Origin of the sequence: Sphingomonas hankookensis, assembly GCF_028551275.1 — a bacterium.
GTDB lineage: Bacteria > Pseudomonadota > Alphaproteobacteria > Sphingomonadales > Sphingomonadaceae > Sphingomonas > Sphingomonas hankookensis_A.
Map to the genome: position 1 here is coordinate 1924594 of NZ_CP117025.1, position 56222 is coordinate 1980815.

The following is a 56222-nucleotide window of genomic DNA, read 5'->3' on the forward strand; positions in this document are numbered from 1 at the left end:
TGCCGCTGCCCGCGCCATTTCCCCTTCCAAATCTTGCCGATCATGTCGTCGGGCAGGTCGTAGAACAGCTCTTCCGGCCCTTCCGCGATCAGCCGCACCTTGTCCGCCCCGATGCCGGTTTCCTCGCGCAGCTCGCGGATCGCGGCGTCAATCGGCGCCTCGCCATCGTCGATCCCGCCCTGCGGCATCTGCCACGCCTCCAGCGTCGAATCGAGCCGCTGGCCGACGAACACCTGTCCGTCGCGGTTCAACAGCATGACGCCGGCACAGGGGCGATAGGGGAGGGCGGTCTTGTCCATCGCCGCTTCCTATCGCGGGCCAATGGCTTTTGCGAGGCGCATCGGCATCTTATCTCCGCAAAGTGATCCCCGTCATCCACCATCCCGATTATGTCGCCGAAAGCCCGCCGGGCAGCCGCTATCGCTGGGGCAAGAACGGCCTCGTCCGCGACCTCCTGCTCGAAATGGGGTCGGCAATCGACTGGCACGGCTGCGATCCGATGCCCCGCGCGTGGATCGAAGCGGTCCATGACGACGTCTATGTCGCCGAAGTGATCGAGGCGCGCGTACCGCCGCACAAGGAACGCCGCATCGGCTTCGCCGTCACCCCGCCCATGGCATTGCGCGCGCAGGCGGTACCCGGCGGCACCTATGCCGCCGCCCGCGTCGCGATGGAACGGGGCTATGCCGCCAACACCGCCGGGGGCAGCCACCATGCGCTGGCCGATACCGGCGCCGGCTATTGCGTGTTCAACGACCTCGCCATCGCCGCACACCGGCTGGTCGAGGAAGGCACGTGCGAGCGGGTGCTGGTGGTCGATGTCGACGTTCACCAGGGCGACGGCACCGCCTCGCTGCTCGCCGGACGCCCGAACCTCGCCACCTATTCGATCCATGCCGACAAGAATTTTCCGGCACGAAAGGCGGTGTCGACGCTCGACGTGCCGTTGGCCGACGGAGTCGGTGACGACGAATATCTGACGACGCTGGAGGCGACGCTCGTGCCGCTGATCGACAGTTTTGCGCCGTCGCTGATCCTCTATCAGGCCGGGGTCGACCCCTTCGCCGACGACCGCCTCGGCCGTTTGTCCCTGACGCAGAATGGCCTCGACGAGCGCGACCGCTGGGTCGGCCAGCTGGCCCGTACCCGTGGCCTGCCGATCGCCAGTGCGCTGGGCGGCGGCTATGGCGACCTGCTGGAGGTATCGCGCCGCCATGTCGCGTCGATCGTCGCGCTGGCACAGGGAACCGGGATTGTCGCGTAGGCGTAACGTCACGCGATGAGCGATCCCGTCCTACTCTGGCTCCGCCAGGACCTCCGCCTGCGCGACCAGCCCGCGCTTCTCGCCGCGATCGACGATGGGGCGGTGATCCCGGTCTATATCCTCGACGACACCTCGCCTGGCGACTGGGCGATCGGCGGCGCGCAGCGCTGGTGGCTGCATCACAGCCTCGTCGCGTTCGACGACTCGCTGCGGGCAAAGGACTCGCGCCTGATCCTGCGCCGGGGCGAAGCGGTCGCCGAACTGCGCAAGCTGATGAAGGGAACCGGCGCGACCCGCATCCATGCCGTGCGCCATTACGAACCCTGGTGGGTAAAGGCGCAGGAGGCACTCGGCGATACGCTCTCCCTGCACGATGGCAATCACCTACGCCCGCCCGAAAGTGTCCGCACCGGATCGGGAGGGATGTTCAAAATCTATTCGTCCTTTTGGAAGGCGCTGAACCAGATGCTGCCGCCCGAGGACCCGGTGCCGATGCCGCGCACGATTCCGTCGCCGTCCCAATGGCCGAAATCCGACAAGCTCGCCGACTGGAAGCTGCTCCCGACCAAGCCCGACTGGGCGACCGCGTTCGGCACATCGTGGCAACCGGGCGAGGATGGCGCGCACAAGGCGCTGAAATCCTTCGCCGCCCGCCTCGACGATTACGACACCGCCCGCAACCTGCCCTCGGTCGACGGCAGTTCGAACCTGTCGCCGCATCTCCACCATGGCGAACTCTCCCCGCGGCAAATCTGGGCGGCGCTGGACGGGCAGGGCGACAGCCTGACGACCTATCGCAAGGAACTGGCATGGCGCGATTTCGCCAGCGGCGTCATCCTGTCGATGCCCGACTATGCCGACGCCAATGGCCGCCCGCGCTACGACAAATTGAAATGGCGGAGCGACGCGGCGGCGAAGCGCGATCTGAAGGCGTGGCAGCAGGGCCGCACCGGCTATCCGATCGTCGATGCCGGCATGCGCCAGCTGTGGCAGATCGGCTGGATGCACAATCGCGTGCGGATGATCGCCGCATCGTTCCTCATCAAGCATCTGCTGATCGACTGGCGCGAGGGCGAACGCTGGTATTGGGACTGCCTGGTCGACGCCGATCTCGGCAACAATGCGGTCAACTGGCAATGGGTCGCCGGCACCGGCGTCGATTCGAACATGTTCGGGCGGATCATGGCCCCACTCACCCAGTCGGAAAAATTCGACGCCGCCGACTATATCCGCCGCTGGGTGCCCGAACTGGCGAAACTGCCGGACGAGGCGATCCACGATCCCGATGCGGCGGGGTGTCGGCCGAAGGCGTATCCGGAAAAGATCATCGAGCACCGGGAGGCGCGCGAAAGGGCGCTGGCGGCGGCGCGGGGGATTTGACCGGCCACCACCGTATCCCCGCGCAGGCGGGGATCCAGAGCCAGCATCGCAACGGCAGCTCGGCTCGCCCTGGACCCCCGCCTGCGCGGGGGTGCGGCACGTCCGTGTAAGCTACCCGCACAACCCCCGCCCGGCCGGATCGCGCAGCGCCGCCGCTTCCGACCCGCTCTCGCTCAACCGGTCGAACTGCAACCCCGACAGCGACGCCCGCCCCCGGCACGCCGCCTCGCACCCCGCCGGCAGCGATCCGGGAAACCGCACGCCATCGCCATAAAACGCGGCATCGAACGCGCAGCCCTTGCCGAAATCGACCCGCATCCGCTCGCCGTCCCGCGAATAGGTCCCGTGCGCGCTGCATCCGATCCCTTCGCCATAATCGACGAACGTTCCGATCCGACCGGTCGTGATGCACAGCCGGTCGCCCTCGCGCGCATACAGCCCGACCGGCTGCGCGGTGGCCGGATCGCGCACCACACCCCGCGCGATCGCCGCCTGCTCCAGCGTCGCTCCTTCCGGCTCGGACGAAGGCGTCGCTTCCTGCGAACAGCCCGCCAGCACCAGCAGGGCCGCCGCCAGCAACCTCATGCCACCGGCACCAGCCGATCGCCCTCGATCCGGCGAAAGAAACAGCTGTCCGCGCCCGTATGACACGCCGGCCCGGTGGGGATGCAGCGAACCCACAAGGCGTCCTGATCGCAATCGATCCGCAGCTCGACGACGCGCAGCACGTTGCCCGACGTCTCGCCCTTCTTCCAGATCGCCTGCCGGCTCCGCGACCAGAAGGTCGCCTCGCCCGTTTCGATCGTCAGCCGCAACGCATCCGCGTTCATATGCGCCACCATTAACGGCGCGCCGCTATCGGCATCGACACACACCGCGGTCAGCAGCCCGTCGGCGTCGTATTTGGGGTTCAGGGTCAGGCCGGTATCGCGCGGAATCATCCGCAACCCCTATCGCCGATCATGGTTCCGCCGCAATCGACGATCAAAGGGCGACAAATCGATTCAGCCTACCTATATGGCGGCCGTGTGACACGCTTATCCCCGGAAGGGCCTATGTTCACCACCCAACCTTTCGACGACGACAAGCTGCGCGAAGAGTGCGGCATCTTCGGTGTATCCGGCGCGGACGGCGCTGCGGCGCTCGTGGCCCTCGGCCTCCACGCGCTCCAGCATCGCGGGCAGGAAGCGGCCGGCATCTGCAGCTGGGATGGGGCGATGTTCCATACCCAGCGGGCGCAGGGCCATGTCGCGGGCAATTTCGACCGGCCTGAGGTGATCGAATCGCTTCCCGGCGCCACCGCCTGCGGCCATGTCCGCTATTCGACCACCGGTGAGACGTCGAACCGCAACATCCAGCCGCTCTATGCCGAACTGGCGTCGGGCGGGTTCGCAGTGGCGCATAACGGCAATCTTTCCAACGCCATGCGGCTGCGCAAGGATCTGGTCCGCACCGGATCGATCTTTCAGTCGACCAGCGACACCGAAGTCATCATCCACCTCGTCGCGACGTCCAACTACCGGACGCTGCTCGACCGGTTCATCGATGCATTGAAGCAGGTCGAAGGCGCCTATTCGCTGATCTGCATGACGCCAGAGGGCATGATCGCCTGCCGCGATCCGCTGGGCATCCGTCCGCTGGTGATGGGCAAGCTGGGCGACGCGTATATCTTCGCCTCCGAAACCGTCGCGCTCGACGTCGTCGGTGCCGAGTTCGTCCGCGAAGTCGAACCGGGCGAACTGGTCATCGTGTCGAACGGCGAGCTCCGCTCGATCCGCCCGTTCGCGCCGCTGTCCCCGCGTCCCTGCATCTTCGAATGGGTTTATTTCTCACGCCCCGATTCGATCAGCGAAGACCGCTCGGTCTATTCGGTGCGCAAGGCGATCGGTGCCGAACTGGCGCAGGAAAACCCGGTCGAAGCCGATCTGGTCATCCCGGTGCCCGATTCGGGCGTGCCCGCAGCGATCGGCTATGCGCAGGCGTCGGGCATTCCGTTCGAACTGGGCATCATCCGCTCGCACTATGTCGGCCGCACCTTCATCCAGCCCGGCGACAAGGTCCGTCATCTGGGCGTCAAGCTGAAGCACAATGCCAACCGCAAGCTGATCGAGGGCAAGCGCATCGTGCTGGTCGACGATTCGATCGTGCGCGGCACCACCAGCCTTAAGATCGTGCAGATGATGCGCGATGCCGGTGCGGCGGAGGTCCATATGCGCATCGCTTCGCCGCCGACGCGTCATTCGTGCTTCTACGGCGTCGACACCCCCGAACGGGCGAAGCTGCTCGCGGCCAAGCTCGATCTGGGCGGCATGACCGACTATATCCAGGCCGACAGCCTCGCCTTCATCTCGATCGACGGTCTCTATCGTGCGCTCGGCGAAGCCAACCGCACCTCGGTCCGTCCGAAATATTGCGATGCCTGCTTTACCGGCGATTATCCGACGCCGCTGACCGATCAGGACGAAACCAGCTCGGTCGATCAGCTGGCGGTGCTGGCCGAACGCGTCGGATGAGCGACCGGTTGAAGGGGCAGCTGGCGCTCGTCACCGGCGCCAGCCGCGGGATCGGTGCCGCCACCGCCATCGCGCTCGCGGCGCAGGGTGCGCACATCATCCTCACCGCGCGCACGACCGGCGGGCTGGAGGAGGTCGAGGACGCGATCTATGCCGCGGGTGGCTCGGCCACCATCGCGCCGATCGACCTCTACGACCTGACCGCCATCCCGCAGCTGGTGTCGGCGATCGCCGACCGCTGGCGCGCGCTCGACATGCTGGTGCTCAACGCCGGCGCGCTCGGTACGCTGGGGCCGGTGCCGTCGTTCGACCCGAAGGAATTCGAAAAGGTGATGGCGCTGAACGTCACCGCCAACGCCGCACTGATCGCCGCCTTCTCGCCGATGCTGCGTCTGGCACGGGCAGGGCGGGTGGTCGGCGTCACCTCCTCGGTCGGTGCCGCCCCGCGCGCCTATTGGGGCATGTACGGCGCGTCGAAGGCCGCGTTCGACAACATCATCGCCAGCTATGGGCTGGAGATGGCGAACATCTCGCCGGTCCGCACCGCCATCGTCGATCCCGGCGCCACCCGGACGAAGATGCGCGAGCGGGCCTATCCCGGTGAAGACCCGCAATCGGTCAAGCCGCCCGAACGGGTTGCCGACGCGATCGTGCGGCTGATGACGGAAGGCTTCGACAGCGGCACCCGCATCCGCGTCGATTGACCGCGGTTCGCCGTCGCTGAAATCATACGTCACCCCAGCGCAGGCTGGGGTCTTCCGGTAACAGCACACAGCAGGAGCCGCAGGAGACCCCAGCCTGCGCTGGGGTGACGTCGTGGTGCACCGCCCACTACGGCACCGTTCGACCAAGGTTCCGAACCCCAGCAAAAACAAATAGTTGGATTCCGTCGGGCCCCGATCCGCGCTCGCTCGTTGTCCGGCGGCTGCGCGTGCAGCTGCCGTTCGAGGAGCCTTCACATGGCCGTAAAATTCGCCGGAACGATGAACGCGATCAATCGCGGACTGGACGAGACCAAGCCCGCCAAGGGCGCGACGATGATCGAGGATTGGGAAGCCGCGCTGGCCGACACCGACGTGCCGGGCGCCAAGGGCATCCTGCGCGACCTCGCATCGCTGCGCAAACAGCTGGAAAAGGATAACCCCGACAGCGACCGCATCCACGACCTGCTCCACCGCCTTGGCGCCGCCACCACGAAGATCGCCGAGAAATCGGACAAGCAGCAGGACAAGCTGCGCGCGCTGGGCGAAGCCTTGAGCGAAGCGGGCGAGGAAACGCCGGACGAGGAAGAAGACACCGAAGCCGCCGCCGCTCCCAAGCGCGCGCGGAAGAAGGGGTAAGGGGCAAGGCGGTGGGCTGTCCGCCGCCTGCTTTCGGCTTTCCTACAGCCACCCGATCCGCCAAAATCGTCACCCCAGGCTCGACCCGGGGTCCCGCTTCTCCTCCACCGATCGTGAGAAAGCGGGACCCCGGATCAAGTCCGGGGTGACGTCATGCGCGGGGAGATAATGGAGCGCCACAAAACCGTGGCGAGTGTGAACTTAGTGAACTTTGGCCGCCCTCAAGGCTCGATCGTCGGGGTCCAGGGCCCCTCGCGAAACCATTTCGTGATGATGTACTTGGTGCCCTCGACCACCGCCATGCCCTCATGCAGCGTGGCGAGGTTCGGGCTTCCATCGGCGTTCATGTTGTTCCACGCGACCAGCATCCCCGGCCGCGGATTGAACCGGACGCCGGCCTGCGGGAACCATGTCGCGCCGCCCTGTTCGACCTCGTTCAGATAGACCATCGCCGTCCAGGTCCGCTGCCCGCCCTGTACCGCCATCGAAGCCCAGTACGGCTCATTCTCGTTGAAATAGTCGTTATGCGCCCGGAACTGCTGGCCCGGCGCGTATCGCTGGCCCTGCATCGTCTCGCCATGCTCCGGCGGGATGCCGAGCAGGTGCGCGATCTTCTCGTCGATCGGCTGAAGCAGCGGGTGCCACCGGTCGAGGTCGCAGCTGTCGCTGGTGCGGAAATTGGGATCGTTGGTCGCGGTCAGCAGCGTCGATTTGCGACGACCCGCATCGATCGTCGCCATCAGCATGTCGCACTCGTCCTCCGACAGGAAGTCGGTGAGCGCGAAGACGACCGCCGCATCGGTCTTGGCCCGGCGGATACCTGGCACGGCCGAAAGCGTCGCCTCGACCGAGCGGCCCCATTCCGCCCGGACAGGGGAGGGGCCACCGGGCGCTTTACGGACAGGCGTATTCATGGCCGGCGTTCAACCAGATAGCGGCGCTAGTGTCGAGGGGGCGGGCGCCGCTATCGTCACGCCGGCGAAGGCCGGAATCCATTGTGTGGGGAGGCTTCGGCTCCATCGAACCGGTCCGCGACCCGCTCAATGCTTGTGCGTCTCCATCAACTCGATGAGCACCCCGCCCATGTCGCGCGGATGGACGAACACGATCGGCGTCCCATGCGCTCCGATCCGTGGCTTCCCCAAGACCCGCGCGCCCTTCGCGGTCAGCTCGGCGACGGCGGCATCGATATCCGCCACCTCGAAGCACAGATGATGCTGCCCCCCCGCCGGGTTCTTTGCCAAAAACCCGGCGATCGGAGAGGCATCGTCATACGGCTCGATCAGCTCGATCTGCATATTGGGCGCATCGATGAAGCACACCTTCACCCCCTGCGCGGGCAGGTCGAACGGCTCCCCGATCGCCTCGGCGCCCAGCAGGTCGCGATACATCGCAATCGACACGGCGATGGACGGCGTTGCGACACCGACATGGTTCAACCGACCGAGGGTCACAACCAATCCTCCCCTGCACGGGGAGGGGGACCATCCGCAGGATGGTGGAGGGGGGCGTCCTGCTCCACCACGGATGCATTGCGGGGCTCGCCCCCTCCACCAGCTTCGGTGGTCCCCCTCCCCGTGCCGGGGAGGAGCTCATAGCGGAATATTGTCATGCTTCTTCCACGGGTTCTCGAGCTTCTTGTTCCGCAGCTTGCGCAGCCCCAGCGCCACCCGGCGTCGGGTCGAATGCGGCAGGATCACCTCGTCGATGAACCCCTTGCTCGCCGCGACGAACGGGTTGGCGAAGCGCGCCTCATATTCGGCCGTCCGCGCCGCGACCTCGGCCGGGTCCTTCGACCGGAAGATGATCTCCACCGCGCCCTTCGCACCCATCACCGCGATCTCGGCGGTCGGCCACGCATAGTTCAGGTCACCACGCAGATGCTTCGACGCCATCACATCATAGGCCCCGCCATAGGCCTTGCGGGTGATCACCGTGATCTTGGGCACCGTCGCCTCGGCATAGGCGAACAGCAGCTTCGCGCCATGCTTGATGATCCCCGAATGCTCTTGGCCGACCCCGGGCAGGAACCCAGGCACGTCGACGAAGGTCACGATCGGGATCTCGAACGCGTCGCAGAAGCGCACGAACCGCGCCGCCTTCTTCGACGAATTGATGTCGAGGCACCCGGCCAGCACCATCGGCTGGTTGGCGACCACGCCGACCGTGCGCCCTTCGATCCGGCCGAAGCCGATGATGATGTTGCCGGCATGGGCGGGCTGCAGTTCGAAGAACTCGCCATCGTCCAGCGTCCGCACGATCAGCTCGTGCATGTCATAGGGCTGGTTGGCGCTCGGCGGGATCAGCGTGTCGAGGCTGGGTTCGATCCGGTCCCACGGATCGTCGCTCGGCCGTTCCGGTACGCCGCTGCGGTTGTTCACCGGCAGGAAATCGACGAAGTCGCGCGCCGCCAGCAACGCCTCGATATCATTCTCGAACGCGCAGTCGGCGACCGACGACTTGGTCGTGTGGGTGATCGCGCCGCCCAGCTCTTCCTGCGTCACCACCTCGTTCGTCACCGTCTTGACCACATCCGGCCCGGTCACGAACATGTAGCTCGAATCCTTCACCATGAAGATGAAGTCGGTCATGGCGGGCGAATAGACCGCGCCGCCCGCGCACGGCCCCATGATGAGCGACAGCTGCGGCACCACGCCCGACGCCAGCACGTTGCGCTGGAACACCTCGGCATAGCCGCCGAGCGACGCGACGCCCTCCTGAATCCGCGCGCCGCCCGAATCGTTCAGTCCGATGACCGGCGCGCCGACCTTCATCGCCATGTCCATGATCTTGCAGATCTTCTGCGCATGGCGCTCCGACAGCGACCCGCCGAACACGGTGAAGTCCTGGCTGAAGACATAGACCAGCCGGCCGTTGACCGTGCCCGATCCCGTCACCACGCCGTCGCCGGGAATGACCTGGTCCGGCATCCCGAAATCGACGCAGTTATGTTCGACATACATGTCGAGTTCCTCGAATGATCCTTCGTCGAGGAACACGTCCAGCCGTTCGCGCGCCGTCAGCTTGCCCTTGGCGTGCTGCGCCGCGACCCGCTTCTCGCCGCCACCGGCCCGGGCGGCCGCGCGGCGCTTCTCCAGCGCTTCGAGTGCTTCGAGCATCGTCTCTCCTTGGCCCGTTGGTCGGGCGTTTCCGCCCTTGTGCCAGCAGGAGGGGGAGAAGCGCAATATTCTTGCGTCACCCGAAGCGATAGCCGGACACGACCCAGCCCATCACCACATCGCGATAGTCGCGGACCGCCGGACCATCGCCACCCGCACCCAGCGCTACCATCAGCGGCAGCAGATGCTCGGCCTCTGGATGGGCAAAGCGGGCATGGGGGAGGTGCTCCCATGCCGCGACCCGCTCCGCCCGCATCGCCGGGTCGGGCTCAGTCACCGCGGCGGTCAGCGCGGCGTCCCATTCGTCGGCGATCGGCGTGACCGACGCCCCACGCGCGCGCAGGTTATGGAAGCTCATGCCCGACCCGATGATCAGCACGCCTTCATCCCTGAGCGGCGCCAGCGCCCGCCCCATCGCGATATGCGCGGCCGGGTCGAGCGAGCGGTCGAGCGATATCTGGACCAGCGGAATATCGGCCTCCGGCACCGCGACCATCATCGGAATGAACACGCCATGGTCCCAGCCGCGCGTCGCTTCCTCCGCCGTTGCAAAGCCGGCACCCTGCAATAGCGCCGCCGCCCGTCGCGCCACGTCCGGCGCACCCGCCGCGTCCCAGCGCAGGTGATAGGTGTGTTCGGGAAAGCCGTAATAATCATAGAGCAGCGACGGCGCCTCGCCGACATGCACGGTTGGCCGATGCGCCTCCCAATGCCCCGAAATCATCAGGATCGCACGCGGCCGTTCAGGCAGCGACGCGATCAGCCCGGCCAGATAGTCCTGCATCGGTCGCCACATCGGATCGGGTGCCTGACCCGGGTTCAGGAAGAAGCAGGGACCACCGCCATGCGGCACGAACAGGGTAGGGAGTGTCATACCCTCACAGGTCGCGCTGCGCCCGCCCGGACTCAAGGCCGCGCACGGAAACGACGCGTTTCGACTTGGCGTCGTGGCATGCAAGTCCCTACAAGGTCGCCCGCATGAGCCGCTTCACCGTCAACAACCTGCCGCAGGAATATCGGCTCGACCCCGAAACACCGCTGCTCTGGGCGCTGCGCGACGTATCGAACCTGACCGGCACCAAATATGGCTGCGGCACCGGCCATTGCGGCGCCTGCACGGTCGATGTCGACGGGCGCGCGGTAAAGTCGTGCCAGGTGACCATCGGCAGCCTGGAAGGGACGTTCGTCACCACGATCGAAGGGCTGGCGCGCGATCGCAGCCACCCGGTGCAGGCGGCGTTCCTCGCGGCGCAGGTCGTGCAATGCGGCTTCTGTATCCCGGGCTTCGTCATGGCGACCGTCGCATTGCTGCGCCAGAACCGCGACCCGAGCGAAGCGGAGATCGCCGCCGCGCTCAACCATCTGTGCCGCTGCGGCATCTATCCCCGCCTGATCGATGCGGTGCGACAGGCCGCGGCCGCGGCGCGTGGCGATGCGACGCTGGCCCCGCCGCCGCGCCCCGGCATCGACCGGGCAGAGGCCGCGCGCGAAACGCCCGCGCTGACCCCGCCAACCAAGTAGCGCCTATTCTTTCAATTGGCTGTCATCGCCATTCAGCAACAGTTGATCGCGCCCGTAATAAACCGCATCCATCGTAGCCGGCGACTTCCGGCGGTGGAGGCAGAGAATGAAGAGCCGTTTCCTGTTGGCCCTGTTGAGCGTGTCGGCGCTGGTCCCGACGGCGGCCATGGCCCAGGCCGATCCGGAGTTTCGCGGACCGCGCGGCGGACGGGAGCGGATCGAACGCTCGCCCGGTGGCGAATCGCCCGGCGCGCGTGCCGAATTCCGCAACGATATCCGCGTCGAAGCACCGCAGCCGCGCCCCGAACGCCCGCGCATCGACGAACAGCGCACCGAACCGCAGCGCGGCTGGCAGGATCGCGGCGACCGCAGCGGCTTCGACCGGCCGCGCCCACCGCGCGACGGCAACGGGCAGATCGACCGCGAGCGGCTGCGCGGCGACTGGCAGCAGGGTAATCGCGGTGACCGCGGCGGGTGGCAGGGGCGGCAGGATGCGCCGCGTCCCGACCGCGACTTCCGAACCCCGCCGCGCGACGCGCAGGGGCAGATCGATCGCGAGGCGCTGCGCCGCGACTGGCCGCGCGCGGATGGCCGTGGCCAGTTCGACCGCGATCGCCGCGAGCAATGGCGCCGGGAACAATGGCGTCGCGAACAGCAGAATGGCGGCTGGGACCGCGATAACCGCGATTGGGGCCGCGACGGTCGCGACTGGGGTCGCAACGACTGGAACCGCGGCGACCGGGACTGGGATCGTGGCAATCGCTGGGAACGCGGCGGCCAGTGGGATCGTGGCTGGCGGCGCGACGACCGCTATGACTGGAACCGCTATCGCCAGCAGAACCGTGGTTTGTACCGCCTGCCGCGTTATTACGCGCCGTCGGGCTGGAGCTATGGCTATCGCCGCTTCGGCGTCGGCGTCCGGCTGAACTCGTTCCTGTTCGGGTCGAACTACTGGATCAACGATCCGTTCTATTATCGCCTGCCGGAGGTGTGGGGGCCGTATCGCTGGGTGCGCTATTATAACGACGCGCTGCTGGTGGACGTCCGTTCGGGCCAGGTGGTCGACGTCGAGTACGACATTTTCTGGTAAGCCTGCCGTTACGGCACGGGCGCGACGCGGCGGGGGCAACCCCGCCGCGCTTGCGTTAGGGCTGGCATTCGCCGCGTCCTTTTCGCAAACCGTATCAAAAGATACGGGAGAGCGATTCGATGGCAGGCGATATTCGGGTGCAGCGGAACGGCGACGTGCTGGGCATCACGCTCGACCGGCCCGACCGGCTGAACGCCGCGCCACCGGCAATGTTCGATGCGATTCGCGATGCGCTGGCGAACCTCGACGGTGCGCGCGCGGTCCTGTTGAGCGGGGCAGGGCGTGCCTTCTGTTCCGGCGCGGATGTGATGGCGGCGCTGGGTGGCGACGATGCGCCTGCCATGACCCATGCCGCGCTCACCAACCATTATAACCCCACGCTGCAGGCGATCGCCGAGCTCCCCGTACCGGTGGTCAGCGCGGTCCGCGGCGCGGCGGCGGGGATCGGGTGCAGCCTCGCGCTCGCCTCCGATTTCTGCGTCGCCGCCGACGATGCCTATTTCCTGCAGGCGTTCGTCAATATCGGCCTCGTCCCCGATGGTGGGGCCAGCTGGATGCTGCCGCGCCTGATCGGGCGTGCGCGGGCCGCCCGCATGATGATGCTCGGCGAACGGGTGCCTGCCGCCACCGCGCTCGACTGGGGCATGATCCACGCCGTCGTCGATGGCGGGAGCCTCGAGGACGAGGCGCTGGCGCTTGCCCGTCGGCTGGCGGCCGGACCGACCGTCGCGCTCGGCCTGATGCGCGCCAATCTCGCCTATGCCCTCGACCATGACTATCCCGCCGCCATGGCGCGTGAGGCGGAAGCCCAGCGCACCGCCCGCGCGACCAGCGACGCGGTCGAAGGTGGCACCGCCTTCCTTACCAAGCGTACTCCCCGTTTTACCGGAGCCTGACATGACCTGCCTCGACTTGCGCCCCCGTCCGGCGGTAGGACCCATGCGATGACCGGCCCGACCCTCGAAGACTGGCAGAAGCTCGCCGCGCGTGAGGTGAAGGATGCCGACCTGAACTGGACCACGCCGGAGGGGATCGTGGTCAAGCCGCTCTACACCGCCGCCGATGCGCCCGATCCCGGTCTGCCCGGCTTCGCGCCGTTCACGCGCGGGGTGAAGGCGTCGATGTATGCCGGGCGTCCCTGGACCATCCGCCAATATGCCGGTTTCTCGACCGCCGAGGAATCGAACGCCTTCTACCGCCGCAACCTCGCCGCCGGGCAGAAGGGGCTGTCGGTCGCCTTCGACCTCGCCACCCATCGTGGCTATGACAGCGACCACCCGCGCGTGGCGGGCGATGTGGGGAAGGCCGGGGTCGCGATCGACACGATCGACGACATGAAGATCCTGTTCGACGGCATCCCATTGGACACCATGTCGGTCAGCATGACGATGAACGGCGCGGTGCTGCCCTGCCTCGCCTTTTACATCGTCGCGGCGGAGGAACAGGGCGTCGGCCCGGACAAGCTGTCGGGCACGATCCAGAACGACATCCTCAAGGAGTTCATGGTCCGCAATACCTACATCTATCCGCCCGAGCCATCGATGCGGATCGTGTCGGACATCATCGCCTATACCGCCGAGCACATGCCACGGTTCAACAGCATCTCGATCAGCGGCTATCACATGCACGAAGCCGGGGCGACGGCGGTGCAGGAACTGGCGTTCACGCTGGCCGACGGCATGGCCTATGTCCGCGCGGCGCTGGCACGCGGGCTGGATATCGACGCGTTCGCCGGGCGGCTGTCCTTCTTCTTCGGCATCGGCATGAACTTCTTCATGGAGATCGCCAAGCTGCGCGCCGCGCGTACGCTGTGGAGCCGGATCATCGCCGATTTCGGCGGCAACGCCCGCAGCCAGATGCTGCGCACCCACTGCCAGACCAGTGGCGTCTCGCTGACCGAGCAGGACCCGTACAACAACGTCATCCGCACCACCGTGGAGGCGATGGCAGCTACCTTCGGCGGCACCCAGTCGCTCCACACCAACTCGCTCGACGAAGCGGTAGCACTTCCGACCGACTTCTCTGCCCGGATCGCGCGCAATACGCAGCTGATCCTTCAGGAAGAGACCGGCATGACCCATGTCGTCGATCCCTTGGGCGGCAGCTATTATGTCGAGGCGCTGACGAAGGAACTGGCCGACAAGGCATGGGCGCTGATCGAGGAGGTCGAGGCAGCGGGCGGCATGATCGACGCCGTGAACTCCGGCCTGCCCAAGGAACATATCGAACGCGCCGCCGCCGCCCGGCAGGCGCGAGTCGACCGCGCCGAGGACGTCATCGTCGGCGTCAACAAATACCGGCTGGCCGAGGAAGACCCGATCGACATCCTCTCGATCGACAATGCCAAGGTCCGCGCCGACCAGATCCGCCGGATCGAACGGGTGAAGGCAACACGCGACGAAGCCAAGACCCAGGCCGCGCTAACCGCGCTACAGGACGGCGCACGCGGCGACGGCAATCTGCTGGCGCTGTGTGTCGCCGCCGCCCGCGCCCGCGCGACTTTGGGCGAGATGTCGGCGGCGATGGAGGTCGCATTTGGTCGTCACGCCGTATCGGTCACGCCGGTCAAGGGCATTTACGGCCCGGCCCATGCCGATGACAGCGGCTGGCTGCGCGCCGGCGAGGGCGTCGCGGCGGTCGAGCGCCGCCTGGGCCGCAAACCCCGCATGCTGGTCGCGAAGATGGGGCAGGACGGTCACGATCGCGGTGCGAACGTCGTCGCCAGCGCCTTTGCCGATCTCGGCTTCGACATCGTGTCCGGCCCACTGTTCCAGACCCCGGAGGAAACTGCGCAGCTGGCGATCGCCGAGGGGGTCGATGTCGTCGGCGCGTCCAGCCTCGCCGCCGGGCACAATACGCTGATCCCCGAACTCATCGGACGCCTTGCCGATGCCGGGCGCAGCGATATCCGTGTCATCGCGGGCGGGGTCATCCCGCCACAGGATTATGCGCTGCTCCGCGACGCCGGGGTGGCGGCGATCTTCGGACCGGGCACCAACCTGGTCCATGCCGCGGCGGAGGTGCTGAAACTGCTCGGCCACAACCTCCCGCCGGTTGGAGAGACTGTCGAATGAATGTGATTGTGTCTGTACCTGCAAACGCCACCCATACCCCCGCGCAGGCGAGGGGGCAAAGCGGCGAGCGCGACGCCCTTGGTTCTGGGCCCCCGCCTGCGCGGGGGTGCGCCGAACAAGTTCGGCACAACTGGACCCGCGCCGAAATCGCCGACCTGTTCGACCTCCCCTTCGACGAACTGATGTTCCGCGCCCAGACCGTCCACCGCGCGCACCATGCGGTCGGGCAGGTACAGCTCTGCACATTGTTGTCGATCAAGACCGGCGGCTGCCCCGAGGATTGCGGCTATTGCTCGCAATCGGCCAGCGCCGACACGCAGCTGAAGGCCGAAAAGCTGATGGACGTCGACGCCGTCCTAGCCATCGCCGCCGAGGCGAAGGCGGCAGGATCGCAGCGCTTCTGCATGGGTGCGGCATGGCGCAACCCCAAGGACCGCGACATGGACAAGATCGTCGCGATGGTCGAGGGCGTGGCGGCGATGGGCATGGAGACCTGCATGACGCTCGGCATGCTGACCCCGGATCAGGCGCAGCGGCTGGGGCAGGCGGGCCTCGACTATTACAACCACAATATCGACACCTCGCCCGAAAACTACGCCAACGTCATCACCACCCGGACGTTCGACGACCGGCTCGACACGTTGGCGCATGTGCGGGAGGCGGGGATCAACGTCTGCTGCGGCGGCATCGTCGGCATGGGCGAAACCCGCGCCGATCGCGTCGGCTTCGTCCACGCACTCGCCACGCTGCCCCGCCATCCCGATAGCGTGCCGGTCAATGCGCTGGTGCCCGTCAAGGGCACGGTGCTCGGCAACATGCTCGCCGACACGCCGCTCGCGAAGCTCGACGACATCGAATTCGTCCGCACCGTCGCCGTCGCGCGCATCACCATGCCGATGAGCATGGTGCGCCTGTCCGCCGGCCGCGAAAGCATGTCGGACGCGACGCAGGCGCTGTGCTTCATGGCCGGGGCGAACTCGATCTTCACCGGCGACCGGTTGCTGACCACCGGCAATGCCGGCGACGATGCCGATGCTGCGCTGCTGGCGAAACTGGGCATGACGCCGATGGTCGCCGACGAGCCGATGCGCAAGGGCGGGTGCTGCTGACGCCGCACCGCCGGAATGGATGCTGACCCTGCCACAGCAGGGCGGACGGGAGAGTGACGTGTTCAAGAAGATTCTGGTCGCCAATCGCGGCGAAATCGCGTGCCGGGTGATGCGGACCGCCAAGCGGATGGGGATCGCGACCGTCGCGGTCTATTCCGATGCCGACGCGCGCGCGCCGCACGTCATGATGGCGGACGAGAGCGTGCGGCTGGGTCCGGCACCTGCCGCACAGAGCTATCTGGTCCCCGAACTGATCCTCGCTGCCGCCAAGGCAACCGGCGCCGACTGTATCCATCCCGGCTATGGCTTCCTGTCGGAACGCGAAAGCTTCGCGCGCGCCTGTGCCGATGCCGGCATCGCCTTTGTCGGCCCGCCGCCGAACGCCATCGCCGCGATGGGCGACAAGATCGAATCGAAGAAACTGGCGCAGGCGGCCGGCGTCAACGTCGTCCCCGGCTTTCTGGGCGAGATCGCCGACACCGAGGAAGCGGTGCGGATCGCCACCGACATCGGCTATCCGGTGATGATGAAGGCCTCGGCCGGCGGCGGCGGCAAGGGTATGCGCCTGGCGTGGAGCGAACAGGACGTCCGCGAGGGCTTCGACGCGACCAAGCGCGAGGGGCTGGCCAGCTTCGGCGATGACCGCGTCTTCATCGAAAAGTTCATCGAAAGCCCGCGACACATCGAAATCCAGGTGCTGGGCGACCAGCATGGCAACATCGTCTATCTCGGTGAGCGCGAATGCTCGATCCAGCGCCGCCACCAGAAGGTCGTCGAGGAGGCACCGTCGCCCTTCGTGACCCCCGCGATGCGTAAGGCGATGGGCGAACAGGCGGTCGCGCTTGCGCGGGCGGTAGGCTATTATTCGGCCGGTACGGTCGAACTGATCGTGTCAGGCGCCGATACGACCGGCGAGAGCTTCTACTTCCTCGAAATGAACACTCGCCTGCAGGTCGAGCATCCGGTGACCGAGGAAATTACCGGCCTTGACCTCGTCGAACAGATGCTGCGCGTCGCGGCCGGCGAGAAGCTGGCCTTCACCCAGGACGAGGTAAAGCTGACCGGCTGGGCGATCGAAAACCGCGTCTACGCCGAAGACCCCTATCGCGGCTTCCTGCCCAGCACAGGGCGGCTGACGCGCTACGTGCCGCCTGCCACCCGCGATCCGTATCAAAGCGTTACAGAAACGTACCGTCCGAGTACGCCCCCCGTCGAGCACCAAGCGCCCCGCACCCGCGTCGACGACGGCGTCGTCGAAGGGGGCGAGGTCAGCATGTTCTACGACCCGATGATCGCCAAGCTCGTCACCTGGGCACCGACCCGCGAAGCCGCGATCGATGCGCAGGTCGCCGCGCTCGACCGCTTCGAACTGGCCGGCGTCGGCAACAATATCGATTTCCTCTCCGCCATCATGCAGCACCCTCGCTTCCGCGAAGGCGCGCTGACGACCGGCTTCATCGCGGAGGAATATCCCGAGGGCTTCCACGGCGCGCCGGCCGATCCCGCCCTGCTGCGGCAACTGGCGGCGGTCGCGGTGGTGATCGACCTCGAACAATCGCACCGCGTCCGTTCGATCGATGGCCAGCTCGGCACCCGTCCGGCCCCTTCGACCGAACGGATCGTCACCATCGGCGAGCATCGCTTCGACATTTGCGTCGACGGCTATGATGGCGGGCTGCTGGTCAATATCGATGGCGACGTGCCGCTCGACGTCGTGATGCACTGGCGTCCGTCGCAGCGCGTCGTGGTCGCGCGGATCGACGACGTCGAACTGGCCGTCCGCGTCGCCCGCACCATCGGCGGGTGGAAGCTGACCGCCCGCGGCGCCACCCACCTTGTCCGAGTCCTGCCGCCGCATGTCGCCGACCTCACCTGGCACATGATCGAAAAGGTCCCGCCCGACCTGTCGCGCTTCCTGCTCTGCCCGATGCCCGGCCTGCTGACGCGCGTCGAGGTGGCCGAGGGGCAGAAGGTCGAGGCCGGACAGCCGCTGGCGGTGGTCGAGGCAATGAAGATGGAGAACATCCTGCGCGCCGAGCGTCCGGGCACCGTCGCCCGCATCGTGCATGCCGCCGGCGACAGCCTGGCGGTCGATGCCGTCATCATGGAGTTCGAATAAGGGGGAACGTTTTCCCCGCTGGCGGCTTGTCGGTGCGTGATCGTTTCCCAAACGCAACCATGGTGGCAGGCCGCCACCATCTACCAAATCTACCCCCGCTCCTTCGCCGATAGCGACGGGGACGGGATCGGTGACCTGAACGGGATCGCCGACCGGCTCGACTATCTGGTCGATCTCGGCATCGATGCAATCTGGATTTCGCCGATCTACCCATCGCCCATGGCCGATTTCGGCTATGACGTGGCCGACTATACCGGCATCGACCCGCGCTTCGGCACGCTTGCCGATTTCGACGCGCTACTGGCAAAGGCGCATGCGGCGGGCATCCGCATATTGCTCGATTTCGTGCCCAACCACAGTTCGGACCGCCATCCCTGGTTCGTCGAAAGCCGGTCGTCGCGCGACAATCCGAAGCGCGACTGGTATATCTGGCGCGATCCGGCGCCGGATGGCGGCCCGCCCAACAACTGGATCAGCGATTTTGGCGGGCCGGCATGGACCTTCGATCCCGCGACCGGCCAATATTATTCGCGCGCGTTCCTGCCCGAACAGCCCGATCTGAACTGGCGCAATCCCGAGGTGCAGGCCGCGATGCTGGCGGCTATGCGCTTCTGGTTCGAACGCGGCGTCGACGGTTTCCGCATCGATGTGCAGTGGCACATGGTCAAGCATGCCGACTTCCCCGACAATCCGCCCAACCCGCATTTCCGCGAAGGCATGGGCGACATGCACCGCGTGCTCCAGCTCCATTCGACCGACCAGCCCGAGGTTCACGCCATCGGCACCGCCATGCGCGACCAGGCGGACGAATTCGGCGCGGTGCTGGTCGGCGAAATCTACCTGCCGATCCCGAAGCTGATGATCTATTACGGCACGACGGAGGCGCCCGGCGTCCACCTGCCGTTCAATTTTCAGCTGATCGAGGCGAAGTGGGACGCTGCCGAACTCGCCGCTCGCATCATCGAGTATGAAGCGGCGCTGCCAGAGGGCGGCTGGCCCAACTGGGTGCTCGGCAACCACGACCGTCCCCGCATCGCCACCCGCGTCGGCAGGCGCCAAGCGCGGGTGGCGGCGATGCTGCTGCTGACGCTGCGTGGTACGCCGACGCTGTACCAGGGCGACGAACTGGGCCTGACCGATGCGCAGGTACCGCCCGACAAGGTACAGGACCCCCGCGAGCTGCGCGAACTCGGCCTTGGTCTCGGCCGCGATCCGGTGCGTACCCCGCTGCCATGGGATGCGAAGGGCGGCTTTACCACCGGCGATCCGTGGCTGCCCATCGACCCCGCGCACCTGCCGCTCAACGTCGCCGCACAGGCGGAGGACCCGGTGTCGATGCTGACCTTCTACCGCCGCCTGCTCGCACTACGGCGCGCGACACCCGAACTGGCGACCGGACCGATCGACGATGTCCGCGCCGAAGGGGATGTGCTGACCTACCGCCGGGGCCCGTATCGCATCGCCCTCAACCTGTCCGACGCCCCGGCCGTCATCGCGATCGAAGCCGGGCAGGTCATCCTGTCGACGCACCCCGCCGCCGATCCCACCCGCCTGCGCCCCGCCGAGGGGCTGATCCTGAAAGTCGACTGATGCGTATCGCGATGATCGCCCCGATCGCGTGGCGCACGCCGCCGCGCCACTATGGCCCGTGGGAGCTGGTCACCAGCCTGCTGACCGAAGCGCTGGTCGCGCGCGGGGTCGACGTGACGCTGTTCGCCACGCAGGACAGTATCACCGCCGCGACCCTCGCCGGGGTCGTGCCTGCACCCTATAGCGAAGACCCGTCGATCGACGCGAAGGTGTGGGAATTCGCGCACCTCGCCCATGTCTTCGAACGCGCCGGCGAATTCGACCTGATCCACAACCAAGCAGATTTTCCGGCCCATGCCTTTTCGGGGCTGGTCGACACCCCGATGGTGACGACGATCCACGGCTTTTCGTCCGACCGCATCCTGCCGATGTACGCCCCCTATCGGGACCGGGTGCACTATGTCGCGATCAGCGATGCCGACCGCCATCCCTCGCTCAACTATGCCGCGACGATCCATCACGGTATCCCGCTCGACGACTTTCCGTTCGATGCACAGGGCAGCGACGACCTGCTGTTCTTCGGCCGGATGCACCCGGACAAGGGTGCCGCCGAAGCCATTGCCGCCGCGCACGCCGGCGACCGCCGCCTGCACATGGCCGGGATCGTGCAGGACGACCGCTACTGGCGCGAGGAGGTCGAGCCGCACATCGACGGTGACCGCGTGATCTACCACGGCGCGGTCGGCGGCAAGGCGCGGACCGACCTGCTGGGCGGCGCCCGCGCGCTGCTCCATCTGATCGGCTTCGACGAACCCTTCGGCCTGTCGGTGGTGGAGGCGATGGCCTGCGGCACGCCGGTCATCGCCTATAACCGGGGATCGATGCCCGAACTGATCAAAGACGGCGTCAACGGCTTCTTGGTCGACACCCTCGACCAGGCCATCGCCGCGATCGACCGCGTCGCGGAGATCGACCGCGCAAATTGCCGCAAAATCGTCGCCGAACGCTTTTCGGTCGAGGCGATGGCCGAACGCTATCATGCGTTATACACTTCGATCCTGTCGGTATGAAACCGGCCTAAGTCGTTGATCGTTCGATCCTTCATCCGTTGTGATGGAGGGATCGCATGCCGCGGGGCGACAAGAGCAGCTATACCGACAAGCAGAAACGCAAGGCCGAGCATATCGAGCAGGGCTATGAAGCGCGCGGCGTGCCGGAAAAGGAAGCGGAGGCCCGCGCCTGGGCGACCGTCAACAAGGATTCGGGCGGCGGCAACAAATCCGGCTCGGGCCGCGGCAAGCCCGACAGCCATGGCTCGGCGCGTCGCGGTGGCAAGGCGGCGGCGAAGCGCCCCGCCGTCGATCGCTCTGCAGCGGCAAGGAAGGGCTGGGAGACCCGCCGCAAGAACGGCACCGCATGACCGAGACACTGGCCCCCGCCTTGCCCGACGCGGTCGAGCAGGCCGCTGCTGATCTGCTCGAATCCGCCTGCGCCGCCGACGTGACCCTCGCCACGGCCGAAAGCTGCACCGGGGGAATGCTTGCCGCGTTGCTGACCGATGTGGAGGGTTCCTCGCACGCCTTCGACCGGGGGTTCGTCGTCTATAGCGAGGCCGCCAAATGCGAGTTGCTCGGCGTCGACCGCGCGATGCTCGACGATTGCGGCGCGGTCAGTCGCGACGTGGCCGAAGCTATGGCGCGCGGCGCGCTGCGTGGGTCGGATGCCGATATCGCGCTGACGGTGACCGGCTTTGCGGGGGAGGGCGCACCGGGCGATGAAGCGGGGTTGGTCCATTTCGCGTGCGCGCGACGCGACGGACCGGTCGCGACCGCCGAATGCCATTACGGCAATATCGGTCGCGGCGCGGTCAGGATCGCGGCACTGGGCGAGGCGCTGAGGATGATGCGCACCGCGATCGACCAGTCCGCGTCGCCCGACGATATTTAGGGAAACAGAACGCATACCCCATATCGTCACCCCGGACTTGATCCGGGGTCCCGCTGCTTCTCGACACCAAAGTGAAAGCAGGACGCCGGGTCAAGCCCGGAATGACGAAACGGAAGGGGCATTGGTTCGCATCATGGCGCGAATCCCGCTTCCATGCGTTACGCCGTCATTGGCGGGTATCGCCAGGGGGGGCTAGACTGATTCCATGGCAGATTCCGCAACCGAATCCACTGCTTCGCCGCCGCCGGTCGAGCGCGCCGGCGCGACCGGGACCGCTGCCACGCCGCCGTCCGATCCGGTCGATGCGGTGGTCGATGCCCCGACCGAGGAACTGCGCCGCGACCGGCTGCTCGCCGCGCTGACGCTGATCGCCGGCGTCGGACTGGTGCTCGCGCTGCCCTTCGCGTTGCAGGCGGGCGCGCGCTTCTTCCTGCCGCTGACCGCCGCGATCGTCATCGCCATCGCGCTGGTCCCGCTGCTCGAATGGCAGGAACGTCACCGCGTACCCGCGCCGCTGGCCGCCTTCTTCTGCGTCATGCTGTTCCTGATCGTCGCCAATGGCGCGCTGGCGTCGATCGTCGTGCCGGCCTGGGGCTGGGCGCAGATATTGCCCGACCGCATCGACCGCGTGCAGCAGAATGTCGCGCCGCTGATCGACTTCTATGCCAGCCTCGAAAAATTCGTGAACGGCCTGATCGCGAACGTCGCGACCGCGCCGGCCAAGCAGACCGCGACCAGCGTCGCACCGCCGCAATCGTTGCTCGATCTGGTGACGACCTCCGCCCCGTCGGCGCTGTTGGAGATGTTCTTCGCGATCCTCGTGATCTATTTCTTCCTCGCCGGCTGGACCAATTTGCGTCGCGCGGCGATCACCGGGCGCAGCAGCTTTGGCGGGGCGATGGCGACCGCGCGCGTGATCCAGAATGTCGTCGACGACACCTCGGCCTATCTGGGAACGATCACCCTCATCAACCTGATGCTGGGCGTCATCGTCGCGCTGGCGCTCTGGTATATCGGCATGCCGACACCGCTGATGTGGGGCGGCATCGTCGCGTTGCTGAACTATGTGCCCTATCTCGGGCCGATCTTCGCCGCGCTGCTGCTGGCGCTGGGCGGATTGATGACCTTCACCGATATCTGGTGGGCGCTGCTGCCCGCCGCGATCATGGTCGGAGCGCATCTGGTCGAGGCGAACGTCATCACCCCACTGGTCGTCGGCCACCGCCTGACGATCAATCCGCTGATGATCCTGATTACCCTCAGCTTCTGGGGCTGGGTCTGGGGCACGCCCGGCGCGCTGCTGGCCGTTCCGCTGCTGATCATCATCCAAACGGTGCTGAAAGGCGCGGGCAAGCCCGACATTGCCGGCTTCCTGTTCGAACACGGCACGCTGGTGCAGGACGTGCCGCCGCCGCAACGAAATGCAGGAAATGCCAATAGCGGCGTTGACAGCCCCGGCGCGGCTCCGTAAAGGCCGCCTCCTCGCTAGAGAGCGGGTGTAGCTCAGTTGGTTAGAGCGCCGGCCTGTCACGCCGGAGGTCGCGGGTTCGAGCCCCGTCACTCGCGCCATGGCGCATCATTTTGGATGCGGCCACAGCGCTTCAATATCCCCGATCACGCTCTACGATGCCGATCATTGGCTCGCCCGCCAGATGGCGGCGCAGATTGGCGATCACCGCCTTCCCCGAACCTTCGCTGTCCGTTGCTGCCGCCACATGTGGCGTGATCACGACGCGCGGATGCCTCCAGAGCGGATCGCCCGCCGGCAGCGGCTCGACCGGCGTGACGTCGAGGATCGCGCGCGACAGCCGCCCGCTGTCGAGCGCCGCGATCAATGCCGGCGCATCGAGATGCAAGCCACGCCCCGCGCTGACGATCGCCGCGCCCGCCGGCATCTGAGCAAACAGATCCGTCCCCAGGAAGCCGCGCGTCTCAGGGGTGAGGGGCAGCAGGCTCACCAGAATGTCGGTCTGTGCGGCAAAGGCACGCAGCCCGTCCGCGCCGTGGAAACAAGTGACCCCGGCCACCTCGCGCGGCGACCGGCTCCATCCCGAAAGCGCGAAGCCGAACGGTGCGAGTGCCGCCAGCGCGGCCTTGCCCATCTGCCCCAACCCGGCGATCCCGACACGACGCGCAGCCGCCGGAACCTGCGGCAGTTGCTGCCACAGCTCGTTCCGTTGCTGGTCGGCATAGGCATATAGATCGCGGTGGAGCGCCAGCACCGTCATCGCGGCATATTCCGCCATCGCAGCAGCAAGGTTCGGCTCGATCAGCCGAACGACGGTGACGTTCGCCGGAATCTGGCCGAGATCGAGCTGGTCGACGCCGGCCCCGATCGAGAACAGCACCTCAAGGTTCGGCAGCGTTTCGATCAATCCGGCCGGCAATGTCCATGCCGCGAGGAACCGCACATCGGCCGGATCGCCGATATCGGGCGACAGTCGTACCTCCAACTCGGGCAGGGCCTGCGCGAGCATCGATGCCCATACCCGTCCGCGCTCGGGTGCTGCGACATACAGGAACGTCGTCACCGGCACTTCCCGTGGTGATGGGCCTTGAAGGTTCCCGGCATGGCCTGCTTCCTCGCTGCACGAAATTTCCCTCCGTCTTAGCCTGACATTCCCGGCCATGTCATCGCGAGCGACGATCATCGCCGACAGAAATTATTGATATAACATCACGCGTAAAAGTCGGTATGCGGGCAACCATGATCGATTCGGAAGTATCGCGTGGCCACCGCAGCCTTTGACGGCATCGCCCACCGCGCCGTCGCCACCATGCCGAGGGTAGCCGCGACGGCCCGGCTGCAGTCGATCGACGCGCTGCGCGGTTTCGTGATGGTCGTCATGCTGCTCGACCATGTGCGCGAGACCTTTTTCCTGCACATGCAGGTCGGCGATCCCGTCGATGCCCGCACCGTCCTGCCCGCGCTGTTCTTCACCCGGTTGTTGAGCACGATTTGCGCGCCGGTATTCGTGGCGCTGACCGGGTTGTCGGCGTGGCTCTATGGCCAGAAGCATTCGCGTGCCGAATTGTCCGGCTTCCTGTTGCGGCGGGGCGTGTTCCTGTTGCTTCTGGAAATCAGCTTCGTGTCGTTCGCGTGGTCGGCACGGTTCCCGCCACAGACGATCTGGCTGCAGGTGATCTGGGCGATCGGCGTCAGCATGATCTGCCTGGCCGGCGCGGTGCATCTGTCGCGCACGGTCGTCGTTGCGCTCGGCCTCGCCATCGTTTGCGGCCACAATCTGCTCGACGGGATCGTGCTGGCACCGGGGGATGCCTTCTACGTCCCCTGGGCGCTGCTGCACCAGCGCGCCGCGTTCGACCTTGCCGGTATCACCATCAAGACGACCTACCCGGTCCTGCCATGGATCGGCGTCATCCTGCTCGGCTATGGCATGGGGCCGTGGTTCGGTCGGGGTGCAGACCCGGTGGTGCGGCAACGCCGGCTGCTGCTGCTGGGGGTCGGCCTCGTCGCCGGGTTCGTCCTGCTGCGCATGCTCAACCTGTATGGCGACCGCCCCTGGGTGGATGCCGGCACGCTGCTGCGGACCGTGATCGGCTTTCTCGCGCTGACCAAATATCCGCCATCGCTGCTCTTCCTGATGTCGACGCTGGGCGTGGGGGCGTTGCTGCTCGTCCTGTTCGAGCGGGCCCGGTGGCCGCAAGTGATCGGACCGCTGGCGACGCTGGGTAGCGCGCCGATGTTCTATTATCTGCTGCACCTGTACGTTCTGCGCGTCGGATATCTGGTCGCGCTCGCGGTGTCGGGGCCGAACGACGGCGATCTGTTCGTGCTCGGCCATCTCGGCTGGATTTGGGCCTGCTATGCCGTGCTCGTCGTCGCGCTGTATTTCCCGACCCGCTGGTTTGCGGGCGTGAAGCAGCGCCGCCGGGACATTGCCTGGCTGAAATATCTCTGATCAGTCGGCGACGACGCCCACCACCCGCGCCGCCAGCGCCGTGATCCACGCCATGCCCGGGCCGATGATCGCATCGTTGAAGTCGTATCGCGGATGGTGGAGCGCGGCATTCTCCCCCTCGGTCCGTGCCTGCCCCAGCCAGACATAGGCACCCGGACAGGCCTGAAGCATGAAGGAAAAGTCCTCCGACGTGAACGCCGGATCGGGCGCCTCGGCATGGGACAGGCCGGCATCCGCCGCTGCCGCCAGTGCGATCGCGGCAGCACCCGGATCGTTGATCGTCGCCGGGTAATAACGGGTATAGGTCACCTCGACTCGCGTATCGCTGGCGATGCCGATCCCTTCCGCCATCGACCGGATCGCTGCCTCGACGATCTCCTGCGCTTGGGCGTCGAACGTGCGGACCGTCCCGACCAGCCGCACCTCCGCCGGGATGACGTTGTGAGTCAGCCCGCCGGCCATCTGCGTGACCGACAGCACGGCGGAGCGGGTCGGCGGCACCCGGCGCGCGACGATGGTGTTGAGCTGCGTCACCAGCTGCGCGGCCGCCAGCACCGCGTCGGGCGTGGTGTGCGGCTGCGCGGCATGGCCGCCCTTGCCGTGGATTGCGATCTCGAACTTGTCGGCCGCCGCCATGATCGGCCCGGGCCGCGTCTGCAACTCGCCCGCCGGCAGGTCGGGCCAGTTATGCAGCGCATAGACATAGTCGCACGGAAAACGCTCGAACAACCCGTCCTCGATCATCGCCCGCGCGCCGGCATGGCCTTCTTCGGCAGGCTGGAAGATGAAATGGATCGCGCCGTCGAACGGCGGCAGCGACGCCAGATGCCGCGCCGCGCCGATCAGGATCGCGGTATGGCCGTCATGGCCGCAGCCGTGAAAGACGCCCGCCGTCTTGCTGGCATAGGCCGGCGATCCCTCTTCGTGGAACGGCAGCGCGTCCATATCGGCGCGCAGCCCCAGAGCGGGACCCGGCCGCCCGTGCGTCAAGGTGCCGACGACACCCGTCCCGCCGATACCTGTCGTAACCCGCAGCCCGACGGCGGCCAGCTGTTCCGCAACCAGCGCGGCGGTCCGGTGCTCGGCAAAGGCCAGTTCGGGATGGGCATGAATATCGTGCCGGATCGCGGTCACGGCGTCGATGATGTCGGCAAAACGCTGATACATGGCATGTCCCCTGGCGGAGAGGCAGCATGTCCCGCGCCCGCCGCCATGGTCAACCCTGCCGCCCCCTCTCTGCAAGGCGGCAAGAAGTCTGTAACGGCGCACGCGGTAGGACCGATGGATGCCGAAGCTGGACGACGATATGCGGATGACGTGGGGCAGGGTGGCTTTGGCGTTGCTGGCGGTGGCACTTGCCACGCCGGCCGCGGCACAGGTCGCCGCGCCCAGCGTCGAACGCGCGCCCGGCAACGTCGAACTGCCGGAGGTCGAGGCGCGCGACCCGCTGGTTCTGCAACTGGCCTATACCGGCGATATCCTGTCGTCGGTGGCGGGCGGGCGGCGGCGCGGCACCCGCTGGATCAACAATGTCAGCGCCATCGCCAGCGCCGATCTCGACACGCTGGCCGGGCTGCCCCGTACCAACGCGCTGCTCCACGTCTTCTACAATGACGGCACCGGCTTCAGCAGCGATCTGGTCGGCGACGGGCAGATCGTGTCGAGCATCGAGGCCGGGGTCCCGCTGCTGCGCGTGCTGGAGGGCTGGGTCGAGCATCGCGGTCCCGACGATCGCTGGTCGTTCAAGGCCGGGCTGTATGACGTGAACAGCGAATTCGACACGCTCCAGACGTCGCTGCTGTTCGTCAACAGCGCATTCGGCATGGGAACCGAGCTTGGCGCCTCGGGGCGCAACGGCCCGTCGACCTTTCCCAGCACCAGCCTGGCCCTGCGCGGTCAGGTGAAGCTCGGCGACCGCGTCACCCTGCGCGCCGCCGCGGCGGACGGCGTACCGAACGATCCCGCCCGCCCGCGCCGCGACTGGATCGGCATTGCCGGCGGCGACGGCGCGCTGCTGATCGGGGAGGCGGATGTCGAACTGGGCGTGGTGCGCCTGTTCGGCGGCGGCTGGACCTATACCGCGCGCAGCGACGACCGGTTCGATGCGGCCACCGGTGCCGCCATCGTCCGGCAGGTGCGCAGCAACGGCGCCTATGTCCGCGGGGAGGCGCAACTGGCCGGCGACCGCACGCGCGGCATGCGCGGCTTCTTCCGGCTGGGCGTCGCTGGCGACCGCGCCAATCTCTTCGGTGGCTTCTCGTCGCTGGGATTTGTGTGGCGCGGGCTGCTTGCGTCGCGGCCACGCGACGACAGCGGTATCGCCATCGCCTATGCCGGGGGCAGCAGCGCCGGTCGCGCGATCGTGCGGGTCGAGGGCGGGACGCCGGCGCGCGGCGAGGCGGTGATCGAACTCAACCACCGCATCGCCGTCGCCGACTGGCTGGGGGTGCAGCCACATGTCCAATATGTCGTCGCGCCGGGACTGAACCCGACGTTCGGCAACGCGCTGGTCCTGGGGCTGCGGCTGACCGCCACGATCGCCGAATGACGCTTTTCGCATCGCCGGCAAAGAACCCACTTTACACCGGCGATTCGCTACCCTACACGCCGCCTCCTCGCTAGAGAGCGGGTGTAGCTCAGTTGGTTAGAGCGCCGGCCTGTCACGCCGGAGGTCGCGGGTTCGAGCCCCGTCACTCGCGCCATCCTTTACGGATGGCGCTACCGCCAGCGGCCTGTTTCCATCCACAACAGCATCCGCCGCATCGGCAGCACCCAGAGCCATGCGATGCCCGCCGCGACGTAAAACGCCAGTTGCAAGACCCAATGCCAGCCGCCGACCATCGGCGACAGCATCGCCACACCGATCGCCCAGAGTGTCAGCATGAGCAGGATCGCGAGCACGCCAGCCGGTTTGCGCCACGTCGGTTCGTTCACTTGGGCACTCCCGGCAGAAAGACGTCGGTTTCGGTAATGATCATGTGCAGCGGCACGTCCCATGGGTCGCGGGGCAGGGCATCGACCTGCTGCACCGACCACGCGATACCGATTCGCAGCGCATCGGGCCAGAGCGCGAACGCCCGGTCATAATGGCCCGCCCCCTGGCCCAGCCGGTTGCAGCGCGAATCGAATCCGACCAGCGGCGTCAGGACGATGTCGGGCACCACGCCATCGCCCGTCGCCTGCGGCTGGCGCAGGCCGTACGGACCGTCGGCCATGGTATCGGTTGATCCAAGATGGAAGGTGATCGGTGATTCCCGGTCGATAACCACCGGCCAGGCCAACACGCCGCCGGCCGCGACGACCGCCGCATCGAACAGCGCCGGATCGGCCTCGCCACCGACCGGCACATAGCTGGCGACGATGCCGCCGGGACACAGCGCCTCGATCAGCAACCGCGACGGGGCGGGGAGCGACGGACGGGTCGCGGCAAAGGCGCGCCGCCGCGCGCGCAATTCACGGCGCAGGCCGGCCTTATCGGTCATGGAAAGGGGGTGTGGCGGAACCACCATGGGCCGTTTGCCGCGTTATCCACTGACGCACGGTACGTCAGGTGGGGATCATGTACGTCAGACCAGGATCTGCGCAGGGACAACCCCCATGGATGAAGAAATAGCCTCAGGGATTATGCATGGCTCGCACCGGGCAGTCCCGCCACGTCCTATTTAGGCGCTGGGGTCCGTCCGCTCAAGGGCGGAGGCAACCGCCTCCAGCCGATCCGCGATCCGCTCCAGCATCTCGGACGTCCCGTCCGGTGCCGGCCCCGCCTCGCGCTCGGCCAGCTGGTCCGCCAGGATCAGCGCGATGTAGAGCAATGTCCGCTCCGACGATCCGCCCGCCGCGTGCTGCACCGCCGGCGCATGTCGCTCCAGCATCGCACCCAACGCGCGCAGCTTCGGCTCCTCGCCATCGCGGCATCCGACCTGATGGCTGCGGCCGGCAATCGTCAGCGTGATATGGCCCATCAGTCGGCGTCCGCTTCGCGCGCGATCACCGCATCGAGCGCGCCGATCGCATCGCCGATCCGCGTGCGCAACGCGGCATGCCGCGACTCGAGCGTCCGATTCGCCTTTACCTGCGTCTGTGCAGCGCGTTCGATCCGTTCCAGCGCCCGGTCGATCCGCGCGATGGTCGCGGCATGGGGGGTGTCGCTCATCGGGTTTATCGATCCTTGCTAAACATGTTAAACAAACCTTGGGTTTGGCGGTTGACTGATCGGCGTGACGGTTCCAAAGGCTCGCGCGACCCTATCGGCGCCCAACAGGAGTGCGCGTGACCATATCCCAGCTCGAACTCGCCAACGCCATCCGCGTTTTGTCGATGGACGCGGTGGAGGCCGCCAATTCGGGGCATCCCGGCATGCCGATGGGCATGGCCGATGTCGCCACCGTCCTCTGGTCGAAATTCCTGAAATTCGATCCCGCCGATCCGCATTGGGCGGACCGCGACCGGTTCGTCCTGTCGGCGGGCCATGGATCGATGCTGATCTATTCGCTCCTCCACCTGACCGGCTATGCCAAGCCCACCATTCAGGACATTGCGAACTTCCGCAAGCTCGGCAGCCCGTGCGCCGGCCATCCTGAGAATTTCGAACTGCCCGGCATCGAATGCACCACCGGTCCGCTGGGGCAGGGGCTGGCGATGGCGGTCGGCATGGCCACCGCAGAGCGGCATTTGAACACCGTGTTCGGCGACGATCTGGTCGATCACCGCACCTGGGTGATCGCCGGCGACGGCTGCCTGATGGAAGGCATCAATCACGAGGCGATCGGCCTTGCCGGTCACCTGAAGCTCGGCCGCCTGAACGTCCTGTGGGACGACAACCGCATCACGATCGACGGTTCGACCGACCTGTCGACCAGCGAGGACGTATCGGCCCGCTATGCCGCGACCGGCTGGCACGTCGTCGCCTGCGACGGCCACGACTTCGCCGACATCGAACGTGCGCTCGCCGAAGCCGCCGCCGACCCGCGCCCCTCGCTGGTCCGCTGCCGCACCGTCATCGGCAAGGGCGCCCCGAACAAGGGCGGCAGCCACAAGGTCCATGGCTCGCCGCTCGGTGCCGAGGAAATCCTCGCCACCCGCGCCGCCTTGCTGTGGGAGCATGAAGCCTTCCACCTGCCCGAAGCGCTGACCGACGCGTGGAAGGAAATCGGCGCACGGGGCCAGTCGCTCCACGCCGACTGGAACCAGCGCCTGTCCGATCATGCCGATCGCGCGGAATTCGAACGCCGCATGGCCAACAAGCTGCCCGACGGCTGGTCGCTGAAGAGCCATATCGACAGCCTGATCGCCGAGCCGAAGAAGATCGCGACCCGCGTCGCATCGTCGCTGGCGCTGGAAGCGATCAACGCCTCGCTGCCCGAAACGCTCGGCGGTTCGGCGGACCTCACGCCCTCGAACAATACCCAGACCAAGGCGCAGGTCGCGCTGACGGCGGAGGATTATTCCGGTCGCTACATCCATTACGGCATCCGCGAATTCGGCATGTCGGCGGCGATGAACGGCATGGCGCTGCACGGCGGCGTGCTGGCCTATGGCGGCACCTTCCTGGTGTTCGCCGACTATGCCCGGCCGGCCATCCGCCTGTCGGCACTGCAGAATGCCGGTGTCGTCTATGTCATGACTCACGACTCGATCGGTCTGGGCGAAGACGGCCCGACGCACCAGCCGATCGAGCATGTGATGAGCCTGCGCATCATCCCCGGCCTCGACGTCTATCGCCCCGCCGATGCGGTCGAGACGGCGGAATGCTGGGAACTGGCGGTACAGCGCCGCGACGGCCCCTCGCTGCTGGCTCTGTCGCGCCAGAACCTGCCGCAGCTTCGCACCGAAACCAGCGAGAACCGCAGCGCCAAGGGTGCGTACCGCCTCAAGGCCGCCGAAGCCGACCGCCGCGTCATCCTGATCGCGACCGGGTCGGAGGTCGAGATCGCTATCGGCGTCGCGCAGCAGCTCGAAGCCAAGGGCATCGGCGCCGATGTCGTGTCGATGCCGTGCTGGTCCCGCTTCGATGCGCAGGACGCCGCCTATCGCGAGGACGTGCTGCCGCATGCCCGCCCGGACGAAATCCTGCGCGTGTCGATCGAGGCGGGCACGACCATCGGCTGGGAACGCTACACCATGGTCGACGGCCTGCGCTTCGGCATCGACCGCTTCGGCGCATCGGCCCCGGCCGACAAGCTCTACGAACATTTCGGACTGACTGCCGATGCCATCACCGCAAAGGTGCTGGCGCGGCTCGGCAACTGAGGAGACGCGGATATGACGAAAGTAGCGATCAACGGGTTCGGACGCATCGGCCGTCTGGTGGCGCGCGCGATCCTCGAACGGCCCGACAGCGGGCTGGAACTGGTGACGATCAACGACCTCGCCGACGCCAAGTCGAACGCATGGCTGTTCAGCCGCGATTCGGTCCATGGCCGCTATCCGGGCGAAGTCGCCGCCGAAGGCGACGACCTGGTCATCGACGGCAAGCGCATCCGCGTCACTGCCGAGCGTGATCCGGCCAACCTGCCGCACAAGGAACTGGGCGTCGAGCTGGTCCTCGAATGCACCGGCTTCTTCACCGACCGCGACAGCTGCCAGAAGCATATCGATGCCGGTGCCAAGCGCGTGCTGATCTCGGCCCCGGGCAAGAATGTCGACCTGACCGTCGTGTACGGCGTCAACCACGACAAGCTCGAAGCCGGCCACACCATCGTGTCGAACGCTTCGTGCACCACCAACTGTCTGGCGCCGGTCGCCAAGGTGCTGAACGACGCCATCGGCATCGAACGCGGCCTGATGACCACGATCCACGCCTATACCAACGACCAGAAGATCCTCGACCAGATCCATCCGGACCTGCGCCGCGCCCGTGCCGCCGCCATGTCGATGATCCCGACCACCACCGGCGCCGCCCGCGCGGTCGGTGAAGTGCTGCCCGAACTCAAGGGCAAGCTCGACGGTTCGGCCGTCCGCGTGCCGGTGCCGGACGGCAGCCTCGTCGACCTGACCTTCACCCCGAAGCGGGACACGACCAAGGACGAAGTGAATTCGATCCTGAAGGCGGCGTCGGAATCGGGTCCGCTCAAGGGCGTGCTCTACTTCTCGGACGAGCCGCTGGTCTCGATCGACATCGTCCACACCCCCGCATCGTCGACCGTCGACAGCCTCGAGACCGCCGTGCTCGACGGCAAGCTGGTCCGCGTCGTGTCGTGGTACGACAATGAATGGGGCTTCTCGAACCGCATGGTCGACACCGCGACCGCCATGGCGAAGCTGGGCTGAGCCCGATGGCGGGCGGTGTTCTTAGGGGGATCGCCCGCCACGCCTTTTCGCGCGGGCCGATCGAACTGGTGCAGACGGTGCGCATCACCGTCGAAACCGGCATCGACGGCGACTTTCGCGGCGCGCTGAAGCCCGGGCGGAACAAGCGGCAGGTGTCGCTGATGGAAGTCGGCGACTGGGCGCAGGCGATGACGCTGATCGGCCACGACCTGCCATGGTGGGAACGCCGCGCGAATTTGCTGGTCGAGAATTTCGACCTGCCGCAGACGCTGGGCGTACGTGTCCGCGTCGGCGAGGTGCTGCTCGAAATCACCAAGGAATGCGATCCGTGCAGCCGCATGGAGACGATCGCAGAGGGCCTGCGCGCCGCGCTGACGCCCGACTGGCGCGGCGGCGCGCTGGCGCAGGTGATCGAGGGCGGCCGGATCAGCGTCGGCGATACGATACGAATTGAAACCAAGCCGCCCGTTTGTGCTGAGTAGGGACTGAGCTTGTCGAAGGCCCGTATCGAAGCATCCTTCGATACGCCATTTCGACTTCGCTCAATGGCTACTCAGGACGAACGGGTGGTCATCAGGAGCGAAGACATGAGCCGTAATTTCAAGACGCTCGACGACATGGGCGACCTCACCGGCAAGCGCGTGCTGGTCCGCGAGGACCTGAACGTGCCGATGGCCGACGGCGCCGTCACCGACGACACCCGCCTGCGCGCCACGATCGGCACCGTCACCGAACTGGCGGATCGCGGCGCGATCGTCCTGATCCTTGCCCATTTCGGCCGTCCCAAGGGGCAGCCGAACCCGACCATGTCGCTGGCCCCCGTCACCAAGCCGCTGTCGGACGTGCTGGGCCGCGAAGTCCGTTTCGTCGATTGGACCGGCGCTGCCGAAGCGGTGCGCATGATGCAGCCGGGCGACATCGCCGTGCTGGAAAACACCCGCTTCTTCGCCGGCGAAGAGAAGAACGATCCGCAACTCGTTGAAACCATGGCCGCGCTTGGCGACTATTATGTCAACGACGCCTTCTCGGCAGCGCACCGCGCCCATGCCTCGACCGAAGGCCTCGCGCACAAGCTCCCCGCGTTCGCCGGGCGGCAGATGGAGGCCGAACTCGACGCGCTCGACAAGGCGCTGGGCAACCCGCAGCACCCGGTCGCGGCGGTTGTCGGCGGCGCGAAGGTGTCGTCGAAGCTCGACGTGCTGAAGCATCTGGTCGGGCAGGTCGATCACCTCATCATCGGTGGCGGCATGGCCAACACCTTCCTCGCGGCGCGCGGTGTCGATGTCGGCAAGTCGCTGTGCGAACACGACCTGACCGGCACGGCGGACGAAATCTTTGAAGCCGCCGAAAAGGCCAACTGCACCATCCACCTGCCCTATGACGTGGTGGTGGCGAAGGAGTTCAAGCCGAACCCGGTAACCCGCACCGTCAACGTCCATGAAGTCGCCGCCGACGAAATGATCCTCGACGTCGGTCCTGCCGCAACCGAGGCGCTGGGCGACGTGCTCAAGAACTGCCGCACTTTGGTGTGGAACGGGCCGATGGGCGCGTTCGAAACCCCGCCGTTCGACGTCGCGACGGTTTCGCTGGCCAAGACGGCGGCGGCGCTGACCGCCGACGGTTCGCTGGTGTCGGTCGCGGGCGGCGGCGATACCGTTGCGGCGCTCAACCAGGCCGGGGTGAGCGACCAGTTCAGCTTCATCTCGACCGCCGGCGGTGCGTTCCTCGAATGGATGGAGGGCAAGGAACTGCCCGGCGTCGCCGCGCTGATCCGCTGAGCCAAATCCGCAACCCAGACCGTACCCCCGCGCAGGCGGGGGTCCAGAGCGCCGAACGCTACGCTGCGTAGCCTGGCCCTGGACCCCCGCCTGCGCGGGGGTACGGCGTTTAATACGGGCCAAACCAACAACCCGCTTGATCCCATCCCCAACCCCCGCTACCCGTTCAACACGTTAAACGAAGGGTAGGGCGTTGCTGGGAGTACGACTCGACACCGAACTGGAGGAGCGGCTCGCCAACGTCGCCCGGTCGCAGGGGCGTTCGAAAAGCGACATCGCCCGCGATGCCGTGCGCCGCTATGTCGAGCTGCACGACGAAGCCTTTCGCGCCGAAGCCCGCCGCCAGTCCGAACGCGCCGCTGCCCGCGACGACGGCGCCGACTGGGCCTTTTTCGACCGGGTGGAAGCGGAGGACGGCCGGTGGAGATAAGGCGCGGCATGATCGTCCTGGTCGAAGGGCCGGGCGACCTGGCGGTGAAGCGCCGTCCCTTCCTGGTCGTGCAATCCGACCTGTTCAACGAAGCGCACGCCTCGGTGACGCTTGTCCCGCTGACCAGCCTCACCGGCGGCGAGACGCTGTTCCGCGTGCCGTTTCCCGCGTCCGACTCGACCGGCATCTCGGTCGAAAGCGAGGCGCAGGTCGACAAGATCAAGACGCTGCGCCGCAGCCGCGTGGTGCGCGTGCTGGGACAGGCGGACGCCACATCGATGGAGCAGGTGGACCAGGCGCTCCGGCGCTGGCTCGCGCTCTGACGCCATTTCAACACCCAAGGGGTCGATCATGAACAACGCCGACATGACTGCGAAGATTGCCGACGGACACGGGTTCATCGCCGCGCTCGACCAGAGCGGCGGTTCGACGCCCAAGGCGCTGAAGGGCTATGGCATCGACGAAGGTGCATGGAACACCGACGAGGAAATGTTCGGCCTGATCCACGACATGCGCGCGCGCATCATCCTCTCCCCCGCCTTCACCGGCGACAAGGTGATCGGCGCGATCCTGTTCGAACGCACCATGGACGGGCAGGCGGGCGGCAAGCCGGTGCCGCAGGCGCTGGCCGACAAGGGCGTCGTGCCCTTCCTCAAGATCGACAAAGGGCTGGAGGACGAAGCCAACGGCGTTCAGCTGATGAAGCCGATGCCCGGCCTCGACGACCTGCTCGCCCGCGCGGCGAAGCTCGGCATCTTCGGCACTAAGGAACGCTCGGTCATCAACCTCGCCAACCGCGAAGGGATCGCTGCCGTCGTGAAGCAGCAGTTCGAAGTCGCGCAGCAGGTCATCGCCGCCGGCCTGATGCCGATCATCGAACCGGAAGTGAACATCAAGAGCGCCGAGCGTGCCGAGGCCGACCAGATCCTGCTCGAAGAAACGCTCACGGCGCTCGACGCGATGACCGGCAACGACAAGGTGATGCTGAAGCTGTCGCTGCCGGCCAAGCCCGGCCTGTTCCAGCCGCTGGTCGACCATCCGCGCGTGCTGCGCGTCGTGGCGCTGTCGGGCGGGTTCAGCCGGACCGAGGCCTGCGCCGAACTGGCGAAGAACCCCGGCATCATCGCCAGCTTCAGCCGCGCGCTGCTCTCCGACTTGCGCCAGCAGATGACCGACGCCGAGTTCGACAAGGCGCTGGGCAGCGCGATCGACGAAATCCACTGCGCCTCGACACAGAAGGCGCTGCTCGCGGCGTAACGCTTTCCTACAAGCTCCCAGCCATGGCAAAAGGGCATCGGCCGCTCCAGCGTCCGGTGCTCTTTGTCATCGTAGCCGCCCCTTCCCACGTCACCCCGGGCTTGACCCGGGGTCCCGCTTCTTCTTCTTCTTCTTCTTCTTGCCGCCCCGGCGAACAACCTACTTACTATTGATAGTTACTCGCAACGCTACGCGCAAAACGCGCGCGAGTGTGAACTTAGTGAACTTTGGCCCCCAAAACCCTTCCACCCGCCGCCGCGCTGGGGCAGGGAAGGCGCCATGACCCTGAACGAAGACCCGCTCGGCCCGCTGTCGCCCGATTTCGCGACCCAGTTCGTCCGCGACGTGCGCCGCCCGCCGTGCCAGCTTTACCTCATCTCTCCGCTCGATGTGACCGGCACCTTTCCCGACCGCCTCGCCCGCGCGCTCGATGCCGGGCCGGTCGCCGCGTTCCAGTTCCGGGTGAAGGATATCGACCAGCACGCCGCCGCGCGACTGGCCGAACCGCTTCAGAAGATTTGCGCCGACCGCGACGTCGCCTTGATCGTCAACGACAGCATCAGCCTGACCAAGCGGCTAGGCGCGGATGGCGTCCATCTGGGCCAGGACGATGGCGATGCCCGAGAAGCGCGCGACGTACTCGGCCCCAATGTCCAGATCGGCGTGACCGTCCATGACAGCCGCCATCTCGCCATGGAAGCGGGGGAGGCTGGCGCCGACTATGTAGCGTTCGGCGCCTTCTACCCGACGACAACCAAGCAGGTCGCGCATGTCGCCGATCCGGTGCTGCTGTCGTGGTGGTCGACCGTGTTCGAACTCCCCTGTGTCGCGATCGGCGGCATCACGCCGGCCAACGCCCCCGATCTCGTCCGCGCCGGGGCCGACTTCCTCGCCGTATCGGGCGCGGTCTGGAACGGCGACGAAGCGGCGGCGGTGCAGGCGTTCGCGGCGGTTCTCGGCACGTAAGGAAACCGCCGCCGGGTCCGGTCGTTATCCACCCTCAACGATGTTGGGGATGGTGTATGAAGCGACTGGCCTTGGCGGCGATCCTGGGGAGCGGCGTGGCGATGGCGCAGGCGCCTGCGCCCGCGCCGCAACTCCCGGCGGTCGACCGAAATATCCTGCACGCGCAGGTGCTGCTCGACCGGCACGGCTTCACGAGCGGCGTGATCGACGGCAGGGACAGCGCGCTGTTCAAACAGGCGCTACGTGGATTCCAGACCGCCCGAGGCCTGCCGGTCACTGGCAAGCTCGATGCCGCGACCACCCGTGCGCTGAACCCCAATATGCGCCCCGCGACGGTGACCCTGACCCTGTCCGAACGCGCGCTGGCCGGGCCGTACACCAACCCGATCCCCAAGGAATATGCCGATCAGGCGAAGCTGACGACGATCGGCTACCGCTCGCCGCTCGAAAAGCTGGCCGAGATGTTCCACACCACGCCCGCCACGCTGGTCGCGCTGAACAGCCGGGAAACGATGCTGCGCCCCGGCACCCGCGTCGTCTTTCCCAACGTCCTGCCCTCGTCGCGCAGCTATGCGGAGAGCTGGTCGGGCGACTATCGCCAGACGCTCGCCAATCTGAACGTCGACGCCAACCAGCCCCAGGCCGACCGCGTCGTGGTCGACAAGTCGGAAGGCTGGCTGCGCGCCTATAAGGGCGACAAGATCCTCGCCCAGTTTCCCGCGACGATGGGCTCGTCGCACGACCCGCTGCCGATCGGCGAATGGAAGATTCAGGGCGTCGCCGCCAATCCCGACTGGCAGTACAATCCGGCGATCCTGCGCCATGCCGACAAGTCGGACAGCAAGGAGATCGTGCCGCCCGGCCCCAACAATCCGGTCGGCGTCGTCTGGATCGATCTCTCGAAAGAGCATTACGGTATCCACGGCACGCCCGAGCCGGAGAATATCGGGAAGACCGAGAGCAATGGCTGCATCCGACTGACCAACTGGGACGCCGCCCGGCTGTCGCTGATGGTCAAGCCCGGCACGCCGGCGATCTTCCAGCCATAGCGGAGGGCAGGGGGTGAACCGGATCGGCTGGGCGTTTCTCGGCGTCTTCGTGCTGCTGGGTGGGCTGGCTGCGTTGCTGGTCGATTTCGGCGGATCGTCCGCCCCGCCGATTCGCGCCTTTGCCGATGCGCCGACCCGGCTGGCCGAACCGCCGTCGCCGGGGCGGCTGGTCCTGCCCGTATCGGGGGTCGGCTGGACGAGCATCCGCGACAGCTATGGCGAGGCGCGGGCCGGTGGCGAACGGCGGCATAGCGGGGTGGACATCATGGCCCCCGCCGGTACGCCGGTCGTCGCCGCGGCGCCCGGCACGGTCGAAAAGCTGTTCTACAGCAATGGCGGCGGCGGGGTGACCGCCTATGTCCGCTCGCCCGACCGCCGGCTGTCCTATTATTACGCCCACCTCGCTGCCTATGCCCCGACGCTGCGCGAAGGGGCGCCGGTCCGCGCGGGCGATCCGATCGGCGCGGTCGGCGACACCGGCAATGCCGGGACCGGCAATTTCCACCTGCATTTCGGCGTCGAGCGGGTGAACGCCGACGAACCATGGTACAAGGGCCGCGCGATCAATCCCTATCCGCTGCTTGCCCGCGGACGGGCGGAGCGGTAAGGGCGCAGCTTCGCTCTTTCCAACAGGTATGGTTCGTCATGAAGATCAGCGGCGTCGACATTCGCCCCGGCAACATCATCGAATATGAAGGCGGCATCTGGCGCGCGGTCAAGATCCAGCATACGCAGCCGGGCAAGGGCGGCGCCTATATGCAGGTCGAAATGAAGAACCTGCGCGACGGCCGCAAGAACAACGTCCGCTTCCGTTCGGCCGAGACGGTCGAGCGCATCCGCCTCGATACCAAGGACTTCCAGTTCCTGTATCCCGAAGGCGACATGCTGGTGTTCATGGACAAGGAAACCTACGACCAGGTATCGCTGCCGCGCGACCTGCTGGGCGATGCCGCCGCCTTCCTCCAGGACGGCATGGATGTCGTCATGGAACTCTATGAAGACGAAGCGATCAGCGTCCAGCTGCCCGACACGATCGAAGCGACGATCGTCGAGGCGGATGCGGTGGTGAAGGGCCAGACGGCATCGTCGTCCTACAAGCCCGCCGTGCTCGACAACGGCGTCCGCGTGATGGTCCCGCCGCATATCGCTTCGGGAACGCGCATCGTGGTCGACGTGTATGAGCAGACCTACGTCCGGCGGGCGGATTAAGCCGAGCGGCCGGACGAAATAGGGAAAGCTATTTCGCCAGGCTGCCGGCTCGGCCGGCGCGCGAAAGCGCGACCGACGACGCGGGCTTTGCCCGCGGCGCTGCCAGTAAAAGAACCAACAGGAACCAGAACAATGTCCGCCCAGTCCGGCCTCATCACCGTCCTCGAACGCGCCGTCCGCAAGACCGGCCCGCGCCTGCGCCGCGACTTCGGCGAGGTCCAGCATCTCCAGGTCAGCCGCAAGGGGCCGGCGGACTTCGTGTCGATGGCCGACAAGCGCGCCGAGGAAACGCTGGTCGAGGAACTGCGCAAGGCGCGTCCCGACTGGGGCATGCTCTTGGAGGAAGGCGGCGAGATCGCCGGCGATCCGACCAAGCCGCGCTGGATCGTCGATCCGCTGGACGGCACCACCAACTTCCTGCACGGCATCCCGCATTTCTCGATCTCGGTCGCGGTCGAGGAGCCGAACGGCGCCGGTGGCCGTCCCGAGATCACGACCGCGATGGTCTATAACCCGATCACCGACGAAGGCTTCTGGGCCGAAAAGGGTCGGGGTGCCTGGTTGCAGGGACAGCGGCTGCGTGTCTCGTCCCGGCGTGACCTGTCGGAAGCGCTGATCGCCACCGGCATCCCGTTCCTCGGCCATGGCAATTTCGCCGAATGGACCCGCATCTTCGGCGCGGTCGCGCCCGAGGTTGCTGGTATCCGCCGCTTCGGCTCGGCTGCGCTGGACCTCGCCTATGTCGCGGCAGGCCGGTTCGATGGCTTCTGGGAATCGGGGCTGAAGAAGTGGGATATCGCCGCTGGCATGCTGCTGGTGAAGGAAGCGGGCGGCTTCGTCACCGATTATCGCGGTGCGGACCGTGCCTATGAAAAGGGCGAGGTGCTGGCCAGCAACGAACAGATGCAGACCCGCCTGCACAAGCTGGTCGCGGGCGCGCTGCGCTGACCTGTCGGGTGGCGGCGCGGTGCCGCCACCCTTATCGCCTCAGAAGTCGATCGCCTTCTGAAATTCGCCGAGCAACGAGTCCCAGGTCGCGAGGTTCGCCTTGAACAGCGCGCCCGACAGGCCGCCATCGTCGAGGTCGACGTCCATCTCGATTCGCGGGTCCTTCTCGTCGTCGAGATAGCCGCGCGCGAAGCGATGCGTGGCGTTCCACTTGTTGATCGTGTCGAGCGTCACGCCCTTCTTCACGAACCCGGCGTGGAACTGCACCGTCTTGCACGCCTTGTTGTCGGTGCAGTTGTAGAAATAGACCGAAAAGTCGACACCGGCGGCGCCACTTTTGACCAGCGGATCGCCGCTATTGTCCTTGGTCAGTACCGCCCGGTAGCCCGCATGGCGCAGCGCGGCGACCACGGTTTCGGGCTTGGTCGCGTCGACATTCTGCGCCGCGGCCGGCTGCGCGACGATCGCGCCCGCGATGATGCCGAGTGTCGTCCAAATTCGCATCGATTCCCCCCTCGTCGACGACCGCAGCTTCCCCGCGCGGCCAGCGTCGCTGCGGCATAGCGCGGAAGGGCAGGGAATTGCGAGTGATTCTCACCCTGTTCCGCCCTTGATGGCCCGACGCCATCGTCCTAAAGCCGGCTCCATTCATACCGCAACCGCGAGAGACCCCCACCTTGGTCGACCTGTCGCAATATCTGCCGATCCTGATGTTCCTGGGCATTGCCCTGGCGCTGTCGACGGCCTTCGTCGTGTTGCCCATGGTGGCATCGCGTTTCACCGGCGCGCACAAGCCGACGCCGGAAAAGCTGACCGAGTATGAATGCGGCTTCCCCGCGTTCGAGGATTCGCGCAGCCAGTATGACGTCCGCTTCTATCTGGTCGCCATCCTGTTCATCCTCTTCGATCTCGAAGCCGCGTTCCTATATCCCTGGGCAGTCACGGTGTTCGACCTCGGCTGGACCGCGTGGATCTCGATGATGGTATTCATCGGCGAACTGGCACTCGGCCTCGTATATGCTTGGAAGATGGGAGCTCTCGAATGGGAGTAGAACTCACGACGCCGCCGCACGGCTTCGGCGCGGGTAACGCGGCCGGCGTGCCGGTGCAGGCGCCCGATGAGGGTTTCTTCAACGACCTGAACGGCGAACTGACCGACAAGGGCTTTCTGGTCACCTCGACCGAGGACCTGTTCCAGTGGGCGCGCACTGGTTCGCTGTGGTGGATGACCTTCGGCCTCGCCTGCTGCGCGGTGGAAATGATCCATGTGAACATGCCGCGCTACGACATGGAGCGCTTCGGTGCCGCGCCGCGCGCTTCCCCGCGTCAGTCGGACGTGATGATCGTCGCCGGCACGCTCTGCAACAAGATGGCCCCGGCGCTGCGTCGCGTGTACGATCAGATGTCGGAACCGAAATACGTCATCTCGATGGGCAGCTGCGCCAATGGCGGCGGCTATTACCATTATAGCTACAGCGTCGTGCGCGGTTGCGATCGCGTGGTGCCGGTCGACATTTATGTCCCGGGTTGCCCGCCGACTGCCGAAGCGCTGCTGTACGGCGTGATGCAGTTGCAGCGGAAGATCCGCCGTTCGGGGAGCATCGAACGGTGAGGGCGCCTGCACCCCGCTACGCCGCGAATGATGGCATCATCGACGCGGCGACCGCTGCGCTCGGCGACATGCTGCTCGACGCGCAGGACAAGGTCGGCGAGGTGTCGCTGACCGTCGATCGCGACCGTCTTGTCATCGCGATGGAAACGCTGCGCGACACGCCGGGCCTTAAATACGAGATGCTGGCCGAGATCGCCGGCGTGGACTATCCCGAGCGCCCCGAGCGGTTCGAGGTCGTCTATCACCTGCTGTCGATGACGCGGAACCACCGCATCCGTGTGCGCGTGAGCACGGACGAGGAAAGGCCGGTGCCGTCGGTGACAGGCATCTGGTACAATGCCGGCTGGCTCGAGCGCGAAGTGTACGACATGTACGGCGTACTGTTCACCGGCAATGCCGACCTGCGTCGCATCCTGACCGATTACGGTTTCCGTGGCCACCCGCTGCGCAAGGACTTCCCGCTGACCGGCTATGTCGAGATGCGCTATTCGGAAGAAGCCAAGCGCGTGGTCTATGAGCCGGTGAAGCTGGCGCAGGATTTCCGCACGTTCGACTTCATGAGCCCGTGGGAAGGTGCCGAATACGTCCTGCCGGGCGACGAAAAGGCGGCCGAGCCGAAGCCTGCCGTCGGCACGGCCCCAGGCGCACCGACGCCGGTCACCGCCGATCAGGTCAAGCGCGCCGACGACAACGTCAAGGCAGCCGAACCGCAGGTCGACAAGCCGAAGACGTCGGACAGCACGGCAGATACCGGCGCGGGCAAGCCGCATCCGGGCAACCAGCCTGAATCGAAGCCGGTCGATCCCGACGTGCCCTCGCCCGATGCGGGCAAGCCGCCGGTGGAGGACAAGTAATGGCCGATTACGACCATGAGATGGACGCCGCCAACCCCATGGCGGGCGATGTCGAGATCCAGAACTACACGATCAACTTCGGCCCGCAGCACCCTGCGGCGCACGGCGTGTTGCGTCTCGTCACCGAACTGGACGGGGAGATCATCGAGCGGATCGACCCGCATGTCGGCCTGCTCCATCGCGGCACCGAAAAGCTGATCGAGTACAAGACCTATCAGCAGGCGCTCCCCTACATGGACCGCCTCGATTACTGCTCGCCGCTGTGCATGGAGCACAGCTATGTGCTGGCGGTCGAAAAGCTGCTCGACATCGAAGTGCCGCTGCGCGCTCAGTATCTGCGGGTGTTCTTCGCGGAGCTGACCCGTATCTGCAATCACATGCTGAACCTCGGTTCGCACGTGATGGACGTCGGCGCGATGACGCCGAACCTGTGGATGTTCGAAGTCCGCGAAGACTGCATGGGCTTTTTCGAACGCATGTCCGGCGCGCGGATGCACCATAACTACCTGCGGCCGGGCGGCGTTCATCAGGACGTGCCGCTGAAGCTGCTGACCGATATCGCGGAATGGCTCGACACGCGCCTGCCGCAGCTGTTCGGCGACGCGATCAGCATGGTTTCGGAAAACCGCATCTTCAAGCAGCGCAACGTCGATATCGCGATCGTCAGCCGCGAGGATGCGGTGCGCTGGGGTTTCTCGGGTCCGATGATCCGTGGCGCGGGCATTCCGTGGGACATCCGCAAGGCGCAGCCCTATGACGCCTATGACCGGGTCGAGTTCGACGTGCCGGTCGGCACCCGTGGCGATTGCTACGACCGGTTCATGGTCCGCGTCGAGGAAGTGTGGCAGTCGGCTCGTATCATGAAGCAGTGCCTCGCGCAGATGCCCGAAGGCCCGATCGCCTCGTCGGACCGCAAGGTCGTGCCGCCCAAGCGCGGCGAGATGAAGCAGTCGATGGAAGCGCTGATCCATCACTTCAAGCTGTACACCGAGGGCTTCCACGTTCCCGCCGGCGAAGTGTATGTCGCGACCGAAAGCCCCAAGGGTGAATTCGGCATCTACATGGTGTCGGACGGCAGCAACAAGCCGTACCGCGTGAAGATCCGCCCGACCGCGTTCAGCCACCTCCAGGCGATGGACTTCATGGCGAAGGGCCATATGCTTGCCGACATCACCGCGATCCTGGGTGCGATGGACATCGTGTTCGGGGAGTGCGACCGGTGAGCCGTCTCGATACCGTGACGGCGATGATGGAACGCTATAACGCGCGCGACGCGGCGGGCTATGCCGCGTTCTTCGCCGACGACGGCTGCGAGGCGCAGTATCGCGGTGACGTCGTGCGCGACGGGCGTGCGGGCGTGGAAAGCGGCATGGCGGCAGTCTTCGCCGAATTTCCGCAGAACCATGCCGAAGTGCTGCAGTCGTTCGAACTGGGCGAGCGCGTCGTGCTGCACGAGCGCGTGCGCCGTTCGCCCGATGCCGAGCCGTTCGACGTGATGACCGTCTATTCGTTCAGCGGCGACAAGGTCAGCCGCGTGGAGTTCATTCGCTAATGGCCGACGCCCCCAACATCCCCGACGAAGCCGAGGTCCGCGCGCGCTGGGGCAATTTCGCCTGGACGCCGGCCAATGCGGAAAAGGCGCGTGAGATCGTCGCGCGCTATCCCGAAGGCCGTCAGCAGTCGTGCACCATCCCGTTCCTCGACCTCGCCCAGCGGCAGGTCGGTGCGGAAACGCATACCCAGGGCTGGCTGCCGGTGCCGGTGATCGAATTCATCGCCCGCGAACTCGGCATGGCCTATATGCGGGTGTACGAGGTCGCGACCTTCTACACGATGTTCAACCTCGCCCCGGTCGGCCGCTATCACGTGCAGGTATGCGGCACGACGCCGTGCATGCTGCGCGGGTCGGACGACGTGTTCGCCGCGTGCAAGAACCGTGGCCTGATGAAGGGCAAGACTACGCCCGACGGGCTGTTCACGCTGACCGAGGTCGAGTGCATGGGCAATTGCGCCTCGGCACCGATGGTCCAGATCAACGACGATAATTACGAAGATCTGGACTATGATCGCATGACCGCGATCCTCGAGGCGCTGGGCAAGGGCGAGACGCCGAAGCCCGGCACGCAGGAGCCGGGCCGCCACACCGTCGAACCGGCGGGCGCGCTCAGCAACCTGACGGCGATGGTCCACGAAAATCACGACTATCGCCCTGAATGGGGCAACGCTTCGTGAGGGCATTGGGCAGCCTGTTGATCGCGGTCCTGGTCGGGATCGTCGTGTTGTGGATCGCGCTCGAACTGTTCGTCGGCGCGCTGAAGCTGATCGGCGTGGCCATCGGCATCGCGGCGATGGTTGCCGTTTATTTCATCGCCGAAAAGGCGATCGGGAAGGGACGATAAGGATGCTGGCCGACAAGGATCGCATCTTCACCAACGTGTACGGGTTCCAGCCGTGGAACCTCGATGCAGCCGTGATGCGCGGCGACTGGGACAATACCAAGGCGCTGTTGCAGCTGGGGCCGGACACGATCATCGATCGGATCAAGGCATCGGGCCTGCGCGGGCGCGGCGGGGCAGGGTTCCCGACCGGCACCAAGTGGTCGTTCATGCCGAAGGCGCCGAAGCCCGACCGGCCGAACTTCCTGGTGATCAATGCCGACGAATCCGAGCCGGGTTCGTGCAAGGATCGCGAGATCATCCGCCACGATCCGCACAAGCTGATCGAAGGCGCGCTGGTCGCCGGTTTCGCGATGCGCGCGCGCGCCGCGTACATCTATATTCGCGGGGAATATATCCGCGAGGCGGAGACGCTGTTCGCCGCGATCGCCGAAGCATATGCCAAGGGGCTGCTGGGCAAGAATGCCTGCGGTTCGGGCTATGACTTTGACGTGTTCGCGCACCGCGGCGCCGGCGCCTATATCTGCGGCGAAGAGACCGCGATGCTCGAAAGCCTAGAGGGCAAGAAGGGTCAGCCGCGCCTGAAGCCGCCATTCCCGGCCGGTGCCGGCCTCTATGGCTGCCCGACGACGGTCAACAATGTCGAGTCGATCGCGGTCGTGCCAACCATCCTGCGTCGCAGCCCGGAATGGTTCGCCAGCTTCGGCGCGGAGAATAACCGTGGCACCAAGCTGTTCCAGATCAGCGGCCATGTGAACAAGCCATGCGTGGTCGAGGAAGCGATGAGCATCCCGTTCCGCGAGCTGATCGAAAAGCATTGCGGCGGCATCCGCGGTGGCTGGGACAATCTGCTGTGCGTCATCCCCGGCGGATCGTCGGTGCCGCTGGTAAAGGCCGAGCATATCATCGACGCGCCGATGGATTTCGACGGGCTGAAGGCGGTCGGATCGGGCCTCGGCACCGCGGCGGTCATCGTCATGGACAAGTCGACCGACGTCGTCCGCGCGATCAGCCGTCTGTCCTATTTCTACAAGCATGAAAGCTGCGGCCAGTGCACGCCGTGCCGCGAAGGCACCGGTTGGATGTGGCGTGTGATGGAGCGGCTGCGCACCGGCGATGCCGATTTGTCGGAAATCGACACGTTGCAGCAGGTGACCAAGCAGGTCGAAGGCCACACCATCTGCGCGCTGGGCGACGCGGCGGCATGGCCGATCCAGGGTCTCATCAAGAACTTCCGCCCCGAACTCGAACGGCGGATCAACGAAAAGCGCGGCGGTGGCGTGCATCCGATGCGGGAAGCTGCGGAATGATCGCGCTCTCGGTCATGGCGGCAGCGGTGCTGGCGGCGCAAGCCGACGGCCCATCCAGCTTCAAGGGATCGCGCAGGGACGCAGAACTCGCCATGACCGAGTTCGCGATGTGTGAGGTGCGTTCGCCGAAGGGGCGGGCGGCGGCGCTCGCCTATGGGCGCGAGGTGCCGGGTACGCCGTCGACCTATCGCGACCGGCTAGTCAAGTCGCTCTGTGCGCCCTCGGGCACGTCGATGTCTTTCAATCCTGAACTGTTCCGCATGACCATATATCCGGCGCTCTACGCGAAGGATTTCGGTAAGGCGGCGCCTGCGGTCAATGTCGCGCTGCTTCCAACCGACTACGCGGCCGAGTTCGACAGCACGCCCGATACGGCGACAGTGGAGGTTCGACGGTTGGGTGATTGCGTCGTGAAGCGCGATGTCGCCGCCGCGCGCGAGTTCGTGCTGAGCAAGCCCTATTCCAGGGCTGAGGACGCGGCGCTCGCGACGATTCGCCCGGCGCTTGCCGCGTGTCTGCCCGCAGGCCAGTCAGTTCGCCTGTCGCGCAGCGTCGCGCATGGCGCGATAGGCGAAGCGCTCTACAAATTAACGGCCGCATCCGCGGCGACGAAGGCCAGCTAATGCCCAAGGTAAAAGTAGACGGGATCGAGGTCGAGGTGCCGCAGGGTGCCACGGTCCTCCAGGCGTGCGAAGCGGCGGGCAAGGAAATCCCGCGCTTCTGCTATCACGAGCGGCTGTCGATCGCCGGCAATTGCCGGATGTGTCTGGTCGAGGTGAAGCCGGGACCGCCCAAGCCGCAGGCATCGTGCGCGCTGCCGGCCGCCGACAATCAGGAAATCCGTACCGACAGCGCGATGGTGAAGGCCGCGCGCGAAGGCGTGATGGAGTTTCTGCTGATCAATCACCCGCTCGACTGCCCGATCTGCGATCAGGGTGGCGAATGCGACCTGCAGGACCAGTCGGTCGCCTATGGTCGCGGCACGTCGCGCTATGACGAGAACAAGCGTGCCGTCACCGAGAAGTACATGGGTCCGATCGTCAAGACGGTCATGACCCGCTGCATCCAGTGCACGCGCTGCATCCGTTTTGCGGAAGAAGTTGCAGGCGTAGAGGAAATCGGCGCGATCTATCGCGGCGAGAACATGCAGATCACCTCGTACCTTGAACAGGCGGTGACGAGCGAGCTGTCGGGCAATGTCGTCGACCTGTGTCCGGTCGGTGCGCTGACGTCGAAGCCCTATGCGTTCGAAGCGCGTCCTTGGGAGCTGAAGAAGACGCTCGCCATCGACGTGATGGACGCGGTCGGCACCAACATCCGCCTCGACAGCCGGGGTCGGCAGGTGCTGCGCTGCGTACCGCGCATCAATGAAGATGTGAACGAGGAATGGGCGCACGACAAGACGCGCCACGCCGTCGACGGTCTGGTCCGTCGCCGCCTCGACAAGCCTTTCGTGCGCAAGGACGGCAAGCTGGTCGCTGCCGAATGGGACGAAGCGTTCGCGGCGATCGCGGCGGTGAACGCCGGTTCGTCGGTCGCGGCGATCGCAGGTGACCTGCTCGATTGCGAGACCATGTTCGCCGCCAAGGCGCTGGTGAACGCGCTCGGGTCGTCGCTGCTCGAAGGGCGGCAGACGGGCATGGCCTATGACGTCACCAATCTCGGCGCGGTCGCGTTCAACACGACCATCGCCGGGATCGAGGACGCCGATGCGATCCTGCTGGTCGGCAGCGACCTGCGCCACGAAGCGCCGCTGATCAACACCCGCGTCCGCAAGGCGATCAAGAAGGGCGCGCGCATTTTTGCGATTGGGCCGGAAACCGACCTGACCTATAAGGTCGAATGGCTGGGTGACGATCTCGGCCTACTGAACGGCCTGCCCGATCGTGCGGCCGAAGCGCTCGACGCGGCCAAGCGGCCGGCGGTGATCGTCGGTCCGGGTGCGCTGAAGGCCGGCCATGGCGCCGCATTGAAGCTGGCACGCGACGGCAACCTGGTCCGTACGCTGGAGGACGGGACGAGCTGGAACGGCTTCAACGTGGTCCATACTGCGGCTGCTCGCATGGGCGCGCTGATGCTGGGCTATGCGCAGGCAGGCGGCATCGCCGATATCGTCGCGGCGAACCCGAAGCTGGTGTTCTTCCTCGGCGCGGACGAGGTCGATTTCGGTCAGTTCGCCGGTGCCACCAAGGTTTATGTCGGCCATCATGGCGACAAGGGCGCGGCGGCGGCGGACATCGTCCTGCCGGGTGCTAGCTATGCCGAGAAGGTCGGGACCTACGTCAACCTTGAAGGGCGCGTGCAGCGCGGCGACCGTGCGGTGTTCCCGCCGGGCGATGCGCGAGAGGATTGGACGATCTTCCGTGCGCTGGGCGAAGTGCTTGGCGTGACGCTGCCGTTCGACGATTTCGCCGGTGTCCGCCGCGCAATGACGGCGGCGGTGCCGGAACTGGGCCAGGAAGGTCTGGTACGTTACGACTGGAACCCGCCGGCACTCGACGCTAAGGGCGAGGGCAAGGTGACCTATCCGGTCGCCGACTTCTACCTGACCAACGCGATCTGCCGGGCCAGCCCGACGATGCAGCGTTGTTCGGCCGAACTTGTCCATGGCCAGGATTTCGCGGAGGCCGCCGAGTGACCTCGTTCTTCGAAACTACCGTCGGTCTGCCCTATGGCTGGGCATGGACCGTCGCCACGCTGGTCGGCATCCTCGTGATCGCGCTGCCGCTGATGCTGGCGGTGGCGATGATCATTTATGTCGACCGCAAGGTCTGGGCGGCAATGGCGCTGCGCCGTGGTCCGAACGTCGTCGGTCCGCTGGGCCTGCTGCAGTCGTTCGCCGACGGTCTGAAGGTGTTCCTGCAAGAAACGATCGTGCCGTCGTCGGCCAATCGCGGCCTGTTCCTGCTGGCGCCGATCATCACCTTTACCGTCGCTCTGATCGTCTGGGCGGTCATTCCGTTCGACGTCGGCGTGGTGGTGGCGGACATCAATGTCGGCCTGCTCTACATCCTTGCGGCATCGTCGCTGGGTGTATACGGCGTCATCATCTCGGGCTGGGCGTCGAACTCCAAATACCCGTTCTATTCCGCGCTTCGTGCCGCCGCGCAGATGGTGTCGTACGAAGTCGCGATCGGGTTCGTGCTGATCTCGGTCGTGCTGTGGGCCGGGTCGTTCAACCTAACGACGATCGTGCTTGAACAGCGTGCCCATATCTTCGGCTTCATCAACGGCTTCGGCTTCAACCCGCTGCTGTTCCCGATGGCGGTGGTGTTCCTGATCTCGTCGCTCGCCGAAACCGCGCGTGCGCCGTTCGATCTGACCGAAGCGGAATCGGAACTGGTCGCGGGCTATCAGACCGAATATTCGTCGATGGCGTTCGCGCTGTTCTGGCTGGGCGAATATGCCAACGTCATTCTGATGTGCGCGCTCAATGCGTTGCTGTTCTGGGGCGGGTGGCTGCCGCCGCTTGAGATCGGCTTCCTCTACTGGGTGCCGGGTATCATCTGGTTCCTGGGCAAGACCTTCTTCTTCTTCTTCGTGTTCAGCTGGGTCAAGGCGACGGTGCCACGCTACCGTTATGACCAGCTGATGCGGCTGGGCTGGAAGATTTTCCTGCCACTGTCGCTGACCTTCGTCTTCCTCATCTCGGGCTGGCTCATGTTCCAGCGCGTGGGAGTGCCCGCATGAGTATCGCCCAGACCATCCGATCGTTCACCCTCTGGGAGTTCGTGAAGGCCCATGCGCTGACGCTGCGGTACTTCTTCAAGCCCAAGGCGACGATCAACTACCCGTATGAAAAGAACCCGCTGAGCCCGCGCTTCCGCGGCGAGCATGCGCTGCGCCGCTATCCCAATGGGGAAGAGCGCTGCATCGCTTGCAAGCTGTGCGAAGCGGTGTGTCCGGCGCTGGCGATCACGATCGAGGCCGAACCGCGCGAGGACGGCAGCCGCCGCACGACGCGCTACGACATCGATATGACCAAGTGCATCTATTGCGGCCTGTGCCAGGAAGCCTGCCCGGTCGATGCGATCGTCGAGGGTCCGAATTTCGAATTCGCCACCGAAACCCGCGAAGAGCTGATCTATCACAAGGACAAGCTGCTCGCGAACGGTGACCGCTGGGAACGCGCGATTGCCGCGAACCTTGCGAGCGACGCGCCCTACCGGTAATGGCGCGCATGTTCCGTACCGGCGGGGGCGAAACGGTTCGCTTCGCCGGCCATTCGATTAGCGTTTCGTCCCGCACATCCGCGCGGGGCGGGCAGGGGGAAGAGCAGCGCTCGTGATCCAGACACTCGCCTTCTATCTGTTCGCCACGATCGTGGTGGCATCGGCTGCGTTGACGATCACGTCGCGCAATCCGGTCCATTCGGTGCTGTGGCTGATCCTCGCCTTCTTCAACGCGGCCGGCCTGATGGTGCTGTGCGGCGCCGAATTCATCGCGATGCTGCTGGTCATCGTCTATGTCGGCGCGGTCGCGGTGCTGTTCCTGTTCGTGGTCATGATGCTCGACATCGACTTCACCGAACTGCGCGCCGGTTTCGTCCGCTATCTGCCTGCCGGTCTGGCCTTGGCGGTGCTGCTCGCGGTCGAACTGGTTGTCGGTGCCTATGCCTGGACCGCTGCCCGGATCGATCTGGCCAAGCGGATCGCGCCGACCGACGTTGCGATCCCGAATATTGAGGCGATCGGGCAGCTGCTCTATTCGCGCTACCTGTATGTCTTCGAAGGTGTCGGGCTGGTGCTGCTGGTCGCGATGATCGGTGCGATCGTGCTGACGCAGCGTAAGCGTGCGGATGCCAAGGCGCAGAACATCAACCGCCAGATCAACCGTCGCGCCAAGGATGCGATCCGTAACGTCAATCAGCCCATCGGGCAGGGGGTCGAGCTGTGATCGGTCTTACCCATTATCTGGTCGTTGCGGCGATCCTGTTCACGCTGGGTGTGCTCGGCATCTTCCTCAATCGGAAGAACCTGATCGTCATCCTGATGTCGATCGAACTGATCCTGCTGGCGGTGAACATCAATTTCGTGGCCTTCTCGGCGCAGCTAGGTGACCTGGTGGGTCAGATCTTCGCGATGTTTGTCCTCGCGGTCGCCGCCGGCGAAAGCGCGATCGGGCTGGCCATCATGGTCATCTATTTCCGTGGTCGCGGTTCCATCGCGGTCGACGACGTCAACCGGATGAAGGGGTGATGCCGGTGGCTTTTCGGGTTTCGGGGGTGCTTTCGTGAGCGCCATCCATATCGTCGTGTTCCTGCCACTGCTGGCGTCGATCGTCGCGGGGCTGTCGAACCGCGCGTTCGGCATCGCGGTGCCGAAGATCATCACCACCGCCGGCCTGCTCGTCGCGGCAGCGCTGTCGTGGTCGATCTTCATTCCGTTCCTGACCGGTGCAGCGCAGGCGAATGTGGCGCCGGTGTCGACCTGGATCCTTTCGGGCGGCATGGACATCGCCTGGGAATTGCGGGTCGATGCGCTGACCGCGGTCATGCTGGTCGTCATCACCAGCGTATCGGCGCTCGTCCACCTCTATAGCTGGGGCTATATGAGCGAGGACCCGGACCAGCCGCGTTTTTTCGCCTATCTGTCGCTGTTCACCTTCGCGATGCTGATGCTCGTGACCGCGAACAATCTGGTGCAGATGTTCTTCGGTTGGGAAGGCGTCGGTCTGGCGTCGTACCTGCTGATCGGTTTCTGGTTCCGCAAGCCGTCGGCCAATGCCGCCGCGATCAAGGCGTTCGTGGTCAACCGCGTGGGCGACCTTGGCTTCATGCTCGGCATCTTCGGCACCTATCTGGTGTTCGGCACCATCTCGATCCCGGCGATCCTCGAAGCCGCGCCGTCGATGGCCGGCTCGACCATCGGCTTCCTGTGGTTCCGTGCCGACACGATGACGGTGCTGTGCCTGCTGCTGTTCGTCGGCGCGATGGGCAAGTCGGCGCAGCTTGGCCTCCACACTTGGTTGCCGGACGCGATGGAAGGCCCGACCCCGGTGTCGGCGCTGATTCACGCCGCGACGATGGTCACCGCCGGCGTCTTCATGGTGTGCCGCTTGTCGCCGATGTTCGAAACCTCGCCGACTGCGTTGGCTGTGGTCACGGCTGTCGGTGCGGCTACGTGCCTGTTCGCGGCGACGATCGGCCTCGTGCAGACCGATATCAAACGGGTTATCGCCTATTCGACCTGTTCGCAGCTGGGCTATATGTTCTTTGCGGCCGGTGTCGGCGCATACGGCGCGGCGATGTTCCACCTGTTCACCCACGCCTTCTTCAAAGCGCTGCTGTTCCTTGGTGCCGGTTCGGTCATCCATGCGATGCACCATGAACAGGACATGCGCTTCTATGGCGGCCTGCGGAAGCACATTCCGCTGACCTTCTGGGCAATGATGGCGGGTACGCTGGCGATCACCGGGGTCGGAATCTACGGCGTGGGTGGCTTTGCCGGCTATCATTCGAAGGATGCGATCCTCGAAGCGGCTTGGGCGTCGGGCCCGAACGGCTATGGCGCGTTCTATGTCGGGACGTTCGCCGCGCTGCTGACCAGCTTCTATTCGTGGCGGCTGATGTTCCTGACCTTCTTCGGCGCGCCGCGCTGGGCCGGGTCAGAGCATATTCAGCATGCGGTGCATGATGCGCATGGTCACAGCGATCATCACGAGACGCATGGTCACGGGCATGACGATGGCAGCCACCCGGCGCCGCCCGCGGCCGAGGATTCAGGCCATGCCCCGTCGACGCACGACGCGCATGCGAGCGACGTCGTCGAAGGCACTGCCGGCTATCACCCGCATGAGAGCCCGATCGTCATGCTGATCCCGCTGATCGTGCTGACGGTCGGCGCGGTCGCCGCCGGCTACGTCTTCCATCATTGGTTCATCGAGCCGGAGGCGGGCGAGACGTTCTGGAAGGGCAGCCTGTTCTTCAACGAACATCTGATGCACGCGATGCACGAGGTGCCGCTGCTGGTGAAGCTGGCCGCGACGATCGTGATGCTGATCGGCCTAGTGAGCGCGCTCTACGTCTATATCATCCGGCCGGGTACGGCGGCGGCGATCGCGGATACCTTCCGCGTGCTGCACCGCTTCCTGCTTCGGAAATGGTATTTCGACGAGCTGTATCACCTGCTCTTCGTTCGCCCGGCCTTCGCGCTCGGTCGCTTCTTCTGGAAGCGTGGTGACGAACAGACGATCAACCGCTTCGGTCCGGACGGATCGGCTACGCTGGTCGGACTGTCGAGCCGCGTCGCGGTCAAAATGCAGACCGGCTATCTCTACACCTATGCCTTCGTCATGCTGATCGGCCTGACGGCGGCGGTTACCTGGGCGATCGCGTCGTGATGCGCGGTTTCAAGCAAATGGTTCGGGGGAATAACTCGTGAACGGCTTCCCGATCCTGTCGGTGATGCTGCTGGTACCGGCGGTCGCAGCGATGGTGTGCCTGTTCGTATCGGCGAATGGGGCGCGCTGGACGGCGCTGATCGCCACGCTGGTCAATCTTGCGCTGGGCGTTCTGCTCTGGGCGAACTACGATATCGGCGGCGCGCAGTGGCAGTTCGTCGAGGCGCCGGCGATGGGCGATTTCGGCGTGTTCCGCTACGCGCTCGGCATCGACGGCTTCGCGCTGATGCTCATCATGCTCAGCGTGTTCCTGATGCCGATCTGCATCGGGGCATCGTGGAAGTCGGTGACCAACCGAGTGCCCGAATATATGGCGCTGTTCCTGACCGTCGAAGTGCTGATGATCGGCACCTTCGCGGCACAGGACCTGCTGCTGTTCTACGTCTTCTTCGAAGCCGGTCTGATCCCGATGTACCTCATCATCGGCATCTGGGGCGGGGCGAACCGCATCTATGCGTCGTACAAGTTCTTCCTGTACACGCTGCTCGGCTCGCTGCTCATGCTGATCGCGATGATCTACATGATCCAGACGGCAGGGACGTCGGATATCCCGACGCTGATGGCCTATGACTTCCCGGCACATGTCCAGACATGGCTGTGGCTGGCGTTCTTTGCCTCGTTCGCGGTCAAGATGCCGATGTGGCCGGTCCATACCTGGTTGCCCGACGCGCACGTGCAGGCGCCGACCGCGGGTTCGGTGATCCTGGCGGGCGTGCTGCTGAAGCTCGGCGGCTATGGCTTCCTGCGCTTCTCCATCCCCATGTTCCCGGAGGCATCGGGTCAGCTGACCTGGCTGATCCTGACGCTGTCGGCGGTGGCGGTTGTCTACACCTCGCTCGTCGCGCTGGTGCAGTCGGACATGAAGAAGCTGATCGCCTATTCGTCGGTTGCACACATGGCGATCGTGACGATCGGCCTGTTCGCCTTCAACCAGCAGGGCATCGAAGGCGCGATGATCGTGATGCTCAGCCACGGGCTGGTGTCGGGCGCGCTCTTCCTGTGCGTCGGCATCATCTATGACCGGCTGCATACCCGCGAGATCGCTCGGTACGGCGGTCTGGCGATCAACATGCCGCGCTATGCTGTGTTCTTCCTGCTGTTCACCATGGCGTCGATCGGTCTGCCGGGCACGTCGGGTTTCGTCGGCGAGTTCCTGAGCCTTGCCGGCACCTATCAGGTGTCGACCTGGGCGGCGCTGATCTGCACCACCGGCATCATCCTCGGTGCGGCCTATTCGCTATATCTATATCGGCGGATCGCGCTGGGCGATCTGGTGCATGACGATGTGAAGGCGATGCCGGACGTATCGATGCGCGAACTGGCGCTGCTGGCGCCGATCGCCGCGGTGGTGCTCTGGATGGGTGTCTATCCGGAGAGCTTCATGGCGCCGATGCGCAAGGATGTCGGCCTTCTGGTCGCCCGGATCGAGCGCGCGACGCCGCCATCGGATTCACGGCCGACCCCGGGTAATCCGGCGGCAGCAGCGGCGAAGGCCGCGGAACATGGAACGGGCGCGGCAGCGGCGCACGGGGAAACGCACTGATGAGCTACGCCGAACAACTTTCGATGACGCTGCCCGAACTGGTGCTGGCGGTCGGGGCGATCGTCCTGATGCTGGTATCGGCTTGGGGCAAGCAGGCGGCGGCGCGCGGCGTCAGTATCGCGGCGGTCTTCGTGCTGGCCGGCGCGGGCGTTGCGCTGATCGGCAACGGATCGTCGGGCGGGACGGCGTTCGGCGGCATGTATCGTGCCGACGCGTTCGCCGCCTTTGCCAAGGTGCTGATCTATATCGCATCGGCGGTGGCGATCATCAT

The 56222-nt window shown here is 66.0% G+C and carries 61 protein-coding genes and 2 tRNA genes (2 of these 63 only partly in view); 49 read left to right on the forward strand and 14 right to left on the reverse strand.

What is annotated here, in order from left to right; genetic code table 11:
• Positions 1 to 299, reverse strand: the 5' portion of a protein-coding gene (locus PPZ50_RS09170; RefSeq protein ID WP_066687179.1) for an RNA pyrophosphohydrolase. The gene continues 181 nt to the left of window position 1, outside the view; the window shows 299 of its 480 coding nt (coding positions 1-299); its start codon is at positions 297 to 299; its stop codon lies beyond the left edge, outside the window.
• Between the two features lie 62 nt (positions 300 to 361).
• Here PPZ50_RS09170 and PPZ50_RS09175 point away from each other — a divergent pair, with 62 nt between their 5' ends.
• The gene (locus PPZ50_RS09175; protein ID WP_066687182.1) at positions 362 to 1264 is read left to right on the forward strand and encodes a histone deacetylase family protein; all 903 of its coding nucleotides are present in this window, start codon (positions 362 to 364) and stop codon (positions 1262 to 1264) included.
• A 15-nt stretch (positions 1265 to 1279) separates the two neighbouring features.
• Positions 1280 to 2644, forward strand: coding sequence for a cryptochrome/photolyase family protein (locus tag PPZ50_RS09180; protein WP_066687185.1), 1365 nt, complete (start codon positions 1280 to 1282; stop codon positions 2642 to 2644).
• A 111-nt stretch (positions 2645 to 2755) separates the two neighbouring features.
• Here the strand turns inward: PPZ50_RS09180 and PPZ50_RS09185 are convergent, their stop codons facing one another.
• On the reverse strand, positions 2756 to 3229 hold the full coding sequence (locus PPZ50_RS09185; RefSeq protein ID WP_084401198.1) for a hypothetical protein: 474 nt from the start codon (positions 3227 to 3229) through the stop codon (positions 2756 to 2758).
• Positions 3226 to 3585 carry a phosphoribosyl-AMP cyclohydrolase gene (gene hisI / locus PPZ50_RS09190; RefSeq protein WP_066687189.1) on the reverse strand — a complete coding sequence of 120 codons (360 nt, stop codon included), beginning with the start codon at positions 3583 to 3585 and terminating at the stop codon, positions 3226 to 3228. Before hisI ends, PPZ50_RS09185 begins: the two co-directional genes overlap by 4 nt.
• Positions 3586 to 3699: 114 nt before the next feature.
• Here hisI and purF point away from each other — a divergent pair, with 114 nt between their 5' ends.
• The 3 genes from purF (at position 3700) to PPZ50_RS09205 (ending at position 6497) form a co-directional block, all read left to right on the forward strand.
• Positions 3700 to 5157 (forward strand): amidophosphoribosyltransferase, encoded by a 1458-nt coding sequence (gene purF, locus PPZ50_RS09195; protein ID WP_066687191.1) that lies wholly within the window; start codon positions 3700 to 3702, stop codon positions 5155 to 5157.
• The gene (locus PPZ50_RS09200; protein WP_272815279.1) at positions 5154 to 5861 is read left to right on the forward strand and encodes an SDR family NAD(P)-dependent oxidoreductase; all 708 of its coding nucleotides are present in this window, start codon (positions 5154 to 5156) and stop codon (positions 5859 to 5861) included. Before purF ends, PPZ50_RS09200 begins: the two co-directional genes overlap by 4 nt.
• A 255-nt stretch (positions 5862 to 6116) precedes the next feature.
• Positions 6117 to 6497: a hypothetical protein gene (locus tag PPZ50_RS09205; RefSeq protein WP_198158468.1), complete on the forward strand. Its 381-nt coding sequence runs from the start codon at positions 6117 to 6119 to the stop codon at positions 6495 to 6497.
• A 221-nt stretch (positions 6498 to 6718) separates the two neighbouring features.
• On the opposite strand, the gene PPZ50_RS09210 is transcribed toward PPZ50_RS09205, so the two are convergent.
• The 4 genes from PPZ50_RS09210 to PPZ50_RS09225 form a co-directional block, all read right to left on the reverse strand.
• Positions 6719 to 7411, reverse strand: a complete 693-nt coding sequence (locus PPZ50_RS09210; protein WP_066687195.1) for a prolyl hydroxylase family protein — start codon at positions 7409 to 7411, stop codon at positions 6719 to 6721.
• Positions 7412 to 7537: 126 nt separating this feature from the next.
• The gene (gene mce / locus PPZ50_RS09215; RefSeq protein WP_066687197.1) at positions 7538 to 7951 is read right to left on the reverse strand and encodes a methylmalonyl-CoA epimerase; all 414 of its coding nucleotides are present in this window, start codon (positions 7949 to 7951) and stop codon (positions 7538 to 7540) included.
• Positions 7952 to 8089: 138 nt separating this feature from the next.
• Entirely contained in the window at positions 8090 to 9616 is a 1527-nt protein-coding gene (locus PPZ50_RS09220; protein ID WP_066687199.1) for an acyl-CoA carboxylase subunit beta, read from the reverse strand.
• A gap of 76 nt (positions 9617 to 9692) precedes the next feature.
• Complete coding sequence (locus PPZ50_RS09225; protein ID WP_066687202.1) at positions 9693 to 10490, reverse strand: DODA-type extradiol aromatic ring-opening family dioxygenase; 798 nt, start codon at positions 10488 to 10490, stop codon at positions 9693 to 9695.
• Between the two features lie 104 nt (positions 10491 to 10594).
• On the opposite strand from PPZ50_RS09225, the gene PPZ50_RS09230 reads away from it, so the two are divergent.
• The 12 genes from PPZ50_RS09230 (at position 10595) to PPZ50_RS09285 (ending at position 23575) form a co-directional block, all read left to right on the forward strand.
• Positions 10595 to 11137 carry a (2Fe-2S)-binding protein gene (locus PPZ50_RS09230; protein ID WP_066687204.1) on the forward strand — a complete coding sequence of 181 codons (543 nt, stop codon included), beginning with the start codon at positions 10595 to 10597 and terminating at the stop codon, positions 11135 to 11137.
• Between the two features lie 106 nt (positions 11138 to 11243).
• Positions 11244 to 12227, forward strand: coding sequence for an RcnB family protein (locus tag PPZ50_RS09235; protein WP_066687207.1), 984 nt, complete (start codon positions 11244 to 11246; stop codon positions 12225 to 12227).
• A gap of 119 nt (positions 12228 to 12346) precedes the next feature.
• Entirely contained in the window at positions 12347 to 13123 is a 777-nt protein-coding gene (locus PPZ50_RS09240) for an enoyl-CoA hydratase-related protein (RefSeq protein WP_066687210.1), read from the forward strand.
• A 48-nt stretch (positions 13124 to 13171) separates the two neighbouring features.
• Entirely contained in the window at positions 13172 to 15301 is a 2130-nt protein-coding gene (scpA, locus tag PPZ50_RS09245) for a methylmalonyl-CoA mutase (protein ID WP_066687212.1), read from the forward strand.
• 8 nt (positions 15302 to 15309) lie between these two features.
• Positions 15310 to 16410 (forward strand): biotin synthase BioB, encoded by a 1101-nt coding sequence (bioB, locus tag PPZ50_RS09250; protein ID WP_272815280.1) that lies wholly within the window; start codon positions 15310 to 15312, stop codon positions 16408 to 16410.
• 58 nt (positions 16411 to 16468) lie between these two features.
• Entirely contained in the window at positions 16469 to 18529 is a 2061-nt protein-coding gene (locus PPZ50_RS09255) for an acetyl-CoA carboxylase biotin carboxylase subunit (RefSeq protein ID WP_066688059.1), read from the forward strand.
• Between the two features lie 36 nt (positions 18530 to 18565).
• Complete coding sequence (locus PPZ50_RS09260; protein WP_272815281.1) at positions 18566 to 20119, forward strand: alpha-amylase family glycosyl hydrolase; 1554 nt, start codon at positions 18566 to 18568, stop codon at positions 20117 to 20119.
• Complete coding sequence (locus tag PPZ50_RS09265; RefSeq protein ID WP_066687214.1) at positions 20119 to 21129, forward strand: glycosyltransferase family 4 protein; 1011 nt, start codon at positions 20119 to 20121, stop codon at positions 21127 to 21129. Before PPZ50_RS09260 ends, PPZ50_RS09265 begins: the two co-directional genes overlap by 1 nt.
• Before the next feature lie 56 nt (positions 21130 to 21185).
• Positions 21186 to 21479, forward strand: a complete 294-nt coding sequence (locus PPZ50_RS09270) for a plasmid stabilization protein (protein WP_066687225.1) — start codon at positions 21186 to 21188, stop codon at positions 21477 to 21479.
• Complete coding sequence (locus tag PPZ50_RS09275) at positions 21476 to 22006, forward strand: CinA family protein (protein ID WP_066687232.1); 531 nt, start codon at positions 21476 to 21478, stop codon at positions 22004 to 22006. Before PPZ50_RS09270 ends, PPZ50_RS09275 begins: the two co-directional genes overlap by 4 nt.
• A gap of 205 nt (positions 22007 to 22211) precedes the next feature.
• A complete protein-coding gene (locus PPZ50_RS09280) occupies positions 22212 to 23477 on the forward strand; it encodes an AI-2E family transporter (protein WP_084401201.1) in 1266 nt (421 codons plus the stop codon).
• A 21-nt stretch (positions 23478 to 23498) separates the two neighbouring features.
• A tRNA-Asp gene (locus tag PPZ50_RS09285) sits at positions 23499 to 23575 on the forward strand.
• Between the two features lie 32 nt (positions 23576 to 23607).
• On the opposite strand, the gene PPZ50_RS09290 is transcribed toward PPZ50_RS09285, so the two are convergent.
• Positions 23608 to 24537, reverse strand: coding sequence for a 2-hydroxyacid dehydrogenase (locus tag PPZ50_RS09290; protein ID WP_232307824.1), 930 nt, complete (start codon positions 24535 to 24537; stop codon positions 23608 to 23610).
• A 198-nt stretch (positions 24538 to 24735) separates the two neighbouring features.
• Between PPZ50_RS09290 and PPZ50_RS09295 the strand changes: the two genes are divergently transcribed.
• On the forward strand, positions 24736 to 25929 hold the full coding sequence (locus PPZ50_RS09295; protein ID WP_332307253.1) for a DUF1624 domain-containing protein: 1194 nt from the start codon (positions 24736 to 24738) through the stop codon (positions 25927 to 25929).
• On the opposite strand, the gene PPZ50_RS09300 is transcribed toward PPZ50_RS09295, so the two are convergent.
• Entirely contained in the window at positions 25930 to 27096 is a 1167-nt protein-coding gene (locus tag PPZ50_RS09300; RefSeq protein WP_066687234.1) for an amidohydrolase, read from the reverse strand. It lies immediately after the preceding gene.
• Between the two features lie 118 nt (positions 27097 to 27214).
• Between PPZ50_RS09300 and PPZ50_RS09305 the strand changes: the two genes are divergently transcribed.
• Both PPZ50_RS09305 and PPZ50_RS09310 read left to right on the forward strand, forming a co-directional pair.
• Positions 27215 to 28477, forward strand: a complete 1263-nt coding sequence (locus PPZ50_RS09305; RefSeq protein WP_066687236.1) for a carbohydrate porin — start codon at positions 27215 to 27217, stop codon at positions 28475 to 28477.
• A 77-nt stretch (positions 28478 to 28554) separates the two neighbouring features.
• A tRNA-Asp gene (locus tag PPZ50_RS09310) sits at positions 28555 to 28631 on the forward strand.
• Positions 28632 to 28647: 16 nt separating this feature from the next.
• Here the strand turns inward: PPZ50_RS09310 and PPZ50_RS09315 are convergent.
• From PPZ50_RS09315 to PPZ50_RS09330, 4 genes are all read right to left on the reverse strand, one after another.
• On the reverse strand, positions 28648 to 28812 hold the full coding sequence (locus PPZ50_RS09315; protein ID WP_232307845.1) for a DUF2842 domain-containing protein: 165 nt from the start codon (positions 28810 to 28812) through the stop codon (positions 28648 to 28650).
• A gap of 47 nt (positions 28813 to 28859) precedes the next feature.
• Entirely contained in the window at positions 28860 to 29411 is a 552-nt protein-coding gene (locus PPZ50_RS09320; protein ID WP_066687240.1) for a 5-formyltetrahydrofolate cyclo-ligase, read from the reverse strand.
• 180 nt (positions 29412 to 29591) lie between these two features.
• Positions 29592 to 29891, reverse strand: a complete 300-nt coding sequence (locus PPZ50_RS09325; protein ID WP_066687248.1) for a cell division protein ZapA — start codon at positions 29889 to 29891, stop codon at positions 29592 to 29594.
• A complete protein-coding gene (locus tag PPZ50_RS09330) occupies positions 29891 to 30082 on the reverse strand; it encodes a hypothetical protein (protein ID WP_066687250.1) in 192 nt (63 codons plus the stop codon). Before PPZ50_RS09330 ends, PPZ50_RS09325 begins: the two co-directional genes overlap by 1 nt.
• Positions 30083 to 30198: 116 nt before the next feature.
• On the opposite strand from PPZ50_RS09330, the gene tkt reads away from it, so the two are divergent.
• The 12 genes from tkt (at position 30199) to PPZ50_RS09390 (ending at position 40835) form a co-directional block, all read left to right on the forward strand.
• Positions 30199 to 32178, forward strand: a complete 1980-nt coding sequence (tkt, locus tag PPZ50_RS09335; protein ID WP_066688069.1) for a transketolase — start codon at positions 30199 to 30201, stop codon at positions 32176 to 32178.
• A 12-nt stretch (positions 32179 to 32190) separates the two neighbouring features.
• Positions 32191 to 33198 carry a type I glyceraldehyde-3-phosphate dehydrogenase gene (gene gap / locus PPZ50_RS09340; protein WP_066687252.1) on the forward strand — a complete coding sequence of 336 codons (1008 nt, stop codon included), beginning with the start codon at positions 32191 to 32193 and terminating at the stop codon, positions 33196 to 33198.
• A 5-nt stretch (positions 33199 to 33203) separates the two neighbouring features.
• Positions 33204 to 33680 (forward strand): MOSC domain-containing protein, encoded by a 477-nt coding sequence (locus PPZ50_RS09345; protein WP_066687254.1) that lies wholly within the window; start codon positions 33204 to 33206, stop codon positions 33678 to 33680.
• A gap of 105 nt (positions 33681 to 33785) precedes the next feature.
• Positions 33786 to 34976, forward strand: a complete 1191-nt coding sequence (locus PPZ50_RS09350; RefSeq protein WP_272815282.1) for a phosphoglycerate kinase — start codon at positions 33786 to 33788, stop codon at positions 34974 to 34976.
• Positions 34977 to 35169: 193 nt separating this feature from the next.
• Positions 35170 to 35406 carry a ribbon-helix-helix protein, CopG family gene (locus tag PPZ50_RS09355; protein WP_055755878.1) on the forward strand — a complete coding sequence of 79 codons (237 nt, stop codon included), beginning with the start codon at positions 35170 to 35172 and terminating at the stop codon, positions 35404 to 35406.
• A gap of 8 nt (positions 35407 to 35414) precedes the next feature.
• Positions 35415 to 35729 carry a type II toxin-antitoxin system PemK/MazF family toxin gene (locus PPZ50_RS09360; protein WP_272815283.1) on the forward strand — a complete coding sequence of 105 codons (315 nt, stop codon included), beginning with the start codon at positions 35415 to 35417 and terminating at the stop codon, positions 35727 to 35729.
• A 28-nt stretch (positions 35730 to 35757) separates the two neighbouring features.
• Positions 35758 to 36663, forward strand: coding sequence for a fructose bisphosphate aldolase (locus PPZ50_RS09365; protein ID WP_066687275.1), 906 nt, complete (start codon positions 35758 to 35760; stop codon positions 36661 to 36663).
• Between the two features lie 279 nt (positions 36664 to 36942).
• Positions 36943 to 37629, forward strand: a complete 687-nt coding sequence (thiE, locus tag PPZ50_RS09370) for a thiamine phosphate synthase (RefSeq protein WP_066687278.1) — start codon at positions 36943 to 36945, stop codon at positions 37627 to 37629.
• A gap of 56 nt (positions 37630 to 37685) precedes the next feature.
• Entirely contained in the window at positions 37686 to 38678 is a 993-nt protein-coding gene (locus tag PPZ50_RS09375; RefSeq protein WP_066687280.1) for a L,D-transpeptidase family protein, read from the forward strand.
• Positions 38679 to 38691: 13 nt separating this feature from the next.
• Entirely contained in the window at positions 38692 to 39285 is a 594-nt protein-coding gene (locus PPZ50_RS09380; RefSeq protein ID WP_066687282.1) for a murein hydrolase activator EnvC family protein, read from the forward strand.
• Positions 39286 to 39323: 38 nt separating this feature from the next.
• A complete protein-coding gene (gene efp / locus PPZ50_RS09385; protein ID WP_066687286.1) occupies positions 39324 to 39887 on the forward strand; it encodes an elongation factor P in 564 nt (187 codons plus the stop codon).
• 132 nt (positions 39888 to 40019) lie between these two features.
• A complete protein-coding gene (locus tag PPZ50_RS09390; RefSeq protein ID WP_066687289.1) occupies positions 40020 to 40835 on the forward strand; it encodes an inositol monophosphatase family protein in 816 nt (271 codons plus the stop codon).
• Positions 40836 to 40874: 39 nt separating this feature from the next.
• On the opposite strand, the gene PPZ50_RS09395 is transcribed toward PPZ50_RS09390, so the two are convergent.
• Positions 40875 to 41339: a YbjN domain-containing protein gene (locus PPZ50_RS09395; protein ID WP_066687291.1), complete on the reverse strand. Its 465-nt coding sequence runs from the start codon at positions 41337 to 41339 to the stop codon at positions 40875 to 40877.
• A 173-nt stretch (positions 41340 to 41512) separates the two neighbouring features.
• Here PPZ50_RS09395 and ndhC point away from each other — a divergent pair, with 173 nt between their 5' ends.
• From ndhC to nuoN, 17 genes are all read left to right on the forward strand, one after another.
• The gene (gene ndhC / locus PPZ50_RS09400) at positions 41513 to 41887 is read left to right on the forward strand and encodes an NADH-quinone oxidoreductase subunit A (RefSeq protein WP_055755895.1); all 375 of its coding nucleotides are present in this window, start codon (positions 41513 to 41515) and stop codon (positions 41885 to 41887) included.
• Positions 41878 to 42447, forward strand: a complete 570-nt coding sequence (locus PPZ50_RS09405; RefSeq protein ID WP_066687293.1) for a NuoB/complex I 20 kDa subunit family protein — start codon at positions 41878 to 41880, stop codon at positions 42445 to 42447. The genes ndhC and PPZ50_RS09405 overlap by 10 nt, the downstream gene beginning before the upstream one ends.
• Positions 42444 to 43301: an NADH-quinone oxidoreductase subunit C gene (locus PPZ50_RS09410; RefSeq protein ID WP_066687295.1), complete on the forward strand. Its 858-nt coding sequence runs from the start codon at positions 42444 to 42446 to the stop codon at positions 43299 to 43301. The genes PPZ50_RS09405 and PPZ50_RS09410 overlap by 4 nt, the downstream gene beginning before the upstream one ends.
• Positions 43301 to 44524: an NADH-quinone oxidoreductase subunit D gene (locus PPZ50_RS09415; protein ID WP_066687298.1), complete on the forward strand. Its 1224-nt coding sequence runs from the start codon at positions 43301 to 43303 to the stop codon at positions 44522 to 44524. The genes PPZ50_RS09410 and PPZ50_RS09415 overlap by 1 nt, the downstream gene beginning before the upstream one ends.
• A gap of 23 nt (positions 44525 to 44547) precedes the next feature.
• Complete coding sequence (locus PPZ50_RS09420) at positions 44548 to 44853, forward strand: nuclear transport factor 2 family protein (protein WP_066688071.1); 306 nt, start codon at positions 44548 to 44550, stop codon at positions 44851 to 44853.
• Positions 44853 to 45533: a complex I 24 kDa subunit family protein gene (locus PPZ50_RS09425; protein ID WP_066687300.1), complete on the forward strand. Its 681-nt coding sequence runs from the start codon at positions 44853 to 44855 to the stop codon at positions 45531 to 45533. The genes PPZ50_RS09420 and PPZ50_RS09425 overlap by 1 nt, the downstream gene beginning before the upstream one ends.
• On the forward strand, positions 45530 to 45700 hold the full coding sequence (locus PPZ50_RS09430; RefSeq protein ID WP_157092657.1) for a hypothetical protein: 171 nt from the start codon (positions 45530 to 45532) through the stop codon (positions 45698 to 45700). The genes PPZ50_RS09425 and PPZ50_RS09430 overlap by 4 nt, the downstream gene beginning before the upstream one ends.
• A gap of 2 nt (positions 45701 to 45702) precedes the next feature.
• Positions 45703 to 47007 (forward strand): NADH-quinone oxidoreductase subunit NuoF, encoded by a 1305-nt coding sequence (gene nuoF / locus PPZ50_RS09435; RefSeq protein WP_066687302.1) that lies wholly within the window; start codon positions 45703 to 45705, stop codon positions 47005 to 47007.
• Positions 47004 to 47630, forward strand: coding sequence for a hypothetical protein (locus PPZ50_RS09440; RefSeq protein WP_066687304.1), 627 nt, complete (start codon positions 47004 to 47006; stop codon positions 47628 to 47630). Before nuoF ends, PPZ50_RS09440 begins: the two co-directional genes overlap by 4 nt.
• Positions 47630 to 49645: an NADH-quinone oxidoreductase subunit NuoG gene (nuoG, locus tag PPZ50_RS09445; protein WP_066687307.1), complete on the forward strand. Its 2016-nt coding sequence runs from the start codon at positions 47630 to 47632 to the stop codon at positions 49643 to 49645. The genes PPZ50_RS09440 and nuoG overlap by 1 nt, the downstream gene beginning before the upstream one ends.
• Complete coding sequence (nuoH, locus tag PPZ50_RS09450; protein ID WP_066687310.1) at positions 49642 to 50697, forward strand: NADH-quinone oxidoreductase subunit NuoH; 1056 nt, start codon at positions 49642 to 49644, stop codon at positions 50695 to 50697. The genes nuoG and nuoH overlap by 4 nt, the downstream gene beginning before the upstream one ends.
• Positions 50694 to 51179 (forward strand): NADH-quinone oxidoreductase subunit NuoI, encoded by a 486-nt coding sequence (gene nuoI / locus PPZ50_RS09455; RefSeq protein ID WP_055755909.1) that lies wholly within the window; start codon positions 50694 to 50696, stop codon positions 51177 to 51179. Before nuoH ends, nuoI begins: the two co-directional genes overlap by 4 nt.
• Positions 51180 to 51291: 112 nt before the next feature.
• A complete protein-coding gene (locus PPZ50_RS09460; RefSeq protein WP_066687312.1) occupies positions 51292 to 51903 on the forward strand; it encodes an NADH-quinone oxidoreductase subunit J in 612 nt (203 codons plus the stop codon).
• Positions 51900 to 52205: an NADH-quinone oxidoreductase subunit NuoK gene (nuoK, locus tag PPZ50_RS09465; protein WP_055755914.1), complete on the forward strand. Its 306-nt coding sequence runs from the start codon at positions 51900 to 51902 to the stop codon at positions 52203 to 52205. Before PPZ50_RS09460 ends, nuoK begins: the two co-directional genes overlap by 4 nt.
• Positions 52206 to 52239: 34 nt before the next feature.
• On the forward strand, positions 52240 to 54348 hold the full coding sequence (gene nuoL, locus PPZ50_RS09470) for an NADH-quinone oxidoreductase subunit L (RefSeq protein WP_066687314.1): 2109 nt from the start codon (positions 52240 to 52242) through the stop codon (positions 54346 to 54348).
• A 37-nt stretch (positions 54349 to 54385) separates the two neighbouring features.
• Entirely contained in the window at positions 54386 to 55951 is a 1566-nt protein-coding gene (locus PPZ50_RS09475; RefSeq protein WP_066687316.1) for an NADH-quinone oxidoreductase subunit M, read from the forward strand.
• On the forward strand, positions 55951 to 56222 hold the 5' portion of the coding sequence (gene nuoN / locus PPZ50_RS09480; RefSeq protein WP_066687318.1) for an NADH-quinone oxidoreductase subunit NuoN. The gene runs 1174 nt beyond the window's last position; the window shows 272 of its 1446 coding nt (coding positions 1-272); it begins with the start codon at positions 55951 to 55953; its stop codon lies beyond the right edge, outside the window. The genes PPZ50_RS09475 and nuoN overlap by 1 nt, the downstream gene beginning before the upstream one ends.

Bases quoted from the DNA above. Each gene is read 5' to 3' on its own strand.
- PPZ50_RS09180 (WP_066687185.1), top strand. From the start codon at position 1,280: ATGAGCGATCCCGTCCTACTCTGGCTCCGCCAGGACCTCCGCCTGCGC.
- PPZ50_RS09185 (WP_084401198.1), bottom strand. From the start codon at position 3,229: ATGAGGTTGCTGGCGGCGGCCCTGCTGGTGCTGGCGGGCTGTTCGCAG.
- hisI (WP_066687189.1), bottom strand. From the start codon at position 3,585: ATGATTCCGCGCGATACCGGCCTGACCCTGAACCCCAAATACGACGCC.
- purF (WP_066687191.1), top strand. From the start codon at position 3,700: ATGTTCACCACCCAACCTTTCGACGACGACAAGCTGCGCGAAGAGTGC.
- PPZ50_RS09200 (WP_272815279.1), top strand. From the start codon at position 5,154: ATGAGCGACCGGTTGAAGGGGCAGCTGGCGCTCGTCACCGGCGCCAGC.
- PPZ50_RS09205 (WP_198158468.1), top strand. From the start codon at position 6,117: ATGGCCGTAAAATTCGCCGGAACGATGAACGCGATCAATCGCGGACTG.
- PPZ50_RS09210 (WP_066687195.1), bottom strand. From the start codon at position 7,411: ATGAATACGCCTGTCCGTAAAGCGCCCGGTGGCCCCTCCCCTGTCCGG.
- PPZ50_RS09220 (WP_066687199.1), bottom strand. From the start codon at position 9,616: ATGCTCGAAGCACTCGAAGCGCTGGAGAAGCGCCGCGCGGCCGCCCGG.
- PPZ50_RS09225 (WP_066687202.1), bottom strand. From the start codon at position 10,490: ATGACACTCCCTACCCTGTTCGTGCCGCATGGCGGTGGTCCCTGCTTC.
- PPZ50_RS09230 (WP_066687204.1), top strand. From the start codon at position 10,595: ATGAGCCGCTTCACCGTCAACAACCTGCCGCAGGAATATCGGCTCGAC.
- PPZ50_RS09235 (WP_066687207.1), top strand. From the start codon at position 11,244: ATGAAGAGCCGTTTCCTGTTGGCCCTGTTGAGCGTGTCGGCGCTGGTC.
- PPZ50_RS09240 (WP_066687210.1), top strand. From the start codon at position 12,347: ATGGCAGGCGATATTCGGGTGCAGCGGAACGGCGACGTGCTGGGCATC.
- scpA (WP_066687212.1), top strand. From the start codon at position 13,172: ATGACCGGCCCGACCCTCGAAGACTGGCAGAAGCTCGCCGCGCGTGAG.
- PPZ50_RS09265 (WP_066687214.1), top strand. From the start codon at position 20,119: ATGCGTATCGCGATGATCGCCCCGATCGCGTGGCGCACGCCGCCGCGC.
- PPZ50_RS09270 (WP_066687225.1), top strand. From the start codon at position 21,186: ATGCCGCGGGGCGACAAGAGCAGCTATACCGACAAGCAGAAACGCAAG.
- PPZ50_RS09275 (WP_066687232.1), top strand. From the start codon at position 21,476: ATGACCGAGACACTGGCCCCCGCCTTGCCCGACGCGGTCGAGCAGGCC.
- PPZ50_RS09280 (WP_084401201.1), top strand. From the start codon at position 22,212: ATGGCAGATTCCGCAACCGAATCCACTGCTTCGCCGCCGCCGGTCGAG.
- PPZ50_RS09300 (WP_066687234.1), bottom strand. From the start codon at position 27,096: ATGTATCAGCGTTTTGCCGACATCATCGACGCCGTGACCGCGATCCGG.
- PPZ50_RS09305 (WP_066687236.1), top strand. From the start codon at position 27,215: ATGCCGAAGCTGGACGACGATATGCGGATGACGTGGGGCAGGGTGGCT.
- PPZ50_RS09315 (WP_232307845.1), bottom strand. From the start codon at position 28,812: ATGCTGACACTCTGGGCGATCGGTGTGGCGATGCTGTCGCCGATGGTC.
- PPZ50_RS09320 (WP_066687240.1), bottom strand. From the start codon at position 29,411: ATGACCGATAAGGCCGGCCTGCGCCGTGAATTGCGCGCGCGGCGGCGC.
- PPZ50_RS09325 (WP_066687248.1), bottom strand. From the start codon at position 29,891: ATGGGCCATATCACGCTGACGATTGCCGGCCGCAGCCATCAGGTCGGA.
- PPZ50_RS09330 (WP_066687250.1), bottom strand. From the start codon at position 30,082: ATGAGCGACACCCCCCATGCCGCGACCATCGCGCGGATCGACCGGGCG.
- gap (WP_066687252.1), top strand. From the start codon at position 32,191: ATGACGAAAGTAGCGATCAACGGGTTCGGACGCATCGGCCGTCTGGTG.
- PPZ50_RS09345 (WP_066687254.1), top strand. From the start codon at position 33,204: ATGGCGGGCGGTGTTCTTAGGGGGATCGCCCGCCACGCCTTTTCGCGC.
- PPZ50_RS09350 (WP_272815282.1), top strand. From the start codon at position 33,786: ATGAGCCGTAATTTCAAGACGCTCGACGACATGGGCGACCTCACCGGC.
- PPZ50_RS09360 (WP_272815283.1), top strand. From the start codon at position 35,415: ATGATCGTCCTGGTCGAAGGGCCGGGCGACCTGGCGGTGAAGCGCCGT.
- PPZ50_RS09365 (WP_066687275.1), top strand. From the start codon at position 35,758: ATGAACAACGCCGACATGACTGCGAAGATTGCCGACGGACACGGGTTC.
- thiE (WP_066687278.1), top strand. From the start codon at position 36,943: ATGACCCTGAACGAAGACCCGCTCGGCCCGCTGTCGCCCGATTTCGCG.
- PPZ50_RS09375 (WP_066687280.1), top strand. From the start codon at position 37,686: ATGAAGCGACTGGCCTTGGCGGCGATCCTGGGGAGCGGCGTGGCGATG.
- efp (WP_066687286.1), top strand. From the start codon at position 39,324: ATGAAGATCAGCGGCGTCGACATTCGCCCCGGCAACATCATCGAATAT.
- PPZ50_RS09390 (WP_066687289.1), top strand. From the start codon at position 40,020: ATGTCCGCCCAGTCCGGCCTCATCACCGTCCTCGAACGCGCCGTCCGC.
- PPZ50_RS09395 (WP_066687291.1), bottom strand. From the start codon at position 41,339: ATGCGAATTTGGACGACACTCGGCATCATCGCGGGCGCGATCGTCGCG.
- PPZ50_RS09405 (WP_066687293.1), top strand. From the start codon at position 41,878: ATGGGAGTAGAACTCACGACGCCGCCGCACGGCTTCGGCGCGGGTAAC.
- PPZ50_RS09415 (WP_066687298.1), top strand. From the start codon at position 43,301: ATGGCCGATTACGACCATGAGATGGACGCCGCCAACCCCATGGCGGGC.
- PPZ50_RS09420 (WP_066688071.1), top strand. From the start codon at position 44,548: ATGATGGAACGCTATAACGCGCGCGACGCGGCGGGCTATGCCGCGTTC.
- PPZ50_RS09425 (WP_066687300.1), top strand. From the start codon at position 44,853: ATGGCCGACGCCCCCAACATCCCCGACGAAGCCGAGGTCCGCGCGCGC.
- nuoF (WP_066687302.1), top strand. From the start codon at position 45,703: ATGCTGGCCGACAAGGATCGCATCTTCACCAACGTGTACGGGTTCCAG.
- PPZ50_RS09440 (WP_066687304.1), top strand. From the start codon at position 47,004: ATGATCGCGCTCTCGGTCATGGCGGCAGCGGTGCTGGCGGCGCAAGCC.
- nuoG (WP_066687307.1), top strand. From the start codon at position 47,630: ATGCCCAAGGTAAAAGTAGACGGGATCGAGGTCGAGGTGCCGCAGGGT.
- nuoI (WP_055755909.1), top strand. From the start codon at position 50,694: ATGAGTATCGCCCAGACCATCCGATCGTTCACCCTCTGGGAGTTCGTG.